The sequence below is a fragment of the Planomicrobium okeanokoites genome, from assembly GCF_003428875.1.
GTDB lineage: Bacteria > Bacillota > Bacilli > Bacillales_A > Planococcaceae > Planococcus > Planococcus okeanokoites.
The window spans coordinates 230,687-288,135 of record NZ_QQRS01000003.1 but is presented as its reverse complement, the minus strand read 5'-3'; the positions used below and the strand labels follow the sequence as shown (position 1 = coordinate 288,135).

59 protein-coding genes (2 of these 59 running past the window's edge) are annotated in these 57,449 nt (G+C 46.8%); 26 read left to right on the top strand and 33 right to left on the bottom strand.

From position 1 onward, the window contains the following. A protein-coding gene (locus tag D2910_RS09350; RefSeq protein WP_117313310.1) for an outer membrane protein assembly factor BamD crosses the window boundary here: on the top strand, window positions 1–832 show its 3' portion. It extends 713 nt beyond the left edge of the window; 832 of the gene's 1,545 nt are visible here — the last part of the coding sequence; its start codon lies off the left edge, out of view; its stop codon occupies window positions 830–832. Between the two features lie 489 nt (window positions 833–1,321). On the opposite strand, the gene D2910_RS09340 is transcribed toward D2910_RS09350, so the two are convergent. The 3 genes from D2910_RS09340 to D2910_RS09330 all read right to left on the bottom strand — a co-directional run bounded on the left by D2910_RS09340 (window position 1,322) and on the right by D2910_RS09330 (window position 3,866). Next, window positions 1,322–2,194 carry an AraC family transcriptional regulator gene (locus tag D2910_RS09340; RefSeq protein ID WP_117313308.1) on the bottom strand — a complete coding sequence of 291 codons (873 nt, stop codon included), beginning with the start codon at window positions 2,192–2,194 and terminating at the stop codon, window positions 1,322–1,324. 97 nt (window positions 2,195–2,291) lie between these two features. After that, window positions 2,292–3,245 (bottom strand): Abi family protein, encoded by a 954-nt coding sequence (locus tag D2910_RS09335; protein WP_117313307.1) that lies wholly within the window; start codon window positions 3,243–3,245, stop codon window positions 2,292–2,294. A gap of 123 nt (window positions 3,246–3,368) precedes the next feature. Continuing rightward, window positions 3,369–3,866, bottom strand: coding sequence for a pyridoxamine 5'-phosphate oxidase family protein (locus D2910_RS09330; protein WP_101801790.1), 498 nt, complete (start codon window positions 3,864–3,866; stop codon window positions 3,369–3,371). A 182-nt stretch (window positions 3,867–4,048) separates the two neighbouring features. On the opposite strand from D2910_RS09330, the gene D2910_RS09325 reads away from it, so the two are divergent. Beyond that, window positions 4,049–4,798 carry an SDR family NAD(P)-dependent oxidoreductase gene (locus D2910_RS09325; RefSeq protein ID WP_084242731.1) on the top strand — a complete coding sequence of 250 codons (750 nt, stop codon included), beginning with the start codon at window positions 4,049–4,051 and terminating at the stop codon, window positions 4,796–4,798. 168 nt (window positions 4,799–4,966) lie between these two features. After that, complete coding sequence (locus D2910_RS09320; RefSeq protein WP_205854603.1) at window positions 4,967–5,491, top strand: DUF2798 domain-containing protein; 525 nt, start codon at window positions 4,967–4,969, stop codon at window positions 5,489–5,491. A 60-nt stretch (window positions 5,492–5,551) separates the two neighbouring features. Here D2910_RS09320 and D2910_RS09315 read toward each other — a convergent pair whose 3' ends face one another. Then, the gene (locus tag D2910_RS09315) at window positions 5,552–6,685 is read right to left on the bottom strand and encodes an NADH-dependent flavin oxidoreductase (protein ID WP_117313306.1); all 1,134 of its coding nucleotides are present in this window, start codon (window positions 6,683–6,685) and stop codon (window positions 5,552–5,554) included. A gap of 153 nt (window positions 6,686–6,838) precedes the next feature. Between D2910_RS09315 and D2910_RS09310 the strand changes: the two genes are divergently transcribed. The 3 genes from D2910_RS09310 to D2910_RS09305 all read left to right on the top strand — a co-directional run bounded on the left by D2910_RS09310 (window position 6,839) and on the right by D2910_RS09305 (window position 10,141). Then, complete coding sequence (locus D2910_RS09310; RefSeq protein ID WP_117313305.1) at window positions 6,839–7,867, top strand: NADP-dependent oxidoreductase; 1,029 nt, start codon at window positions 6,839–6,841, stop codon at window positions 7,865–7,867. Between the two features lie 390 nt (window positions 7,868–8,257). Beyond that, window positions 8,258–8,473, top strand: a complete 216-nt coding sequence (locus tag D2910_RS16790; RefSeq protein ID WP_133299093.1) for a hypothetical protein — start codon at window positions 8,258–8,260, stop codon at window positions 8,471–8,473. A gap of 180 nt (window positions 8,474–8,653) precedes the next feature. Beyond that, window positions 8,654–10,141: an aldehyde dehydrogenase family protein gene (locus D2910_RS09305; protein ID WP_117313304.1), complete on the top strand. Its 1,488-nt coding sequence runs from the start codon at window positions 8,654–8,656 to the stop codon at window positions 10,139–10,141. A gap of 108 nt (window positions 10,142–10,249) precedes the next feature. On the opposite strand, the gene D2910_RS09300 is transcribed toward D2910_RS09305, so the two are convergent. From D2910_RS09300 to D2910_RS09290, 3 genes are read right to left on the bottom strand one after another with little or no spacing between them, the layout of a single operon-like run. Then, the gene (locus D2910_RS09300) at window positions 10,250–10,798 is read right to left on the bottom strand and encodes a DUF1697 domain-containing protein (RefSeq protein ID WP_117313303.1); all 549 of its coding nucleotides are present in this window, start codon (window positions 10,796–10,798) and stop codon (window positions 10,250–10,252) included. Window positions 10,799–10,828: 30 nt separating this feature from the next. Continuing rightward, a complete protein-coding gene (locus tag D2910_RS09295) occupies window positions 10,829–11,617 on the bottom strand; it encodes a class I SAM-dependent methyltransferase (protein WP_117313302.1) in 789 nt (262 codons plus the stop codon). Further along, a complete protein-coding gene (locus D2910_RS09290) occupies window positions 11,593–11,802 on the bottom strand; it encodes a hypothetical protein (RefSeq protein WP_117313301.1) in 210 nt (69 codons plus the stop codon). Before D2910_RS09290 ends, D2910_RS09295 begins: the two co-directional genes overlap by 25 nt. Before the next feature lie 156 nt (window positions 11,803–11,958). Between D2910_RS09290 and D2910_RS09285 the strand changes: the two genes are divergently transcribed. Beyond that, complete coding sequence (locus tag D2910_RS09285) at window positions 11,959–12,741, top strand: SDR family oxidoreductase (protein WP_117313300.1); 783 nt, start codon at window positions 11,959–11,961, stop codon at window positions 12,739–12,741. Between the two features lie 69 nt (window positions 12,742–12,810). Here D2910_RS09285 and D2910_RS09280 read toward each other — a convergent pair whose 3' ends face one another. The 6 genes from D2910_RS09280 to D2910_RS17090 all read right to left on the bottom strand — a co-directional run bounded on the left by D2910_RS09280 (window position 12,811) and on the right by D2910_RS17090 (window position 17,022). Further along, a complete protein-coding gene (locus D2910_RS09280; RefSeq protein WP_084242738.1) occupies window positions 12,811–13,032 on the bottom strand; it encodes a hypothetical protein in 222 nt (73 codons plus the stop codon). Between the two features lie 80 nt (window positions 13,033–13,112). Beyond that, on the bottom strand, window positions 13,113–14,093 hold the full coding sequence (locus D2910_RS09275; RefSeq protein ID WP_117313398.1) for an SPFH domain-containing protein: 981 nt from the start codon (window positions 14,091–14,093) through the stop codon (window positions 13,113–13,115). Window positions 14,094–14,126: 33 nt separating this feature from the next. Continuing rightward, window positions 14,127–14,906 (bottom strand): TPM domain-containing protein, encoded by a 780-nt coding sequence (locus tag D2910_RS09270; protein WP_240633588.1) that lies wholly within the window; start codon window positions 14,904–14,906, stop codon window positions 14,127–14,129. After that, window positions 14,903–15,931: a TFIIB-type zinc ribbon-containing protein gene (locus tag D2910_RS09265; RefSeq protein WP_084242740.1), complete on the bottom strand. Its 1,029-nt coding sequence runs from the start codon at window positions 15,929–15,931 to the stop codon at window positions 14,903–14,905. The genes D2910_RS09270 and D2910_RS09265 overlap by 4 nt, the downstream gene beginning before the upstream one ends. Window positions 15,932–15,979: 48 nt before the next feature. Continuing rightward, window positions 15,980–16,696 carry a PspA/IM30 family protein gene (locus D2910_RS09260; RefSeq protein ID WP_117313396.1) on the bottom strand — a complete coding sequence of 239 codons (717 nt, stop codon included), beginning with the start codon at window positions 16,694–16,696 and terminating at the stop codon, window positions 15,980–15,982. A 194-nt stretch (window positions 16,697–16,890) separates the two neighbouring features. Further along, window positions 16,891–17,022, bottom strand: coding sequence for a hypothetical protein (locus tag D2910_RS17090; RefSeq protein WP_276310421.1), 132 nt, complete (start codon window positions 17,020–17,022; stop codon window positions 16,891–16,893). A 200-nt stretch (window positions 17,023–17,222) separates the two neighbouring features. Here D2910_RS17090 and D2910_RS09255 point away from each other — a divergent pair, with 200 nt between their 5' ends. Next, window positions 17,223–17,783 carry a DUF4256 domain-containing protein gene (locus D2910_RS09255; RefSeq protein ID WP_117313299.1) on the top strand — a complete coding sequence of 187 codons (561 nt, stop codon included), beginning with the start codon at window positions 17,223–17,225 and terminating at the stop codon, window positions 17,781–17,783. An 86-nt stretch (window positions 17,784–17,869) separates the two neighbouring features. Here the strand turns inward: D2910_RS09255 and D2910_RS09250 are convergent, their stop codons facing one another. Together D2910_RS09250 and D2910_RS09245 are read right to left on the bottom strand one after the other, a co-directional pair. Continuing rightward, window positions 17,870–19,066, bottom strand: coding sequence for a M20 family metallopeptidase (locus D2910_RS09250; RefSeq protein ID WP_117313298.1), 1,197 nt, complete (start codon window positions 19,064–19,066; stop codon window positions 17,870–17,872). Between the two features lie 89 nt (window positions 19,067–19,155). After that, window positions 19,156–19,890 carry a glucose 1-dehydrogenase gene (locus D2910_RS09245; RefSeq protein ID WP_101801800.1) on the bottom strand — a complete coding sequence of 245 codons (735 nt, stop codon included), beginning with the start codon at window positions 19,888–19,890 and terminating at the stop codon, window positions 19,156–19,158. A gap of 198 nt (window positions 19,891–20,088) precedes the next feature. Between D2910_RS09245 and D2910_RS09240 the strand changes: the two genes are divergently transcribed. From D2910_RS09240 to D2910_RS09230, 3 genes are all read left to right on the top strand, one after another. Next, a complete protein-coding gene (locus D2910_RS09240) occupies window positions 20,089–20,622 on the top strand; it encodes a TetR/AcrR family transcriptional regulator (protein ID WP_233208554.1) in 534 nt (177 codons plus the stop codon). Between the two features lie 120 nt (window positions 20,623–20,742). Further along, window positions 20,743–21,915 (top strand): DUF2157 domain-containing protein, encoded by a 1,173-nt coding sequence (locus D2910_RS09235; protein ID WP_117313297.1) that lies wholly within the window; start codon window positions 20,743–20,745, stop codon window positions 21,913–21,915. Further along, entirely contained in the window at window positions 21,912–22,364 is a 453-nt protein-coding gene (locus tag D2910_RS09230; protein WP_338088688.1) for a GDYXXLXY domain-containing protein, read from the top strand. Before D2910_RS09235 ends, D2910_RS09230 begins: the two co-directional genes overlap by 4 nt. A 78-nt stretch (window positions 22,365–22,442) precedes the next feature. Here D2910_RS09230 and D2910_RS09225 read toward each other — a convergent pair whose 3' ends face one another. Together D2910_RS09225 and D2910_RS16890 are read right to left on the bottom strand one after the other, a co-directional pair. Further along, on the bottom strand, window positions 22,443–22,958 hold the full coding sequence (locus D2910_RS09225) for a hypothetical protein (RefSeq protein WP_117313296.1): 516 nt from the start codon (window positions 22,956–22,958) through the stop codon (window positions 22,443–22,445). A gap of 114 nt (window positions 22,959–23,072) precedes the next feature. After that, on the bottom strand, window positions 23,073–23,225 hold the full coding sequence (locus D2910_RS16890) for a hypothetical protein (RefSeq protein ID WP_158241156.1): 153 nt from the start codon (window positions 23,223–23,225) through the stop codon (window positions 23,073–23,075). 188 nt (window positions 23,226–23,413) lie between these two features. Here D2910_RS16890 and D2910_RS09220 point away from each other — a divergent pair, with 188 nt between their 5' ends. The 8 genes from D2910_RS09220 to D2910_RS09185 all read left to right on the top strand — a co-directional run bounded on the left by D2910_RS09220 (window position 23,414) and on the right by D2910_RS09185 (window position 32,297). Beyond that, entirely contained in the window at window positions 23,414–25,513 is a 2,100-nt protein-coding gene (locus D2910_RS09220) for an MMPL family transporter (RefSeq protein ID WP_117313295.1), read from the top strand. Between the two features lie 66 nt (window positions 25,514–25,579). Further along, entirely contained in the window at window positions 25,580–26,251 is a 672-nt protein-coding gene (locus D2910_RS09215) for a response regulator transcription factor (protein WP_101801805.1), read from the top strand. Next, window positions 26,248–27,642: a sensor histidine kinase gene (locus D2910_RS09210; RefSeq protein ID WP_117313294.1), complete on the top strand. Its 1,395-nt coding sequence runs from the start codon at window positions 26,248–26,250 to the stop codon at window positions 27,640–27,642. The genes D2910_RS09215 and D2910_RS09210 overlap by 4 nt, the downstream gene beginning before the upstream one ends. Window positions 27,643–27,659: 17 nt before the next feature. After that, complete coding sequence (locus tag D2910_RS09205; RefSeq protein WP_101801807.1) at window positions 27,660–28,049, top strand: hypothetical protein; 390 nt, start codon at window positions 27,660–27,662, stop codon at window positions 28,047–28,049. Window positions 28,050–28,196: 147 nt separating this feature from the next. Beyond that, window positions 28,197–28,970 (top strand): ABC transporter ATP-binding protein, encoded by a 774-nt coding sequence (locus tag D2910_RS09200; protein ID WP_117313293.1) that lies wholly within the window; start codon window positions 28,197–28,199, stop codon window positions 28,968–28,970. Beyond that, window positions 28,967–30,796, top strand: coding sequence for an FtsX-like permease family protein (locus tag D2910_RS09195; RefSeq protein WP_117313292.1), 1,830 nt, complete (start codon window positions 28,967–28,969; stop codon window positions 30,794–30,796). The genes D2910_RS09200 and D2910_RS09195 overlap by 4 nt, the downstream gene beginning before the upstream one ends. Before the next feature lie 156 nt (window positions 30,797–30,952). After that, the gene (locus D2910_RS09190; RefSeq protein WP_101801810.1) at window positions 30,953–31,276 is read left to right on the top strand and encodes a PadR family transcriptional regulator; all 324 of its coding nucleotides are present in this window, start codon (window positions 30,953–30,955) and stop codon (window positions 31,274–31,276) included. Continuing rightward, window positions 31,269–32,297, top strand: a complete 1,029-nt coding sequence (locus tag D2910_RS09185) for a DUF4097 family beta strand repeat-containing protein (protein ID WP_117313291.1) — start codon at window positions 31,269–31,271, stop codon at window positions 32,295–32,297. Before D2910_RS09190 ends, D2910_RS09185 begins: the two co-directional genes overlap by 8 nt. A gap of 71 nt (window positions 32,298–32,368) precedes the next feature. On the opposite strand, the gene D2910_RS09180 is transcribed toward D2910_RS09185, so the two are convergent. The 12 genes from D2910_RS09180 to D2910_RS09125 form a co-directional block, all read right to left on the bottom strand. Next, window positions 32,369–32,929, bottom strand: a complete 561-nt coding sequence (locus D2910_RS09180) for a hypothetical protein (protein WP_133299092.1) — start codon at window positions 32,927–32,929, stop codon at window positions 32,369–32,371. A gap of 371 nt (window positions 32,930–33,300) precedes the next feature. Continuing rightward, entirely contained in the window at window positions 33,301–34,227 is a 927-nt protein-coding gene (gene rbsB / locus D2910_RS09175; protein WP_117313289.1) for a ribose ABC transporter substrate-binding protein RbsB, read from the bottom strand. A 13-nt stretch (window positions 34,228–34,240) separates the two neighbouring features. Then, the gene (gene rbsC, locus D2910_RS09170) at window positions 34,241–35,185 is read right to left on the bottom strand and encodes a ribose ABC transporter permease (protein WP_117313288.1); all 945 of its coding nucleotides are present in this window, start codon (window positions 35,183–35,185) and stop codon (window positions 34,241–34,243) included. After that, a complete protein-coding gene (locus tag D2910_RS09165; RefSeq protein WP_117313287.1) occupies window positions 35,166–36,668 on the bottom strand; it encodes a sugar ABC transporter ATP-binding protein in 1,503 nt (500 codons plus the stop codon). The genes rbsC and D2910_RS09165 overlap by 20 nt, the downstream gene beginning before the upstream one ends. Before the next feature lie 18 nt (window positions 36,669–36,686). Next, window positions 36,687–37,073: a D-ribose pyranase gene (gene rbsD, locus D2910_RS09160; protein WP_117313286.1), complete on the bottom strand. Its 387-nt coding sequence runs from the start codon at window positions 37,071–37,073 to the stop codon at window positions 36,687–36,689. Then, on the bottom strand, window positions 37,070–37,951 hold the full coding sequence (rbsK, locus tag D2910_RS09155) for a ribokinase (RefSeq protein ID WP_117313285.1): 882 nt from the start codon (window positions 37,949–37,951) through the stop codon (window positions 37,070–37,072). Before rbsK ends, rbsD begins: the two co-directional genes overlap by 4 nt. After that, window positions 37,948–38,931, bottom strand: coding sequence for a LacI family DNA-binding transcriptional regulator (locus D2910_RS09150; protein WP_117313284.1), 984 nt, complete (start codon window positions 38,929–38,931; stop codon window positions 37,948–37,950). Before D2910_RS09150 ends, rbsK begins: the two co-directional genes overlap by 4 nt. Window positions 38,932–39,107: 176 nt before the next feature. Beyond that, window positions 39,108–39,794 (bottom strand): FusB/FusC family EF-G-binding protein, encoded by a 687-nt coding sequence (locus tag D2910_RS09145; protein ID WP_117313283.1) that lies wholly within the window; start codon window positions 39,792–39,794, stop codon window positions 39,108–39,110. A 250-nt stretch (window positions 39,795–40,044) separates the two neighbouring features. Beyond that, window positions 40,045–41,064 carry an NAD-dependent epimerase/dehydratase family protein gene (locus D2910_RS09140; RefSeq protein WP_117313282.1) on the bottom strand — a complete coding sequence of 340 codons (1,020 nt, stop codon included), beginning with the start codon at window positions 41,062–41,064 and terminating at the stop codon, window positions 40,045–40,047. 179 nt (window positions 41,065–41,243) lie between these two features. Then, window positions 41,244–41,939 (bottom strand): MgtC/SapB family protein, encoded by a 696-nt coding sequence (locus tag D2910_RS09135; protein ID WP_117313281.1) that lies wholly within the window; start codon window positions 41,937–41,939, stop codon window positions 41,244–41,246. A 65-nt stretch (window positions 41,940–42,004) separates the two neighbouring features. Then, window positions 42,005–44,755 carry a YfhO family protein gene (locus D2910_RS09130; protein WP_117313280.1) on the bottom strand — a complete coding sequence of 917 codons (2,751 nt, stop codon included), beginning with the start codon at window positions 44,753–44,755 and terminating at the stop codon, window positions 42,005–42,007. Between the two features lie 209 nt (window positions 44,756–44,964). Then, complete coding sequence (locus tag D2910_RS09125) at window positions 44,965–45,687, bottom strand: class I SAM-dependent methyltransferase (protein ID WP_117313279.1); 723 nt, start codon at window positions 45,685–45,687, stop codon at window positions 44,965–44,967. A gap of 149 nt (window positions 45,688–45,836) precedes the next feature. On the opposite strand from D2910_RS09125, the gene D2910_RS09120 reads away from it, so the two are divergent. From D2910_RS09120 to D2910_RS09110, 3 genes are all read left to right on the top strand, one after another. Beyond that, entirely contained in the window at window positions 45,837–46,346 is a 510-nt protein-coding gene (locus tag D2910_RS09120; RefSeq protein ID WP_084242766.1) for a glycine/sarcosine/betaine reductase selenoprotein B family protein, read from the top strand. A 66-nt stretch (window positions 46,347–46,412) separates the two neighbouring features. Further along, entirely contained in the window at window positions 46,413–46,601 is a 189-nt protein-coding gene (locus D2910_RS09115; protein WP_084242767.1) for a hypothetical protein, read from the top strand. A 67-nt stretch (window positions 46,602–46,668) separates the two neighbouring features. Further along, window positions 46,669–47,220, top strand: a complete 552-nt coding sequence (locus D2910_RS09110) for an alpha/beta fold hydrolase (RefSeq protein WP_117313278.1) — start codon at window positions 46,669–46,671, stop codon at window positions 47,218–47,220. 56 nt (window positions 47,221–47,276) lie between these two features. On the opposite strand, the gene D2910_RS09105 is transcribed toward D2910_RS09110, so the two are convergent. After that, window positions 47,277–47,693 carry a cupin domain-containing protein gene (locus D2910_RS09105; protein ID WP_084242769.1) on the bottom strand — a complete coding sequence of 139 codons (417 nt, stop codon included), beginning with the start codon at window positions 47,691–47,693 and terminating at the stop codon, window positions 47,277–47,279. Window positions 47,694–47,884: 191 nt separating this feature from the next. Between D2910_RS09105 and D2910_RS09100 the strand changes: the two genes are divergently transcribed. The 4 genes from D2910_RS09100 (at window position 47,885) to aldA (ending at window position 52,387) form a co-directional block, all read left to right on the top strand. After that, on the top strand, window positions 47,885–48,757 hold the full coding sequence (locus tag D2910_RS09100; protein ID WP_101801819.1) for a sulfurtransferase: 873 nt from the start codon (window positions 47,885–47,887) through the stop codon (window positions 48,755–48,757). A gap of 108 nt (window positions 48,758–48,865) precedes the next feature. Next, on the top strand, window positions 48,866–49,729 hold the full coding sequence (locus D2910_RS09095; protein ID WP_117313277.1) for an SDR family oxidoreductase: 864 nt from the start codon (window positions 48,866–48,868) through the stop codon (window positions 49,727–49,729). 74 nt (window positions 49,730–49,803) lie between these two features. Beyond that, window positions 49,804–50,802, top strand: a complete 999-nt coding sequence (locus tag D2910_RS09090) for a TRM11 family SAM-dependent methyltransferase (protein ID WP_117313395.1) — start codon at window positions 49,804–49,806, stop codon at window positions 50,800–50,802. 133 nt (window positions 50,803–50,935) lie between these two features. Next, on the top strand, window positions 50,936–52,387 hold the full coding sequence (aldA, locus tag D2910_RS09085; protein WP_117313276.1) for an aldehyde dehydrogenase: 1,452 nt from the start codon (window positions 50,936–50,938) through the stop codon (window positions 52,385–52,387). 247 nt (window positions 52,388–52,634) lie between these two features. Here the strand turns inward: aldA and D2910_RS09080 are convergent, their stop codons facing one another. The 3 genes from D2910_RS09080 to D2910_RS09070 all read right to left on the bottom strand — a co-directional run. Continuing rightward, on the bottom strand, window positions 52,635–53,144 hold the full coding sequence (locus D2910_RS09080; RefSeq protein WP_240633587.1) for a hypothetical protein: 510 nt from the start codon (window positions 53,142–53,144) through the stop codon (window positions 52,635–52,637). A gap of 124 nt (window positions 53,145–53,268) precedes the next feature. Continuing rightward, a complete protein-coding gene (locus tag D2910_RS09075) occupies window positions 53,269–54,018 on the bottom strand; it encodes a hypothetical protein (protein ID WP_117313275.1) in 750 nt (249 codons plus the stop codon). 4 nt (window positions 54,019–54,022) lie between these two features. Continuing rightward, on the bottom strand, window positions 54,023–57,449 hold the 3' portion of the coding sequence (locus D2910_RS09070) for an AAA domain-containing protein (protein WP_117313274.1). Its footprint extends 341 nt past the window's final position; only the last 3,427 of its 3,768 coding nucleotides appear in the window; its start codon lies off the right edge, out of view; its stop codon occupies window positions 54,023–54,025.

Sequence of the window (57,449 nt, the reverse complement as noted above, 5' to 3'; positions counted from 1 at the left end):
TCGGCTGCCTTTATGGTTTGAAGAAGGCGTCGCCGACTATCTGGCCGGTGAGACAAGTGATTGGTATGCGCTTGAAGATGTGGAAGTCACTGATTTCAAACTGCTGGACTACGACTATTCGTTCCATAATACGTATACACGCAATTACGATCCGTACGTGCAAAGCTTTTTGGCGGTGCAGTCGCTGGTCAATGAACACGGTGAGGATTTATTGCCGACATTCCTTTCTGCAAAAATGCCGAGTGAATTTTACGCTATGCTTGAAGATGCGACCGGTATGGAGCTGGTTGAATTCCAGGAAACATTCCTCGATGACATGATTGAAGAAAGCACTGCCGAACAGGCGAATTATGACGCCGCTTATGAAGCAATGGAAAAAGGGAACTACGAAGAAGCGGCAAAAATCATGGATGAACTGAAAGCGACCGCATCGGAAGAAGACTTGAACCACTTGTCCTGGATGCAAATTGACCTTTATCTATTGCAGGATCAATTGGACGAAGCCTTAACTTTCATGGAAGATCGCCTCGAAAACGGAAATCCCGATTACCGTCTGGATGACCTCATCACGTTAGCGGAAATTTATCTGCTTGTCGATCCGGCAGTGTCCTTGGAATTGGTCAGGGAAGCGGATGCGATTTCACTTGAAGATGAAGACATGGAATTTGGTTATTTCGATACGGCTGCTTATCTCGAAGCATATGAGCTGATCAACTCTTCATCACCTTATGAAGGGTATATGATTCTACTGGATGAGGAACTTTTATATTACGAAACCATCATCGAGAAAGTGGAAGACAAGGTTGCGGAAGAATTTCCGGAAGCAAGCTGATCGATATGAAATAAAGCAGGCTCCCCTGATGTGGGAGCCTGCTTTATTTATTGCTTTTATATGTATGATTTTTGCCGAATGATCATAGAATCCTCTGAGTGATCATAGAATCCCCTGAGTGATCATAGAACACCAAAAACCGCTCATAGAGTCCGACCAGCTTTTCAAAAATCAAAAAAAGCAGGCTCCGCTGACTTGCGGGCCTGCTTTTCTGGTGAAAAACTTGCTTGCCGATCACAAATCTTCCTTTGCCGATCACAAACTGATGCTTGCCGATCACAAATCCTCCTTTGCCGATCACAAACTTCAAATTGCGTAGAAAGTTGACTTTTTACTTTACGGTTGACCGACTATTTTTAGGCTCCTGCAGCCACTTTCCTGAAAAACTGCCAAAAACACAATAATAATCTGGAATATCATTGAAAAGAAGGCTCTGCACAAACGCGGAACCTTCTTCTAAAACTCGTAGCCATCAAAATTTTGTGGAAGTTACTGCTGTTTATTCACCGGAATCCAGATTTCGCTGTATACCTTCTCAAAGTCGCTCATGTCCCCATTAAAGGAGATTTCCGGCCCTTCCCGCAATTCAAAATTAGAAGACGGCAGCCATTCGGAAAAGATTTTCGCCCACGTTTCCTGGAGCACGCCAGGGAAAGGCCCTTCTATCTTGAAAATCACCCAGCTGCCTGCAGCCACTTTTTCCACATCAAACTCTCTGAAATCAGCATCCAAAGTCGTGATGGATCCGATGAGATGGTCGAGTTCACCTTGTTCTTCATTGCGCCCCGCGTCAAAGTTAAAGGATGCGTTCACCACTGTTTTAACTTCGGTATTCCGCATCTGATCAAGTTTTTCACGCTGCTCCGGTGTGATGGAACCAGCCATATTCATGATTTCCTGATTTTGCCCTTCAAAAACAATCGGCACCCTCTTTTTAATGCCTACCAATTTAAAAGTGTCTTTTTCTGCGATACTGTAATCCATATCCATTCCTCCTTGAATCGTCAATTGGAAAGTCAGGCGCGGAAACAGCTTCAAGCTCCCACTGTTCTTCACTTCCGACGGATGCACGCCCGACCATTCACGAAAAGCGCGGCTGAAACCGTCCGCCGAATCGTAGCCGTATTTCACAGCCACATCCAGTATGCGTCCGCCGCCCCGATGCAAATCGAATGCCGCCTGCGACAGGCGCCGGTTACGGATATAGCTGCTCAGCGTCATACCGGACAAATATGAAAAGAGCTTCCGAAAATGGTATTCCGAAACGCCCGCTATGTCCGCGACTTCCTGGAAATTGATATCACTGTCCAAATGCTCTTCCATATACTGCAGCGCTTCGTTCATATCCTTCAGCATGTTCATAACCTGACCTCCTTTCTTTAACAATTCTATTCGGAATAAAAGAGGCTCATCCGATGACGCATGTACAGGAAATGTCGACTCCCGGAAATATTATCCTTCAATTCTCCCGAAAACTTGTATCCCGCATCACTACACCATATGCCCGGCCCGGCAGCGAAGCTTTCAGTTCCGCCATCAGCCGCTCCAGTTCAGCCGAAAATACTTCGTACTCTTCTTTCGCGAGCACCAGCCTCAAAAGGCTCACCATCGAATAAACCGTCCCTTTACCGAGGCTGCCCGCCGGCAATCGTAGCCTTGCATCGACATCACCGAGTTCTTCCGGATGCGCCAGCCGATAACGGTACAGCACTTCTTCGTGCGCCGATTTATTGCGGTAAGGGAAAGCGATGCGCAGCAAGGCGTCCAGTTCACTCGCCTTTAATTGCAACGGTTCATATTCTTCGCTGAATTCGTCGGCAAAATCCTGCGCAATGCGCTCGCGCAGTTCATCATCGATTACGGAATAGAAATTGGTGATCTGCCCAAGCGACAGGAAATTGACGAGCACCCATAACGGGACGTTCCTGTGCTTGTCGAAAAACTCGCGGATAGCCGGATACTTTACGCGGTCACGTTTCTTGTGGCTCTTGATCAAATTGTAAAGTGTCGAGATGATGCGGTCACGTTCGTGATGGCGCTCCTTGTCCGCGCTGTAATGAGCCGGTTCGAGGAAAGAATCCATCTCTTTGAACTTCTCCGAAAAGCGGTACGCCACTTTCGATTTGATATTCTTTTCGAATTTCAGCAATTCATTAAGCATCAGCATCCGCAATTCACGGTCGAAACGGTATAGCGCGTATATATGCCCGAACTCCGTCCCCGCCTGGTACTGCTCCTGCCCGTATGGATTCATTCGCTCGTCCCGCTCCAGAAACGGTTCCTTGTAACCGTCAATCAGCGCGTAGTAGTTTTCGCGCGACAACACGCGTCGGGCTGCCGCCTTATCCGGCACCAACAGTCCGCGGTTCTGCAATATCGTGATCTGTTCATCATGGGAAGCAAATACTTTCATGGGTTTCATCCTCTGCAACTGGTAGTTTCTTTTACTGTAAGCGAGTTTTTGGTTTTAATAAACCCTTACAAACAGAAAAACCCGCAGACATCTGTTTGTCTGCGGATTTTTCCCAAACGTCGATCAGTTGAATTCCACCGTATCGTTCATCTGTTTTTTATCGCCTTCATCTTCATTGCCAGTCAGCTTTTTGGCGAAATTCTTAACCGTTTTCGCCATATTGCCCGATTCCCAGTATTCCGCGGTTTCGGCAGTCACTTTGATCAGAATGACGTTCGGATCATCATATGTCGTATTCAGCATTTTATCGAAAACCGGATTCCAATATTCCTTTTTGCGCTCCAAGTCATCGATGAACTGAGCAGAACCGCTGATCGATACATACGATTTGCCGGCATAGGCCACGTTGACCGCAGGGTTATGCAGGATTTCCTGGTACTTGTCCGTATCTTTTAAAGTCAGGAACCACAGTTCACCGTCAAATTCCGCTTCCTGCGTCTGAAGCGGGCGGGACACCGGTTTACCATCGACAATCGTTGTGAACATCGCGACTTCGATATCCTTGATCAAATCATTGACGATTTTCAATTCCTCTTTGTGTGTCGGTGCATTGTCAGCCATAACTTAAATTCCTCCTTGTGTAATTTAACTTCCACTTATTTACTGAGTCTTCCCGCTTTCCCAGCCGAATAAACAGGCCGGAGTTTCTTCTGATTAGCCCCTTTTGAAATCGGGTACCCGTATTATGGGAAGCATACAAAAAATATCGTATGCAATAAATAAAACAGGAGGCAGATTTTATTATGAGTAAAACAGCAATTATTACAGGTGCAGGCAGTGGACTGGGGCAATCAACAGCGCTGCGCATGGCACAGGACGGCATCAATATCGCAGTGGTCGATGTAAATGAGGAAGGCGGCAACGAGACCGTCAGCAAAGTGAAAGAACTCGGCGCGGATGCCCTCTTCATCAAAGCCGATGTTTCGAAAGCGGACGAAGTGAAAAATTACGTGGACAAAACGGTGGAGCATTTTGGCTCAATCGACTATTTCTTCAACAATGCCGGCATTTCAGGAAGCGGCAAATACTTCCTTGAAACCGACATCAAAGAAATCGAACAGATTGTCGGCATCAATATGCTCGGCGCGCTTTATGGCCTTCGCTATGTGGCGGAAGTGATGGTGAAAAACGGTGGCGGTTCAATCGTCAATACGGCATCAAGTGCCGGCGTAATCGGCCAGGATACCGTCGTCACTTATTCAGCGACCAAGCACGGCATCGTCGGAATGACGAAATCACTTGTCGCCGAATACGCAAAAGACGGTTTGCGCGTCAATGCCGTGGCACCGGGACCAACTGAAACACCGATGGTCAAAGCTTATTTCGATGCCAATCCGGAGATGAAAAAGAACGCAGAAGCCGGTATCCCGCAAAAACGCCTGGGCACAGCTGACGAGGTCGCGGAACTCGTGAACTTCCTGCTGACGTCGAAAGCACAGTACATCAACGGTGATGTGATCCGCATCGACGGCGGCTTCACGAACACGAAATAAGAAGTCTTATTTAACTTCATGAATTATGGAAGGCAGAGAGCTCTAGGGGCTTTCTGCCTTTTCATATAGCATTGACACACAATGGACACTTACGAATCCCCTTTTCTGTTTGCTATAGTTAGCAGCAGTCTTGTAAAGACGGCAACAGGAAAAGGGGATAATAGATACATGCACTTAGAGAAACGACTGCCGCGAAACGGCAAAGAAGGACTTTTATACGGAACGATCATTTCCACACTGACAGTATTTTTCATGACCACTTACAGTGCCATATATTTTGCGGGCGATTTTAACGGTGAAGTAGCATGGACGATCCTGAAGATGCTGCCGATCATCTGGATCATCGTCATGATCATTGAACCTGTCATTTTCGGCAGGATTGCCGAGGCGTTGACGGCAAAATTCACGAAACCGGCAGACAGCTTCAATTCGAAGATCCTGTTCCGTATCCTGTTTACCGTACTCGGCATGTCTGCAGCTATGACTTTGATCGGTGACGTTGTCGGTAACGGCTTCCACTCAGAACTGTTCAGCAACTGGCTGCATAACTGGCCGCGCAATTTTGTCATCGTACTGGCAGCTGAAAGCCTGGTCATCCAGCCGATTGCCCGCTTTGCCATGGTGAAACTGCATGACTCACAGGATGAAAAAGCCCAGATTTCGACGGGAATGAATAATAATATTATTCAATAAAGACCAAAAAGCTCCCTGGCCGAATAACGGCCAGGGAGCTTTTCAATTTAGCTATTGGGATTAAACTTCAACTTCTTCGTCGATTTCCACCATTTTGAATTTGACCATCCGTTCCCATAAAGGTCCAGGAATATCAAGCTTGCCGATCATTTCTTTTGGCACGTTTTCATTAATTTCATTTTCTTTGCCTTGCTTCACTTTTTCCGTCCATTCCGGGTCAGCCAGCACTTGGCGTCCCATCACGACGATATCCGCTCCTTCTTCAAGAGCCGCGACCGCTTCCACGGGTTTCTTCACGCTACCGACGACGACAAATGCCACACGGCCAGCAATCTTTTCGGAAAGGATTTCGACGATGCTGCCTTCCGCCTTATCGTTATGCGGCAGTTTTTGGAAGTCCATCAACGATACATGCAGATAATGAATCCCCCCGTCAATCAATCGATCAGTCAGGATTTTTGTCTCTTCGATCGTATAGCCGATGCCTTCCTCGCTGTATTCTTCCGGCGATAGACGGTAGCCGATGATGAATTGATCATCGGCAAATTCCTCTGCCACTCGTTTCACTTCCGCCAATACAGCCAGCGGGAATTTCAGGCGGTTCTCAAGGCTTCCGCCCCACTCGTCTTCACGGCGATTCGTGATTTCCGACACGAATTGCTGAATCAGATAGGTGTTTGCACCATGGATTTCAACGCCGTCAAAACCGGCTTCGATTGCACGGCGTGTCGCTTCACCGAAGTCACGGATGATGTCCATGATTTCATCTGATGTCAATGCGCGGGGTGTCGGTCTGCCAGCAGGACCTTCTACAGCGCTAGGCGCAACCGTTTCATTGGTTTTAATCAGCGATGGCTGTCCTTGGCGTCCGCCGTGCTGTATTTGGAGAATGGCTTTATTGCCATTCGCTTTCATCGCGCTCGCCATCTGTGTCAAACGCGGCAGAACCTCATCCTTAAAAGCGACGAACTGGTTCGGAAATGCAATGCCGTTTTCAGATACTGCAATGCACGCTGAGATAAACAGGCTGCCGATATTCGAGCGGCGGCGGTAATATGCCAGTTCCTCGTCCGATACCGTCCCGTCCGGGTTGCCTGAGTACGTGGTCATCGGCGCAACACCCAGACGGTCGCTCAACACTGCACCGTTCGGCAATTTTATTTCTTCGAATAAAGAGTTGAATTCAGGTTTCATATTTATATTCCTCTTTCCTATTTAAGTTCGTTATTTCAAAATAGCATAGCCTCCATTGCACTACAAGAATTCACGCTTGCAGGCTTTTATTTTTGATTCCATTCTTTTACAATGGTACGATTTTGCCGAATAGAACTTTGAGGAGGAATTTGAATGACACCGAAAACATATAAAGAAATTCAATTGGCCAACCGGCCTGAAGGAACGCCTTCCAACGAGGATTTTGCATTTGTCGAGAAAGAGATTGCATCACCCGGGGAAGGCGAAGTGTTGCTTAAGACCCTTTACCTATCCGTCGACCCTTATATGCGGGGACGCATGCGGGACGTGAAGTCATACGTTGCCCCCTATAAATTGAACGAAGCGATTTCCGGTGGCACCCTTGCTGAAGTCGTTGAATCGAATTCGGAGCTTCTGCAAAAAGGCGATATCGTCAACGGCACACTGAAATGGGCTGAGTACAATGTTGCCAAAGCGGAAAAAGTCCAAAAAGTGGATCCGACGATTGCACCGATTACGACGCGATTGGGTATTCTAGGATTAACGGGATTAACTGCTTATTTCGGTCTTCTTGATATCGGCAAGCCGCAAGCGGGCGAAACAGTCGTTGTTTCCGGCGCAGCGGGTGCAGTCGGTTCGGTTGTCGGCCAAATTGCGAAATTGAAAGGCGCCCGCGCAGTCGGCATAGCCGGTTCGCAGGAAAAAATCGATTATCTCATTAACGAGCTCGGTTTTGATGCAGCGGTCAATTATAAATCGGAAACCTTTAACGAAGATTTGAAGCAGGCTTTGCCTGATGGCGTTGATGTCTATTTCGACAATGTCGGCGGTGAAGTTTCCGATGCAGTGATCTGGGAACTGAACAATAAAGCACGCGTCGTGCTGTGCGGAACCATCTCTTCCTACAACACACCAGGTGCAGATATCGGGCCGCGCATCCAGTGGAAGTTCATCACGACCAGCTCTATGATGAAGGGCTTCACTCTTGGTGATTACGCTTCTGAATTCCGCACCGGTGCCGCTGATTTAGGGAAATGGCTGCAGGAAGGCAAATTAAAATACGAAGAAACAATCATCGAAGGATTCGAAAACACACCACAGGCATTTTTCGGTCTGTTTGAAGGATCAAATCTGGGTAAACAGCTGGTGAAAGTGGCAGATCCGGAGTTTGCGGAACTGTAGAGTTTAATTTTGAGGTGAAAAACTGGAGTTTTCTTGAAGTGGAAGTGGTTAAAACGTGTTTGTGATCGGCTACGGGTCATTTATGATCGGCTAGTAACCGTTTGTGATCGGCTACGTGTCTTTTATGATCGGCTAGCAGCCGTTTGTGATCGGCTAAGAGAGATTTATGATCGGCTAGCTGATTTTGACGGTTTCACCTTCTAAAGAGCCATCGATCCCCCACCGCTTCAATTTCGCTTCTCGAAAACCTTCAGTCATTTTAGAGCCCTCCGCCATCGCGGGGGGTTTTATTGTTAAAATGAGGGGAAGCTAAGAACAGCGGTAAATTTGTTAAGCCAAAGGAACGAATTTAATTTCTGTGTGAATGCATTAAGGGTGGGCGGGTAAATAATGGATGTACGTAATAACCGAAACGAAAGGATGGAGTATGTAATGGCTTTTAACGACAAATTCAACGACGCCAAAGACAAAGCGATGGATAAAAGCAAAACTCATCTGGATGAAAACGGTAATGAGTATAAAGAAAAAGGCCACGATTATGTCAATGAAAACAAAGACGACTGGCAAGACCGTGTGGCCGATGGAGACGATAAAGCTAAGGATTAATTATTGCGACTGTATGTTTTTGAAACAGCAGCATCTTACGATTAAATTCAGTATAAGCCCGTTCCTTGGAAATCAAGGAGCGGGTTTTCTATTTAATTTTACAGAAATACCGAAAGTTTATCGTCGATATTACCGGGAAAACTATATAGGCAGTCTACTCTGATCCATTTTAAGAAAGGAATGATTGAATTGGTACACGAACCAGTTACAGTACATGCTCTTATCAACGGAGAAAAAGTGGATACGAAAGATAAGATCACCCGGGAGAATCCGTCGAATCCTTCAGAGATTGTCGGCTACGCGCCCTTGAATACAAAAGAAGATACGGTCCGCGCAATCGACGCAGCCGACGAAGCGTTCAAAACTTGGCGAAATAGTTCACTTGAAGAGCGCATTGAACGTATGGAGCGCGCCATTAAAAAACTGCGCGATTCAGAAAAGGAAATTACAGAGCTGTTATCCCGTGAACACGGTAAGCCTGTATATGATTCCGGCGGCGAATTATATGTTTCATTGGCATGGATGGAGCACGCCTGCAAAACGGCGAAAGACGTGATAGGCGATGATGTGCGTGAAGATGAAAACGGCACGACGATCATCAAGCATGACCCGATTGGTGTGGTATCCGCCATCGCGCCGTGGAATTACCCGATTTCCCTGTCGACGATCAAAGTAGCGCCTGCCCTGCTGGCCGGCAATACGATTGTCGTAAAACCGAGCCCGCTCGCTCCTCTTGCCGTGACCGTCGTGCTCGATATCATTGCGGAGGAATTCCCTCCTGGCGTCGTCAACGTGCTGAACGGTGAAGCGGAAGTCGGCATTGAACTGACCTCGAATCCGAAAGTTATGAAGATCGCCTTTACTGGCGGCACTGAGACAGGCCGCAAGATTATGGAAGCGGCTGCTCCGACCGTCAAGGAATTGACGCTGGAACTCGGCGGCAACGACCCCGCAATCATGTTGCCAAGCTTTGATCCGAACGATGAAAAAGCGATGCGCCGCTTAGTCGTTTCAAATTTCCTGACGGCCGGCGAAATTTGTATGATCGCTAAACGTATTTATGTGCCTCGCTCGATGCATGATCTTTTCGTTGAAAAATATATCGAAGCGGCAAACAAATGGGTGCGTGTCGGTGATCCATTCAACAGCGACGTGACGTTAGGACCAGTCAACAATAAAAAACAGAAGGATTATGTTCAGGAATTGGTGGATGATGCCAAGGCCAACGGGGCAGAAATTCACAAACTTGGTGAAATTCTTGATCCCGAACTTTTTGAAAAAGGCTATTTCATGCAGCCGACTTTAGTCGTCGGCGCGAAGCAGGAAGACCGCATCGTTAAAGAAGAGCAATTCGGTCCGACTGTACCGATTATTGCTTACGATGATGTTGATGAGGCCGTGCAACTCGCCAATGACAGCATTTTCGGATTGACCAGCTCCGTCTGGGGCGATGATCAGGAAGCAATCGAAGTGGCTGCACGTATTGAAGCCGGCACCACGATGATCAATACCGCGGCCATCCAGGGGCTGGACGTCCGCTACGAATTCGGCGGCGTCAAACAATCCGGTGTGGGCCGTGAATATGGTGAACAGGGATTGAAATCCTATGTGAACATTCATATCATCAATAACCCAAACACGAAAGACTTGCCTCATATACCGGAATGACGCGGTTGGAACCTGTTCTTATTAAAGAGCTTCTGCATTTGCAGAGGCTCTTTTTTCGGGTTTTATTTAAATTTTAAATGCAGGAATAACTCCAAACCACCGCTTGCATTAATCTGCGCTGGTTTCTTCCATCAGCACAAGCAGTTTTCTGACCGTATTGACATTGCGGATGGTCACCAATTTATATAGTTTGGTCCCGATCACTTTTTGCATGCCGCTCTTGGCAGCATGCGCCTTATCGACGGACCATAAAACAGCGCCAGGGACATAGTTCACCCGGTCAATTTCCGGCTTGATAGTCAGTTCATCAAGTACTGCCGCGTTATCCGCTTCCGGCCATAGGAACCAGACATCACTTTTCATGTCCTGATCGTTGGTCCAAGTTTCAGGGAGGCTTCCGGCTATCCGCCGAAATTCTTCAATGCTGTAAACCAGCACCTTTATGCTCAAATCGAATTGGGACAGAATTGCCGCTTCTAAAATCGATGGCAATTCATCCTGCGCGTGTTGATCGTCCGCAAAAATGATATTGCCTGAATTGATATAGGTCTTGACCGCAGACATCCCCGCTTCTTCAAACGTCTTTTTCAGCTCTTTCATATCCACTTTATTGTTGCCGCCTACGTTAATTCCTCTTAACAGCGCCACATAGATCACCTTTCCGCCTCCTTCATCCAAGTCTCCTGTTTACTCCGCGACTATAACAATACTGTCCAGGCTTTCGATTCCCTCAACTTCAAGTATCCCATACAGGCTGTGCGCCAGTGATTGAATCCGCGGCGGAACATCGTTAAACACCGGTTGGACACTCTTTGCATAATCAGCTTCCCAGACGCCGTCCTGTAAATAGCTGGCATCGACGCCAACTGTCTGATGGACTGTCCACCCTGCCGCCTCAAGCATTTCCCGCAATTGTATTGAATCGAATACATGCTGGATGTTGCCGTCATTGTCAATGAATTCGCTGTACAGCGCAAGGATGGCTGTTGCTGCAAAATGCGGCCGCTGCGCCATACGGGTAAAATTGATATCCCATTCCGCAATGCAGATCCGCTTGGCCATGCGCCGCAACTTTTTAAAATATGAGAGTAGCTGTTCCGGATTCCGAAAATACCATGAGGAGTGGGAAAGAATCGCCACATCAAAGCTCTCTTCAGGCACATCGAGCAAATCGGTCTGCAGTTGGAAATCGATGCGGCTGCCGAATTCAGAAGCGGCAATTGCTGAAGTCGCTTCCCCCACCGTTACAGGTGCACCATAATCCGGGGAAGCAATATCTACTGCCAGCACAAATCCTTCTTCTCCGACTGCATCCGCCAGAACAATTGTTGTATCCCCTTGGCCGCAGCCGATTTCAACAACGCGCATGCCTTTCTGCAAACCGAAGGCATCCACCACTGACTGCCGGTGTTTCAGCTGAATGCGTTGAATCTGATCGTCTCCAACAATTTTCATGCTTGCCAGTAAATGCTCCATTGCTTCTCCTCGATTCGTTCGATTGTTATAAATATATCGTTACTTAATTTTGCAGCGCGCTGTACAATATCCTTCACCGTGACATGGCTGTATCCTTTTTCATTGATCAATTCAGTAAACGCCTTCTTGAAATCCTGCTTGGTGCGCAATGCCTGCGGACTCAAGTTTTCATTATTCATTGCCATCCTTTTTCTCCTCCAGAATCGGCATTTTCCCGGAGCTTGTCGATTTAAGCGACAAAGTGGAATTTTCTACTGATTGAGTCGCTATTCCCATGGGTATACAGTTGAATAGCAGCTTTATTTTCAGTGTAGCATAATCAAAAAAAGGAGAGATGGACAATGATTGATTACAAAGACAAAGTCGTCATTATTACAGGCGGAGGTTCCGGCCTCGGACGCGCCGCAGCCATGTCGATCGCCAAACAAGGCGGTAAGCTTGTTCTTGTCGATATGAGCAAAGACGGTCTGGAAGAAAGTAAAAAAGAGATTCTTGCTGCAGCTTCGGATGCGCAGATTGAAACCGTCGAAGTAAATGTCACCAATGAAGAAGATGTAAAGAATTATGTTGACTTTACAATCAGGAAATTCGGCAAGATTGATGGATTCTTCAATAATGCCGGCATCGAAGGCAAACAGAACCTGACTGAAGAATATGGTTCGGATGAGTTTGAAAAAGTCATCAATGTCAATTTGAACGGTGTTTTCTACGGCATGAAATATGTACTCAAAGTTATGAAGGAACAAGGCTACGGTTCAATTGTCAACACAGCTTCCGTCGGCGGGATCCGCGGGGTCGGCAATCAATCAGGCTATGCAGCGAGCAAGCACGGCGTTGTCGGTTTGACACGCAACTCAGGCATCGAATACGGGGAATTTGGCATCAGCATCAATGCCATCGCGCCGGGTGCCATCATGACTCCGATGGTCGAAGGCTCATTGAAGCAGATGGCTGGCGATAATTGGGAAGCTGCCGGCAAGGAATTTGTCAGCGTCAACCCGATGAAGCGTTTCGGTAAGCCAGAAGAAGTCGGAAACCTTGTCGCGTTCCTTCTTTCCGATGCAGCGAAGTTCATCAACGCTTCTGTGATTCCAATCGACGGCGGCCAGTCTTATAAATACTGATTCACAAACATGTAAAAAAGCACTGCTTCTAACCAATGAGGTTAGAAGCAGTGCTTTTTTCATCTGACACTATTCATTTCTGCGAGGGTTATTCGGACGCTCGTCCGACACCTTCTCGGAATATTCCTTGGCATCCTGCTGTTCATCTCTGCCTTTCACTTCTTCGTAATCCGTCGCATCGTTATCACCATCAAACGTTTCTTTCGCTTTATTGATCGCTTTATCAATTCCTGATTCCGGCGCACCTACCTGCTTTTCAGGCGTGCGGCCTGCTGTACCTTTTCTGGCCAATGAAATCCCTCCTGGTAAAAAGTATTTGCTTATAGTTTACCCGGTAACGTGGATTCTACTCCTGTTTTCAGAGGTTTGACTCAGGTGAGCTTCTGGCCGCAGTTCGGACAGAATTTGGCGCCATTTACTTTCTCGCCGCAATTCGGGCAGAAGTTCGGCGCTTTACCGCTGCCGGATTCAGTTCCGCTCTCTTGTTGACCGGAATTCCCTTCGCCGTCATTCGAACTTTTCTTATCATCCATCATTTCCTTCGCGATATTCATGCCCATCATCATTCCTGCCATATCTGATGCGGTATTCGATCCGGATGATTTGCCCATCGCATCGGCCACTGAAATCTGCTGGTACCGGGAAACGTCGCCAACCATGCCATGTGAAGCATTTTTATTAATCATATCCTGTATTTCTTTTGGATAATTGAAGCTCATGATCTGGAAGCCGGTGATTTTCAAGCCGTCATCCATAACTTGCATATCAAGGTCGTCTTGAATTCCTTTTGAAATATCGTGTGCATTCGCCTGCAAATTGAACATATCCTTGCCTTCTTTTGGAATCCACTTCATCAATAATTGATCCAATACAGCAGTGATGCGGATTTTCACATCATCGACCGTATAACTCGTACGCACACCGGCAATTTTGTCGATAAGGTTGATGTAATCATTGACTTTGAACTGGAATGTTCCGTTCGCCCGGATCGGCATGCCGCCGGGAAGACCCGGTGCTGGGATGTTGATCGGATTCTGTGTGCCCCATCTGACCACAAACTCTTTCGTGTTGACGAACAGCACTTCGACCCGCATACCGCTGTTGAATCCGAAGCGGAATCCTTTTAATGTCGACAGGAACGGAACGATTTCCGATTCGATATCGTACTCTCCGTCTTCTTCAAAGATCCCTTCGATTTTACCGTTGTTCAGGAAAATCGCATCCTGTCCTGGACGGATAATCAAGCGGCTCCCCTTCTTCACTTCCTTGTTTGCCCATTTGTAAAAAATCATATCATCGCGGAACTCATCCCATTCCACGACGTCTGCGAATTGATTGCCGAAAAAAACCATATTGTTCATTCCTTCCTCTAATTCGTTTGGCGCTTAAAAGCTTCTGCCTCCGCCGCTGAAGGAACGGCCTCCGCCAGTCATGCCGCCACCGCCGAACCCGCCGCCGCTGTTATTATTCTTCGGAATTCTGCGCCTTGTCACGGTCTTATTGCGGAAACGGTCTGAATCTCTTGTGACTCGTGTGTGGTCACGGTCGATATAAGTTGCCGCCGTCGTCGTATTGCGGCCGCCGGAGTTGTAGAGCATAGTGCCGACAACGACACCGCCGAGCAATAGGGCCACCGCCGCCTGGAACCAGGTCTGGAAAAAGATGCTTTCGGGATTGACGCCCGGTTTATATTCCATATAGCGGTCGGCCGTTTCGATCGTTTCGCGGAATGCGCCGGCATATTGACCTTCTACCATATAAGGAGTGATCCGGTCGAGCACCAATTCAACGCGCTCATTATCAAGCCGCTGTTCGGCTGTACCGAAACCGGCCAGATAGAATTCCCTGCCGCCGATATCGATCGTTAGCAGCACTGCATTTTCTGTCCCGGTTTCGTCAGCCAGACCATCAAAAAAATCACCCATATATGTCTCGATTGGCAGACCTTCCGTGCTGTCAGTGGTCAGCAACAGAAATTCGGTTCCCTGCTCACGGCTCTTTTCGGCTGCGTATGCTTCCAGGTCGCTGATTTCGGAATCACTGAGCAATCCCGCCTGATCAAAGATGTGCTGATCCGTTTGTGCAAAAGCCGCCGTGCCCGTCAACAGCATCAATACTGTAAGCAATAAAATCATCGCATTAATTTTAAACAGCGAATTCGTCACCAAAGAACACCTCCCACCAGATAGGAGATGGTTTTTAATACTGCAAAAGTCGAGACGGCAATGCCCATGAACCAGGCTGCCACTTTGCCGCCGCTGATCGGAGGCTTGCCGACCACTTTGCCGGTCTGGCCGTTCATCGCAAAAGTATGTTCTTTATTTTCGAAATCGTAATACACCATCCAGACCGGAAAAAGTGTGTAGTAAACTTTTTTCTTATTGGCATTGATCTGTTTGTTAGTGTAGCTGACTGTTGAATAACCGGAAATGGTGCTGCCGATGTAAGTATCGATATAAGGTACTATTTTCGATTCTATCCGCGAAAAAAGCGCATCTTCATCAAAATCATATTTTTCAGCCAGAAAACCAGCCAAATAAGGCATACGAAAATCTTTTAAATCACTGTAATCGTAGGGTTCCAGCTTATCCATCAGCTCATCGTCCATCTTTTCGGAAGCATCGGCGGGCACTTTCAGATAACTGAGATCGATTTCCCGGTAAACATCATAAAAGTCGGTTTCTGTGATGACAGTATCGCCTTGTTGATAGGTTCGCATCCGGGTTCCGATTGCGGCTACTTCGGCTTTGCCATCGATATCATATAGCCAGAATGGCACATACATGCCCGTCATTTTTTTGATGCGGTCGCCGTTCATGAATCCTCTTGGCGTCAATCTTCCGTTTTTCGTCCACTTTTTAAAAGCCGCCACTGCTTCATCTTTGCTGATAGTGAATGGAATCACCTTAGCGGGGGCAAGGTCGCCCGTCAGCCGGTCCGCAAGTATGACAGGAGCCCCGCAAAAACTGCAGTGCGTCGCTGTCGTTTCCGCTTCCGTCAGCAGGACGGCTCCGCAGTTTTCACAATGATATTCCTTCGCTTCTTCAGGAGCGAATTTCTGCTGGATATTTTCTTCCGGGAAAGTTTCGATATCGTCCTGCCGGCCGCAGTTTGGACAGGATAATTTGCCGGAAGCGGCGTCAAACGCCATATCCGATCCGCAGTTCGGGCATTTATAATGAGTAACCAACCCGCTTTCCTCCCTTCTGCGCAATATCTTTATGCTGGGTGCCAGTCATTATTCGCCTTTACTCACCTGGGACTTCAACGCTTCCAGTTCATCATCGACATTAATGCCTGATTTCAATGAATCAAGTTCCTTGTCCACATTTGAATCATTGTCATATTTTTTAGCCAGATCTTTGACAGAATCTCCGGACCCTTTATTGAGTTCGGACATCGCCTGCGCTTCATCAAGCTGCTGATTGATTTTCTTTTCCATCGCGTCAAAAGCAGAAATCCGTTCTCCGGCTCCGCCCATCGACGAATTGAATTCGTTCATGCGTTCCTGCGTTTTCGCAACAGAAGCTTTCCCTTTCAACTCTGTGCGGCGGGATTCCAATTCACTGATGTCTTCTTCAAGCTTATCGTGCATCTGGCGCATCTGCTGGGTATTGGCAGCCGCCATTTCGACCGCTGTATGAAGGCCTTGCTCGCGTTCCGTCAACTCCGCTTTTCGCTGCAGGAATTTACGCGCATCATCTTCATTGCCCGCTTCAAGCGCTTTTACCGCATAACGCTGCATATCATCGATTTCTTTTTGCACATCCGATAGTTCACGCCGCTCGCGTTTTTCCGCTGCCATGATCGCTGCCGTTTCCGATTTCACTTTGCCAAGATCACTGTTCAAATCACGTAAATATTGATCGATCATTTTCTCAGGGTCTTCCGCCTGGTCCAGCATTGCGTGAATATTGCTTGTCATGATATCCCGAAAACGTTTTAAAATTTCCATCATCATTCTCCTCTTCATTTTTTCCGCTGTGCGGTCTTGCTTTATTCCATAAAACTACCCGTTCCGCCGGCGTATTAACCATGTCGCCCAACACAGCAGAAGATCGGCAGTTCCCTTCTATATAAGAGCTTCTCCTTTTCAAGGAAAGTTCCTGCCTGACCGCTGCTGGGGCTAATGATAAGGGCATCGTGCTCTCAGATGATATCTTTGATGATCCGGAAAATACCGCGGGGAATAAAGAAGAGCAGCTCTCCCGCCTCAATTAGCAGATCCACAATCCACCATCGCTCTTTTTTCTTTTTCACGTCAGCCGCCATCTTTATCATCCGCCTTTCTGTTTCTATTATGTACGGACCCATTTACAGAAAAGTTTCATAACTTCCAGGAAATTCTGCGGGATGTTCAAATAAACATCATGGTTCATCCAGTTTCTTCTGCATAATCATTTCATCATGTAATCTCCAAAAGTTTCCTTGTTTTGTTTATACTTAAGCCAAGATGGATTTCAAAGAAGGAGGAATTTTACGTGGCAAAAAAAGAATTGACCGCTGATCAGCGAAAAGACTTGCTGGACACATTGAAAGGACGCTTCGAAAAGAACATGAATCGTCATGAAAGCGTGGACTGGAATCTTATTCAGGAGAAGCTCGAGGCTGCTCCCGACAAACTGTGGTCACTGTTCCAAATGGAAGAGACTGGAGGCGAACCAGATGTCGTGACGCTGGAACCGCAGGACGGCTTCCACGTCTTCTATGATTGTTCGCCTGAAACACCGAAAGGCCGCCGGAGCCTTTGCTATGACCGGGAAGCTTGGGAAGCACGGAAAAAATTCAAGCCTGAAAATACCGCTATGGACATGGCCGTTGAGATGGGCATCGAAATGATTTCAGAAGATGAGTATCGATCGCTCCATCAATTTGGCGAATTCGACCGCAAGACATCGACTTGGGTGCTCACACCCGAAAATATCAGATCCCATGGCGGCGCCATTTTCTGCGATTATCGCTATGGCCAAGTCTTCACTTACCACAACGGCGCTGATTCCTATTATGCGAGCAGGGGTTTCCGCGGCAAGCTGAAGGTCTGAACAGAAAACTCATTCTTAAAAAAGCCATCGGAATTATTCGCCGATGGCTTCTTTACATTTCAAAATATATTTCTTCCCTGAAATTTTCAAATGGGCTCTTCTCCGCAAAATCTTACAACAACAGCAGCCATTGCTTTGGCACTGATCAACAGACTCTTTTCATTGATTTCGAATTTCGGATGGTGATGGGGAAAGGCTTCACCTTCAGCCGGCATCGCGCCCACGTAGAAAAAGCAGCCCGGTTTTTCTTTAAGGTAATATGCAAAATCCTCGGAAGGCGGCTGGGGTTCGGTTTCCACCACAGCATCCACTTCAGGAATATTCGCCTCTTCGAGAGCGGCACGCACCTGTCCGGTTATTTCCGGATCGTTGTACAGGACCGGATAGTCATTCGCATACTCCAATCGTGCCTCTACACCGAATGATTCTTCCAGCCCTTTGACGAATCTGCGGATTTCATCTTCCACGAGCGTGCGCGCTGCTTCTGACATCGTTCGGACATCGCCTTCAAGTTCAACTGAATCTTTTATGACATTAAACTGTCCTTTGCCATCAAACGAACCGATGGTAACGACAGCGGCGTCGAACGGATTAACCCTTCGGCTGACGATGGTCTGGCAATTCATGACGAATGAACTCGCGGCTACGATGGCATCATTCGCAGTATGGGGAGAGGAACCATGACCACCCTTTCCTTGAACACGAAGTTTGAAGCGGGCCCGGCCAGTTTGTGTATTCCCGCTTCTATAGAATATTTTCCCCGATTCCATCATGGACATGACATGGATGCCGAAGACAGCTTCGACTCCTTCTAGGACCCCAGCGCTGATCATTCCCAGAGCTCCGCCCGGCGGCATTTCTTCAGCGGGCTGGTGGATGATTTTTATGACACCCGATAACTCGCTCTTCATTTCCGCAAGGGTTTCAGCCAAAATCAGCATGTATGCGGTATGTCCATCATGTCCGCAGGCATGCATGACACCCTCATTTTTGGATGCGTAAGGCAATCCGGTTTCCTCTTTGATCGGCAAAGCATCAAAATCAGCACGTATCGCAATAGTCTTTCCAGGTTTCGCCCCTTTAATCGTCACTACAATGCCCCGTTGTCCTCCAAAATCTTTTTCAATTTCATCGATTGGCACTTCCTTATAGAAATCGGCGATAAACGCCGCAGTTTCTTCTTCCTGAAATGAAAGCTCGGGATGTTCATGGAGATGACGCCGGATCTCAACAATTCGCGATTCTTTCTGTTCAAGACGGTTGAATAAGTTTTCAATTAACATTTGAACAACCTCCTTTCCATGACTCTACCCTTTCTACAAAAAATAAAGCCGATCCAGAAAGTTCCGGACCGGCTTTATCGTTGCAGTATTTATTGGGCAGTCAAACCGCCGTCAATGACAAACTCTGACCCCGTCGAGTAGCTGGCTTCATCCGAAGCAAGGAAAAGCACCATATTGGAAACTTCCTCTGATTGTGCTACGCGCTTCAAAGGGATATGCTTCGAGAACTCTTCAACAGCAGCTTTGGTATCTTCCTGCACGACCATCGGGGTAGCAATGACGCCGGGATGAACCGAGTTCACGCGGATTCCATAATTGGCGCATTCAATCGCCGCCGCTTTCGTCATGCCCCGAACCGCAAATTTCGTATCCGTATAGCCGATTGCTCCCGCCACCAGCCCGTTCATGGAAGAAATATTGACAATCGAACCGCCACCCGCTTTCTGCATGGACGGAATAACAGCCTTCATACCCATAAAGACGGAAACCTGATTGATCTCCACAATGCGGCGGTATTCTTCTGCCGTCGTCTGTAAAATCGATTTGGCCATGGTGATGCCCGCATTGTTCACCAGCACATTTACTGGGCCAAACGCTTTTTCAGCTTCGTCAATCACTTTTGACCAGTCTTCTTCAAGTGCGACATTCTGTTTTACGAACAGTGCATTTTCGCCCAGTTCTTTTGCCAGCGCCTGTCCTTTTTCCTCATTCAAATCCGTAAGCACCACTTTCGCGCCTTCTTCGATAAATTTTTTCACGTGTGATGCGCCCATTCCTTGAGCGGCACCTGTCACAATCGCCACTTTTCCTGCTAACCGGTTCATTTTCCATTCCTCCAGCAAATTATTTACTTTATTTTAAAATAAACTACATTTGTAAGTTAACAGAAAAATATTCTGTTTGTCTATTGAAAATGATCCATGTCATAATAAATTCAAGAACATCGTCCACAGTTTGGACATAGGGAGGTTTTCATCATCACTGGAACTGAAGATCGACGCATCTTACGGACGCAAAAAAAATTGAAAACAGCGTTATTGGATTTATTGGAACAAAAATATCTGCACGAACTCTCTATCACTGAAGTGACAAAAGAGGCCGATTGCAACAGGGTCACTTTTTACTCCCATTACAGGGATTTGAATGCATTGCTGGAAGCAATAGTAGCAGACCATCTGGACGGTTTAACGGCTCATTTCCGTAAAAGCTTTGAAGGGCGTGAACGATTTTCCTCTACGGATGTGGAACGCCATCTGCCGATTTTCGAATACATTTATCAAAACCAATTCATATTCTCGCTGATTATTAAAGGCGAAGTACTGCCTGGGTCTCAAAATCTCTTCTGCGAAAGTTTAATGCGCGTCTCCACCATCGAATTAAAACTGGAAGAAGAAACGGATATCGAGATTCCAACACTCAACTATTTTGTCACTTACGGAAGCCTCGGCTTTTTCCTGTACTGGATCAACCAGAACTTCAGCACACCGCCTGAAGCCATGGCTGAAAAGCTTGCCGTTCTCCACGGCAAGATGTATGGAGGCGCCATTGTTTTATAGAATGAAAAGTTTTAAGCAAGATTCGCTGTGTGAATTTTTAAGCCTTTCTGCTCACCTATTATCTATCTATTCTGTCAATACAGGATTATAATAAAGGCAAAGATTAGGGGGGAGAGTGCGATGGAATTCGAACGGAAATTGGCGCAATGGCGCGATGAAGGATTTATCGATCAGACTGCTGTCGACCGCATAAAGGCATTTGAAAAAGGCCAGCCCCAAAAGAAAAAGATTCCCTTATTACTTCTTATCGGATTGATTTTCTTCGCATTGGCAGTATTCAGTTTTATCGCAGCCAACTGGCAGGCGATTCCGGAACTGCTGAAAGTGGCATTGGTTCTTGGACTGATGTGGCTGTTCTATGTAATCGCTTATTTTTCCGAGAAAAAACATTTCGGCCAGCCGATTCTTTTCAGGCTGCTGGGGCTCGCCATGTTCGGCGCAAGCATCCTGGTGACTGCCCAGACATTCCATTTCAGTCTCTCAAATTCCGTTTTGCCATGGGCGATTTTCATCGCTGCGCTGGCCCATTATTTTCAGTGGCGGCATTTAGCCTATGTTTTGGTGATTTTCGTATTCGGCATATTCACGCTCACATCGTTTTTGCCAAACACGAATTGGGTTGAATGGGGTATCTTTGTAGCCATCTCATTTGCCTGGTTCCACTTCAGCAAAGACGATGCACCCAAGATACTCAGCTGGATGCTGCTGTTTTTCTCTGGTCTGTTAATGTGGGATCTGGTTTCCTACAGCAGTCCTTTCTGGCCGATTTGGACCTTATTCGCGCTCGTTTTGCTGCTGTTCCTGGTACCAACTGGCAAGCAGAAGTTACTATCTCCCCTTTATCTTATTTTCGGAGCTGTCATGCTTATTGTCTACCTGGCGCTTAGAGGGGAAACCGAAATGTCGCTCGTCGACCTCAATTGGCCGGAATCAATCGCGCTGGCCGCGGCCGGTCTTGGCGTATTATTTCTGGCCTACTCGAGATTCCGGGATATCATCTGGATCTCGATTCTTGGTGCAATGGGTTTCCTGTTGTTTGACGACACCGCCATTGCACTGGCACTGGTTGCTGAAGTTAGTGCACTTGCCTACCTTATTATTGCCCAGCGGCAGAATCGTCCGCTCGCTCCAGGCTTCATCTACTTCATCCTGGTGCAGTTCGTGATTTACGTCATTTATGCTTGGGAACGCCTTGATATGTCGCTGTTCTTCCTGATCGGCGCATTGCTGCTGTTTGCTCTTTCCGCTGCCGCCTGGTGGTTGAACCGCAAGAGAGAAGGTGCTGCGTCATGAAACTGAAACAATGGTTATTGCCTATTCTTATGACAATTTTCGTTGTCGTACTGGTGGCTGCTTTCTATTCCGCATCGTGGTTTGGTGAACAATACACACTGCGTGCAGAACCTTTTGATCCATTCGATCCCTTCTACGGAGAGTATGTCATGCTTCAGTATCCTGATCTGAATGCAGCTGGCAGCACTTACGAAGGCGATGTCTATTTCACTTTGACAGAAGGCCCCGACGGTTTTGCTGTTATCGATGAAATCAGCTATGACCCATTTTTCGGTGCAATCAGCGGTTATTCCTATGGCAACCGCTTGACCGCTCCGCAGCTGGAGCAATTCTATGTCGAGCAGGGCCTTGGCCCGCAGTTGGAAAGCGCGGTCGATCTGCAAGTGACGATAGACGTAGCGCCGTGGGGAATCATCCGCCCTGTCAGTATCGCGGAACGGGAAGAATAGAATAGAGCCGATTTAAAGACCTGCAACAGTTCGATTCAACTGTTGCAGGTCTTTCTTAATGGTGCTGTCCTATGAAATTCATGTTCTGTTTCTTCTTATCGCTGACGAAATCCAGAGACCTGCTATGACAATTCCTGCCACTAAAAGCGCCATCAGTCCTATAGGAATTATGCCTTTCGAATCAAATTCGCTCGACTCCACCTCCTGTAAAACTATTTCTTCTTTATCGGCATATTCCCTATCCGCAAGTTCGGTATTATGGGTGGTCGGCGAACAAAGTGGATGGATCCACTTTCCGCCTTCCAGGTTGAGGAAGAACAAATACTCTGCATTCTTCCTGCTCTCTCCCCAAGTAACGTCTTCATAAACTGTAATGGCTTCCGTCTCCACGCCTTTGAAACTCTTCCCCACTTCAACTGTCAGCATTTTTTTATTATCGGTATAGTCAATGTCTTTCACTTCCCCAATTAACACCGCGTCATATTCTTCATACGCAATCTTCACAGGAGATGGTTCAGCGCACGACAAGGCAAAACTTTGAGCAGGATTCAGAAATATTGATGCTATGAATACCAAAAGTATTATTTTTTTCATAAAAGCCCCTCCTTTGCCTATTTGTCGTATCACCACTCCCGAAGTTACATATCCATCCCATTCAAAAACCCGTATGCCTGAAAATCAGGCACACGGGTCAGTTTCCATTCGAATTTATTTCTTTTTATCGTCCTCGTTGTTGCTATCCATGCCACGATATTCCTGTTCGGGAAGGTTGATTTCTTCTTTATAGTCCTGTGCCTCTTGTCTCAATTCCAGGTCGCGCTGATTCGTCTGCAATTCGTCTTTGTTCTTGTCTCGTGCCAATCCAATCCCTCCTATTTCGTGTTAGTCCTGCTATTCCCGATAAACAGGTGCTGAAACGGGGAATAAAGTTCCATTTAATGCGGCCTGAACAAACGTTCAAATCTCTGCCACTTAAAATTGATATTCAATTTATATTCGTCCGCTATGATGTGGTGGATACAATTGAAGATAATAGAGGAGTGGAGTGAATGAATAAATTTTTAAACCCGATCACTGATTGGGTATCAACAAAACGGGGCATGTGGATCACCATCGTCTTCTGGCTGGTGGCAATGACAGCTCTCAGCATGGGCCCGACTTTGAATGATTATAAAGTGGCGAACTTCCAATCCCTTCCCGATGATGCCCAGTCGATCATCGCGGATCAGAAGCTGAAGGAATACTTCCCCAATGACCAGGGGACTCCTGGCATTCTCGTTTTCCATAATGCCGAAGGAGACGTTGAATTCGAAACGGTCCAGGAAATCCTGGCTGCGATTACAGCCGAAAGTATAGAAGGCATCGATTCGATTGTAGATGTCAGCCAGCTGCCGCCACAAGCGCTGGAAGGTTTCTATTCGGAAGATAATTCAACAATGATTGTGCCGATGACGCTTGAAGCAGGTCTTGGCAGCGCTGATTTTTCAGAGATCAATGACCGTGCAAGCGACATCGGCAATGATATTGCTGCTGAGTCGGGCAATATGGAATTCTATGTGACAGGTCCTGCCGGCATTGCCGGTGACACGGTAAAACTTTTTGAAGAGGCGGATTTTGTTTTATTGATTGCGACTGTGTTGATTATTTTAATCTTACTGATCGTCATCTACCGCTCCCCGCTGCTGGCAATCATACCGCTCCTGGCGACCGGGATTGTATACCAGGTCGTCAACCAGACACTTGCATTCATGGGTTCTGCGGGACTTGAATTGACGAGCCAGACAACGTCAATCATGAGTATCCTGCTGTTTGCGGCAGTCATCGATTATTCGCTGTTCGTGTTCTCCCGCTACCGCGAAGAACTGAACCATTATGAGAGCAAATACGAAGCGATGAAATTTGCGATGCGCGCCACTGGTGAGCCCGTATTCTTTGCCGGCGGAACCGTACTTGCAGCGATGCTGATCCTGTTTTTCGCAGATTTCCGCGATTATGCCAATTTCGCGCCGATATTCGGAACGGCTGTCTTCATCATCATGATTGCTTCTATTACGCTGATCCCGGCTTTATTTACGTTATTCGGCCGCAAAGCATTCTGGCCGAAAGTGCCGAAATACGGAAAAGCCACAGAAGTGAAACATGGCATCTGGGGACCTGTTGCAAAATTCGTCGTCAATAAACCGCTTGTTTCCGGTGGCTTGGTTGCCATACTACTAGTGGTTTCCGCGCTCAATGTCTTGAATATCGAGTATGAATTCGATACCGTCAAATCGTTTCCGGAAGATATGCCGTCACGTGTAGGGTATGAAATCGTCGAAGAGAAATTCGACAAAGGCGAAATTGCCCCTTCTTCCCTGCTTGTGGTCAGCGATGAACCGATGACGGAAGAAGCAATTGCCGATTTGACTGATTCACTGAACGCTTACGAAGAAATCGCTTCTGCCCGTTTGTCCGGTCAGACCGATGACGGCGAAGCATTGAAATACAGCATTGCATTGTCGCTGAATCCGTATTCAGCAGAAGCACTCGATTTCATCGAACAGCTCCGCGGGGACAGTATGGAGTTGCTGGAAACTGCAGCCATTGACGGCGATGCTCATTTTGGCGGAATCACACCGAAGCTGGTGGATGAACGCGCTGTAAACAATGATGATATATACAAAATTGTCATTCTTGAAACACTGTTGATCCTGGTGCTGCTGTTTGCGCTGACACGTTCGTGGAAGATGCCGCTTTATATGATGGCGACGATTCTTTTATCTTATTTATCAGCTCTTGGACTCGGAATTTTCCTGGTCGATGCACTGTTCGGATTTGACGCCATCAGCACGCGCGTGCCGGTCTATTCCTTCATCTTCCTGGTCGCGCTCGGCATCGATTACAACATCATCCTGGTATCCCGATTCATCGAGGAACGGAAAACACGCAAAGTCAAAGATGCATTGGAAATTGCCCTCAGCCACACAGGCGGCGTCATATCGTCAGCCGGCATCATCCTTGCCGCAACATTTGCCGCATTGACGACAATGCCGATCGCCGATCTATTCGTCTTCGGTTTCATGGTCTCCATCGGTATCCTGATCGATACCTTCCTGGTCCGCGGTATGCTGCTGCCGGCATTGATACTGTTTTTTGAAAAAGAGGCGTAAACCCTGCATACTGATAGCAGGCAGAAACCGTTCGAAGCGGTTTCCAAATTACAGGGAGGAATAGGCATGAAAATTCTCGTCGTTGATGACGATCTCTATATTCAGCAATTAGTGGCGATCCATTTAGGCAATGAAGGCTATACTGTCTTTCGGGCTACCGACGCTGAACAAGCATTATTGCTGCTGGAGGAACAGCTTGTCGACCTCGCTATCGTCGATGTCATGATGCCGGGAATGGACGGTTTCGACCTGACCCGGATCCTGACGCAGGACCTTAATATCCCAGTGATCCTCCTGACGGCGAAAGGCCAGCTCGAAGACAAGGAACAAGGGTTTTTGTCAGGTTCTGAAGATTATGTAGTAAAGCCGTTCGAGCCGAAAGAGTTATTGTTTCGCGTGGCCGTGGTCCTGCGCCGTTCAGAGCGGTCGGTCCAGGAGAATCTGCAATCCGGCAATGTCACGATCAACCGCCGGAACTTCGAAGTGGCGATTGGCGATGAAACCGTTATTTTACCATTGAAGGAATTTGAAATCCTGTCCCTTCTGGTGTCACGCGCCAACCTGGCGACCCCGCGCGGCCTGCTGTTTGAATATGTCTGGGGCGAAGGCCACGACGTCAGTGAAATGACATTGAATACACATATCAACCGTATCCGCGACCGGCTTAAACGCTATGGTGCCACCGTTGAAATCCATACGATGCGCGGGATCGGCTATAAACTCGAGGCATTGAAATGAAAACGTTATACCGCCAATTCACCATTGCCACATTGTTCATACTGGCCATCAGCATTTTGATCGGTTTCACCATCGCCAATATCTTCTATATCACTGTGACGAAAGAAGAGACAATCGAACAGAATGTAGGCGTCGCCCAGGAAATCGTAGCAACTGTCCAAAACGTCCCTTATTCGGAAGAGAGCTTTGACCGTTACATGCAGGCTGTAGCGAAGCTCGGCTATCAGATTGCCCTCGTCGACAATGCGGGGGATATGAAGTTCTATGGAGAGCCGTTTGATGACACGGCGTTTCCTGAGGAAGCCCAGCGCGTTCTCACTGAGAACGGCACATATACCGGACTTGATAGTTTCAAGGATCAGATTTTCATGATCGGCCACTTTACGAATGAACTGCATAACACGGTCGGAGTCCCTTTTGAACGAGACGGTGAAAATTATGGTTTGTTCATTCGCCCGGATACCAAACTTTTGGGGACTGATATCCATTCGGTGCTGATCGGCTTTGTGGTTGCCATCGGACTAGTCAGCATCATCGGCATGATTTGGCTGGCGCGGCAATTGACGCGTCCGATTGTGCAATTGACCGAAGCGACTAAACATATCGCGCGTGAAAACTATAATTACCCACTTGATATAAAGCGCAATGATGAAATCGGCCAGTTGTCGGAGAGCTTCAATTTGATGCAGACACAGCTGCAGCAAAACGACTTGGCGCGCAAATCATTCATCAGCAACGTCTCGCATGATTTCCAGTCGCCGCTCATGAACATCCAAGGCTACGCGGATCTCTTGAAATCACCTGACTTGCCGGATGCCGACCGCCTGGCTTATACCTCGATCATCGATCAGGAAGCGAAACGGCTGTCGAGCCTGACCCGTCAGCTCCTATTGCTGACGTCGCTGGACCAGGGGGCCTATCCGATGAAGTCAAAGGAATTCAAACTGGACGAACAATTGAAAGCCGTTGTCCGCAAATACCGCTGGCGGCTTGAGGAAGAAGATATCAATCTTTCTTATTCCTTGGCTCCCACCCTGTTCCGTGGCGACGCCGAACTGCTTGATAACGTTTGGGACAATTTGCTGACGAACGCCATTAAATACAATAAACCCGGCGGCAGTATTGAAATTGCACTTAAGACCATCGGCCCTGACGTCATCGTCACATTCAAAGACACCGGCACAGGAATTGCGGCAGAAGCACTTCCCCAATTATTCGACCGCTTCTACCGCGGGGATGCCGCGCGCAAAAAAGATGGAACAGGACTCGGTCTTTCAATAGTTGAACAGATTGTCCAGCTGCATCATGGTACTATTAAAGTTAACAGCAAAATCGGAGAAGGCAGTGAATTCATCCTCACCTTGCCGCATTCCGATGTGAAACAAACATAATTTGGAGGGTTTTACACATGGAAAAAGTTTGGAGTTTAAGATTGATCCGCTTTTCAGCGATTTTCGGTTTTCTCGGCACATATCTTGGTTCACATATGGCTGGCCAGATGGACTATTCACTGCGCCCGATTCATGCGCATATTCTGCTCGTCGGCTGGCTGTCAGTTTTTGCATGGGGTATTTTCTATCATGCCTACACGATCAAATACAAGAAACTTGTCACCATCCATGGCATTCTGGCAATGGTTGGCGCCGTTGGCTTGACTGGCGGCATGTGGCTGTACAATTTGAATCCGTTCAATTGGGGCGACACCCTTGTAATGGTACTTTTCATCGTCGGCGGAACTTTATTGCTGCTGGCTTTCCTGCTGTTCGCGGTTATTACATTCCTGACAGAAAAAGAATAGAGATTTCAAAAAGCTCCCAAGTCATCAACCATGACTTGGGAGCTTTTTTTTGAACCTTAAGAATTCTTCATTTTTATCGAAAGTAATTCTTCATGTTTCTCCATTATACTCATTTTCAGCTAGCAAAACGCGATAGGAGGAATCACGATGAAAACGATACTGCAGGCAAACAAAATCTCAAAAACTTACGGCAAGAAAGGGACAGCCAAATATACCGCCATCAACAATTTGTCTTTTGAAATGAAGGAAGGTGAATTCATCGGCATTATGGGTCCATCAGGTTCCGGCAAGACCACATTATTGAATATGGTGGCGACACTCGATCCATTGACGGATGGTGAAATCACCATCGACGGCATTTCCGTTTCGTCCATGAACGAAGATCAATTATCGGACTTCCGCTCACAAAACCTTGGATTCATCTTTCAGGATTTTAATCTCTTGGAAAATATGACGGTCTTTGAAAATATTGCATTGCCCTTGTCGCTCCAAAATAAGAAATTAGATAAAATCCAGTCAAGCGTCCATCAGGTAGCCAGTCTGCTTGGAATTGGCGACATAACAGAAAAATATCCGGCTGAACTTTCAGGAGGCCAGAAACAGCGGACCGCCATCGCCCGCGCTTTGATTCATGAACCGACACTGCTGCTCGCTGACGAACCAACCGGTGCACTCGATTCCCAAAATGCAGCCACCTTGCTCGACACATTAGTCGATTTGAATGAAGAACGGAAAGTCTCTATCCTGATGGTGACCCATGATCCGCGCAGCGCCAGCTATTGCAGCCGGCTCCTTTTCATCAAAGACGGGAAACTGGATCGTGAACTTTTCCCATCCGGCACGCGCGATGAATTTCATCAGGAAATTTTAGCTGTTCTCGGTGACCTGGATCGCATACCTTTGGCAGGTGTCCGCTCATGATCCTGAAACTGGCGTTAAACGGCTTGAAAAAGAAACAGCGGGATTATGCCATTCTCTTTACCGGCCTGATCATTTCCATCGCTGTATTTTACATGTTCCTGACTCTTTCACTGAATAAAGAATTTATCCTGCAGAATTCCGTCATCAATAATATTCAATTGGTCTTTCTCGTCGGGACAGTAATGCTTTCTGTCATCACATTCTTCTATTTGTTCTATACCAATTCGTTTCTGCTGTCCTTACGGAAGAAGGAGTATGGCCTTTATGAACTGATCGGTGCGAAAAAACTCCAGATTCGGCGTGTATTTCAGATTGAAACCATGGCCATAACCGGCATTTCACTCATCATCGGTCTCATACTCGGAATCATTTTATCCCGTGTCGTTTCCTGGGTGCTCATGAACCAGCTGAATATCGGATTCATTCAATTCAAGGTCGTCTATTTGCCGGCGGTTTTCTGGACCGTGATTTACTACCTTGTCACTTCTTTCATTACGTCGTCCATCCATAATTTATGGCTCGCCAAAATTTCCATCATTGAATTATTGCGTTCAGAAATACAAAACGACCTCTTACCGGAAAAGCCAAAAAACGCTGCACTAATGATTTTCTTAGGCCTCTTCTTATTGGCAATCGGTTATGTTGCACTCTATTTCATGGAAACACTCCGTTTTATCGGGTTATTCACTGCACCAATTGCAACGACGCTCGGCACTTATGTGCTATTCGTGGCATTGCTGCCTATCATCGTCCGAAAATGGAAACGCAATAAAAAAGTGAATTTTAAAGGAATCAATTCTTTCACTTCCGGACAGCTTAATTTTCGTTTATCATCACTGAAATGGGTTCTTGCCACGATAGCATTGCTGATCGCCTTGTCTGCCGGTGCCATTGCAGGCGGATTCGCTTTTAAAAACGACGCTTTCACATCGATTGATGAACATTGGCAGTATGATGCCACGCTTTACAACCCCGGCGCTGCAGAAATGGCTGTTTTAGATTCAATTCCAGTTGAAGAACAACTCACCTACCGCATGAAATTGGATGATGAGTTCATCTACTTGGTTCTGGATGAGCTGAATGCTGCGCCTCCGCTGATCAGGGATATGGTCACCTATGAAGTAGTCCGTCCCGATCCGCTGCCGGAGGAGCTGGAAATTGAGGGCGGCAGCCAAATTGTCTCTGACCAGTGGTTTACTGCACTTTATGCCATCAATCCTGCGCTTGGAGGCACAAAATCTACCCGCATCGTTCCGCTTGAGGAATATGAACTTGCGGAAGGAGAGGAAATTTCCATTGTGCTGGCAAGAACCGCTGATTTTTCTGCCCATATTGAAGAGTGGCAGAAGCTGGACGAGCTGCAAATGGACATATACCCTGATCTCGTTACCGGATTTGACCCGGAAACCGATTCTGTCGCGACCAAGTATGCCCAGTTCAAAACACAATACGCCATTGCCAGCGGAACTTTTTTCATGGGCTTTTTCCTCGGCCTCGCTTTTCTGACAATGATGGCAAGTATACTCATGTTCAAAATCCTGTCTGGCGCCAATAATGATATCCGGCGCTATGACAGCCTTCGGAAACTGGGTGTCCGGCGCAGGGTTCTTGAAAATTCACTGTCCAGGGAATTATTCATCGTTTTCCTGTTCCCCGGCATACTGGGGCTGCTGCATGTCTTTGTCGGCATGCGGATGTTCACATTCATCATGGACGAACCTTATTACCGATTGTGGGTGTCCATCCTGATTTTCCTGGCAATTTACGGCGGCTATTATTTCTTTACAATCCACCTTTACCGGAAAATCGTTTTACCGAAACAATAAATACTTTTCAGCCTTTCCGGATTCTTTCACCGGAAAGGCTTTTTAATTTTTTTAATTAGATTCATCCAATACCTTGCATTGAACAGTACTGGATGATATATTATTCATTAACCACTACTGTTTATAAACTACTAGCGGAGGAAGGAGGTTTTTCAAGTGAACATTCAATTTAAAAAAGGCGCGCTGAACCTTTGCGTATTGGTGCTTCTGGATAAACAGGACCGTTACGGCTATGAATTGGTGCAAAAAATTTCCGATCGCATCGCCATTTCGGAAGGAGCTGTCTATCCTCTGCTCCGCCGTTTGACCAAAGAAGGCTACTTCTCCACTTATTTGCAGGAGTCGACAGAAGGCCCACCGCGCAAATATTATTCGCTCACCGAAGCCGGCAGGACGTACCTTCATGAACAGCTCGAAGAATGGAAAAGTTTTACGGATGGAGTCAACAAACTAATCGAAGAGGGTGTGCAAAATGACTGAACAACAATTTCTGCAACAACTTGAACAGGCCATGGAGAGCCTGCCAGCTGAAGAACGAAACGACATTCTGCAGGATATCCGCGAATACTTCGCAAACGGACGCGCTGATGGCAAGTCCGAGAATGAAATTGCTGCAGAACTGGGCTCCCCGGAAGCCATCGCAAAAGAACTTATCGACAGCTTTGATTTTAGCCAATCAACAATTCCTGTGGAAAAAATCGATATTTCAAAAGACAAATTCGATAAAGTGGATATCCAGACAGACAACTCGCTTGTGCAGATCTCACCTTCAAATGACGGCCAAATGCATGTCGATGTCGAAAACAAAACCTACCGCCAGCATCTTGCTGTAGACATCCTTGACCGGACCCTTGTGATTACATTAAAAGAGGAACCGAAAAAATGGGGATTCTTTACGATTACTGGAAGTTTCAAGTCACCGACTCTGATTGTTCAATTGCCCCCTAAATTATACGAGAAGATTCAAATTCTTTCTGACCATGGCACCATCACTGGTGAACGCCTGGAAAGTACAGAGCTGCTGGTTGAAACGGATAATGGCAGCATCGACCTGAATCGGATAAACGCAGAAATATTCGCCGTGAAATCGGATAATGGAGCGATTAAATTGTCCGAAGTCCAGACAAAAAGCCTTCGGGCTGAAACTGACAATGGCCAGCTTTCGCTGAAAGATGTCCGCGCCGAGAAACTGCATGCTGCATCTGACAATGGCGCCATTACACTGAAAGATATCGAAGGAGATGTTCAGGCACAGACCGACAATGGGCGCATCCATCTTTTGGCGGCTGACCTCGAACGCACCATCAGCCTGGAAACGGACAACGGCTCCATCCTTTTGGAAACGAAAAGACAGCCGGAGAATGCCACTATCAACGCCGACGTCGATTGGGGCTCGGTTTCTGTATTCGGCTCCAGAAAAAGAAGAACTGTTTACGGAACAGGACAGCATCCGATTGACCTGCAATCCGATAATGGCAGCATTACTGTTAAATTGGTTTAGACAAAAAAAGGCTGTTCCAAAGTCGCTTCCCCGACCTTTGGAACAGCCTTTTCATCTGATTTGCATTGTTCTCATCTTCCACCATCAAGCTCAGAATATTCGATTTCCATCAGCTCATCAGACGCGATATTTTTAAATGTATTTTTTCCACGTAATTTATAGATGTGGCGGGAAGAGTTTGATACATAATAGGTGTTCCCGTCTGTCGGGTGAGTCACTTTCTTCAGGAAAAGCAGGTAGTCTCCTGTTTTCAACGGCCTCATACCTTTTTCCGCTGAATATCCTTCAGCCTCCGAATTTTTCATTCCGATGACCTGATTGACTACGATTTCAGAATCTTCATCAAAGCCATGACCGGTACGGTCCAGAAAAACCTCATCAATTGCCACTTCATAAAAAGCCTGTTTGGTGGTCATCTCCTCTTCACCGATTTCCCGGATATCATAATATAGAGGAATGTGGACACGCACAATCAAGTCTGAATCAGCCTTGATTTCTTCCAGGGATTCAAACGACTTGCCCAATCCCCATACGCTGCCGCCAGCTTCCGCTTTATCAAAGTATTCATAGCCCAGCACTCCAAGAACAATCAGCAATATGATAATCAACAATGATGTTATCCTTCTCTTCATGGCTTCATCTCCAGTAGTTGTATTTCTTCTATAGTGTCAGCTGCTCATGCGGCAGATAAGGCATATCTTGTACCTTGCTTCTTTTGATAGTAAACTGACAATTTTTTCAAATCAATAGACAGAAATATTTCCCAACCCGTTATAAGGAGATAAGATGATAAAGCCCTATTAAAAGTTCTTACTTTATACAAATAAATCAATTTAGCGATATTTATTATATATAAACATCATTTTTTTGAATCCTTATTATTTTTTCTTTCCAAAAACACGAAAAATTTTCCCAACCTTGAAAATGAAATTATAGCTGGACAGAAAAAAGCAGCACCCTTTCACAAGGATGCTGCTCAATACTCTCTTTAATTCGTATATGTTTAAGGCTGGATCAATTCAAGTTCTACTGGAATTGATGCTTCTACATCTTCTCCATCAAGGAATTGAACCGCTGTTTCTACACCTGTTTCACCGATCAAATCCGGTTTTTGGGCAACTGTGCCTGCAAGACGTCCTTCTTCAACCGCTTGTACTGCATCTTCCGTTGCATCAAAACCGACAACTTGAATATCTTTGCCTGCAGCTTCGATAGCTTCAAGAGCCCCTAATGCCATTTCATCATTATGAGCAAAAACGCCTGTGATATCCGGATTGGACTGGAGAATATTTTCCATAACGCTCAATCCTTCTGCACGGTCAAAGTTTGCTGTTTGCTGGGCCACTACATCCAGGCTTTCCTGGGCGATATTATTGAACCCTTCTCCCCGTTCACGTGTTGCTGAAGCTCCTGGTACTCCTTGGAGCTCAGCCACTTTTGCACCTTCTCCAACTAGTGACAACAAGTATTCGCCTGCCATTTCTCCACCAGCTGTATTATCAGAGGCAATGTGTGAAACCACTTCTGCGCCTTCTACACTGCGGTCAACCGAAATTACGGGAATATCAGCGTTGTTCGCTGATTCGACTGCAGTTGCCACCGCTTCTGAATCGACGGGATTGATCATGATAAGATCTACACCTTGCTGGATCAAATCTTCTACATCACTCGCTTGTTTTGCTGCGTCATTCTGAGCATCGACAACTGAAATTTCTGCGCCCAGCTCTTCAGCTTTCGCTTCAGCTCCTTCGCTCAATGTTACAAAGAAAGGATTGTTCAATGTCGAAATTGAAAAGCCGATTGTGTATTCCCCATCACTTTCCGTACTGCCGCCTGACTCCTCTTCTGAACCTGAGCCCGGACCTTCCATTGAACATGCCGCTAAAACCATCATGGCCACCAACATTGCTAGAAACTTGAACTTGTTCATTCTCCCACACTCCTTATGCTGTTTTTTTACGATCCAACAGAACCGCCAATAATATGACTGCACCCTTCACCACTTGCTGGAAGAAGGACGAAACCCCAATTAAGTTCAAACCATTATTCAATACACCAATGATCAAAGCACCGATCAAAGTACCGACAATCCAGCCGCGTCCGCCAGTTAAGCTCGTGCCGCCCAGCACCACTGCCGCGATGGCATCAAGCTCGAACATCTGCCCGGCAGTCGGTTGCGCTGAATTCAGGCGCGATGTCAGAATCAATGCCGCAAAAGCTGACAGGAAGCCGATCAACGAGTAGACATAGATTTTGATGCGATCTGCATTGATTCCCGAAAGAATCGACGCTTCTTCATTTCCGCCTACTGCGTAAACACGGCGTCCGAAAGTCGTTTTCTTTAAGATGAAATATAGAATAAGAAAACTGATGATCATGGTTACAACCGGTATAGGTATGCCGAGGAAATATCCTCTGCCCAACATTTGGAATGCACCGCCGTCACCGATTCCGGAAACCGGGCGGCCTTCCGTATAAACGAGCGTTATCCCCCGATAAATCGTCATTGTCGCTAAAGTTGCAATAAATGGTGCAACCTTCCCTTTAGCAATAATTACTCCGTTAAAGGCTCCAAGTAACGCGCCTAGCAAAAGACCGACGAACATGGCCAAGATCGGATCAACTCCGCTTGCCATCATTCCGGCAGTCACAGCTCCGGTCAGTGCCAGAATTGAGCCGACCGATAAATCGATGCCTCCTGTCAGAATGACAAAGGTCATTCCAAAGGCAATCAAAGCATTGATCGATACTTGCCTCAGGACGTTGAGGATATTATTCAGCGAAAGAAATCCAGGATTCAGTAAAGTAATGATTACAATAATGAGGATTAAGCCGATAAACGGTGCAATTTTTTGAAATAGTGATTGATTAGCTGTTTTGAGCTGCATTACTTTCACCTCCAGTAGCGTAGTGCATAATTTTTTCCTGTGTCATTTCTTCTTTTGACAACTCACCTGCAAGTTTACCTTCATGCATGATGAGAACACGGTCAGCCATGCCGAGCACTTCCGGTAATTCAGATGAAATCATCAGAATAGCGACGCCCCGCTCCGCAAGTTGGTTGATGATTGAGTAAATCTCTTTTTTTGCGCCAACGTCCACACCTCGGGTCGGTTCATCTAAGATCAGTAATTCGGGTTCAATGCCAATCCATTTTGCAATGACGACTTTTTGCTGATTTCCCCCGCTCAGCGATTTCGCTGTCTGGTGAGGACCGGAAGTCCTGATGCCCAGCCGTTCTTTCATTGATTGATAAAGCGCACTTTCTTTCTTCTGCGAAATCAAGCCGTACTTCGAAATTTCATGGAAGTTGGTCAGACTGATATTCTCTTCGACTGTGAAGTCCACCAGCAAGCCTTCTGATTTCCGGTCTTCAGTTACATAACCGATGCCTAAATTCTTAGCAGCGCGTGGACTGTTGATTTTTACTTTCTTGCCGTCCAGCTCTACATCGCCCGCATCAGCTTTCCGGTAACCGAATAGTGTTTCAGCCACTTCCGTCCGTCCGGCTCCCATCAGACCCGCGATTGAAAGCACCTCACCTTTATGCAACACAAACGATATATTTTCAAAACACCCTTTTCTCGACAATCCATTGACTGCAAGCTTTACTTCGCCAATCTCGGCGTGCCTTTCCGGGAAACGCTCGCCGAGTTCACGGCCTACCATCAACTGGACAATTTCTTCAAAGGATGTGTCCTTAATATATTTCACTCCCGCAAATTCGCCGTCCCGCAGTACAGTAATCCGGTCACAGAGAGAGAAAATCTCTTCCATCCTGTGGGAAATATAGATGAACGAAACGCCCTTTTTCTGCAGGTTCCGAATCGTCTTGAAGAGCGTGTCGATTTCCCGGTCAGTCAAAGCCGCAGTCGGTTCGTCCATTACAATGACTTCAGCTTCTGCGGACAATGCTTTCGCGATTTCCACGATTTGCTGCTTGCCGACCGATAATTCACTCGCTGGAGATGAAGGGTTCACATCGAGCCCTAATTCCCCAAGAATTTTCTTTGTTTTGGTGTTCATGCTTTTGGTTCTCAGAATACTTGTTTTACCGACGGTTTCTTCTTTCCCGAGAAACAGATTTTCAGCAATCGACAGATGCGGCAGGATATTCAGTTCCTGGTGAATTACTGCAATTCCGGCTTTTTCCGCCTCTTTGGGTGAAGTGAAATTCACTTCTTCCCCTTTGACTATAATGGTGCCGGCATCACGCTTATAGATTCCCGTCAACACTTTCATCATGGTAGATTTTCCGGCTCCGTTTTCTCCCATCAAGGCATGTATTTCACCTTTCTCCAATGAAAAAGAAACGTCTTTCAGTACTTGGTTACCGCTGAACGCTTTCGAAATACCTGTCATTTCAATCATGGTTTTACACCTGCCTTTCTAGAAAATAACACCTGACTGCAGCACAATATTAGCGTATGGAGTCGCTTCACCGGTACGGATTATCAGTTTGGCGTCTCTGCTCATTTCCTTTAACTCTTCATGCGTAATACAAGATACAGCTGTTCGCTCTTTAATTTTTGATTCGATTTCCGGATTTGCCAGTTCTATTTCACCGGCAATAAAAGCGGCTTCATGTTGAAAGTCCGCAATCACAGCATCCAGAATATCGACAAATGACGGCTTGCCCAATTCATAAGATAAATCGATGCAGGGAACGCCTTTCGGTATCGGCAGGCCGCAGTCTGCAATCACCAATCGATCTGTGTGGCCGAATCCCGCCAGCGAGGCTGCGATGTCACGGTTGATCATTCCTTGTTTTTTCACTTCGAAGCACCACGCATTCTTGCGAGAACTGCTTCTTTTTTCGGCATTCCACCTTGTGCACCCATTTTTTCTACTGATAAGGATGCCGCGGCATTGGCAAAACGAACAGCTTCTTCAAAAGGCATTTGTTCTGAAATCGCCACGCCAAGTGCGCCATTGAATGTATCACCGGCCCCTGTCGTATCCACAACTTGCGTTTCGTATCCTTCGACAAGCACATGTTTCACGCCGTCGAAATAGCGGGCTCCTTTTTTACCCAATGTCACAATAAGGCGGTTCGGAAATTGCTCCAAAGCATTTTCCCATTCGGCACCGAAAATTTCTTCCGCTTCTGATTCATTTGGAGTCAGGTAGGTCCAATAAGGTTCCATCTCTTTGCGATAACCCGCTGATGGCGCCGGATTCAGAATAGTCGGCGTACCAATGCGGCGGCAAATTTCCAAAGTCCGCTGCACAACAGGCAGTGGAATCTCCAATTGCATGATTACAAGATCACTCGCTTCAAACAGGTATTCCAAACCATCTATTTCTTCTTGCTTAAGCAGATGGTTCGCACCCGGCACCACGATGATCCTGTTATCTCCTTCAGAAAGCAGGATGTTGGCGATTCCGCTCATTCCATCCAATTGCTTGACGTGTTCAATGTGTACACCTTCTGCGTCCAGACCTTCAACCAGCACTCGTCCGAACGCATCAGTTCCTACTGCACCAACCATCTGTACATCACTTCCGATCCTGGAAGCCGCAACAGCCTGATTAGCTCCTTTACCGCCTGGTATCGTCGTGTACAAATCTCCAAGTGCTGTTTCTCCCTGCTTCGGGAATCGGTCCGTCCGCACAACGAGATCCATATTGATACTGCCTACTACTGTAATCATGTCACCGCTCCTTTCGTCGTTCCCCGAACTACCAGACTTACAGGAATTTCGTTCATAAAATTATCAATCGGCTGGCCTTCAATCTGTTTGATCAGCACCCTGGCTGCAATAGCGCCCATTTTATAAATATCCTGAGCGATAGTCGTCAAAGCGGGCGTCATCATTTCTCCCATTGAAATTCCGTCAAAACCGATAATCTGTAAATCTTTCGGTACAGCCAGCCCCAGATTGTGGGCTGCTTTTAACGCTCCAGCTGCCTGCACATCACTGCTGGCGAATATGCCATCGATGTCTTTATTGTCCTGCAAAATCTTTTCCACAATGCTTTCTGACTCCGCGAAATGAAAAGGACAGAATACTGTTTCGTAAGCAACGCTGTTCCTCTCCATTGCATCTTTGAATCCGATGTAACGGTCATTTGCCGAACCGAAATCTTCCGGACCTCTAAGGAACAGCAGATTTTTGCTCCCTCTGTCCACTAAAGCCTGCGCTCCCATAAAACCGCCCTGCCTATTGTTCGATACGACAGTCGGTATCTGCTCGTTGATGACGCGGTCAAGTGCAACAACCGGCAGTTTTAAATTAGCGTAATGGGGTGCATCGAGCTGGTTGGATGTGACAATAAAACCGGCGATATATTTTTTCTTCAAGGTTTCAATGTAATTCTTCTCTTTTTTCGGATCTTCATCGGAATTACACAACACCACAGTGTAGCCGTACGTCAATGCCACGTCTTCCACAGCTCGGGCAAGTTCCGGAAAAAAGGGGTTTGTAATATCCGGCAGGATTAAACCAATCAGATTCGACTTTTTGGTAGAAAGCGAGCGGGCAACCGTATTCAGCTCATAGTTCAGCTCTTCTACAGCCGCTTTCACGGCAATTGCCGCCTCTTGGCTGACATAACCATTGCCGTTCAAAAATCTTGAAACTGTTGCAACGGAAACGCCCGCTTTTTTAGCTACATCCCTAATCGTCGTCATAAGTCTAACCTCTCAGTCTGTAATGTGTAACCGGTTACACATAATATATATTCTGTTCCACACATTGTCAACCTGAAATTCTGACAATTGGGATATCCTTTGTCCCACACCCTGGTGTCAAGCTGTTTTCTCCAATAAAAAAAGCTTTCCGGTTTCCCGGAAAGCACTTATTTTCATTATTTTTGCAGGCGTTCCACAAAATCATGGAGACGCTCCAAGGTATCGATATTTCGATTGCAGGAATCGTTATCCTGACAGATATAGTTGCCGCGTTTGACGAAATTATCCGGGCTGGAACCTTTAGTCTTGGCGGTGAAAAGGCCTACTTCGTTATGCTTGTTGCAAATCGAACAGATGCCGTGTTTTGCACTGCGATTGAAGCTGCCGTGGATGCCTTCCAGTCGGCCATCCTTTTCGATGACCAGATACATGAGTGTCGCACTTTCAATCCAGCCGAGATACGACAGCTTTTTGAAGTCAACCGTTTCGAGCTTCGGCCCTTTCAGCTTTTTCGCTTTCGGGAATAATTTTTTCAGGTTCTGATCCGTTACACTTTTGAACGGCAGCAGGTATGCCGATAATTGTTCAAGAAAGGCTTCCGCTTCAGCTGTTTCCTTTACAGCGGTCAACGGTTTCAACACAGCTTTTTGTTCATCGTTCAATGAAGGGAAAAGGCTGAAAACTTTTTCCTGGGCGAGATGGCGCAGCACGCTCAGCACTTCCGCATCGCTGCTGCTCGCTTTGCCATTGACCAGGATTTTTGTCTGGCCTTTGATAAAGTTGAACTGATCGTTGCGTATAAAAGCTTCCGGCCGCTCGCCGGCAGTTCCTTGTTTATCGCTTGTTTCTTTTACATGTATCATTTTGAAACACTCCTTATGGTTTGATTGGTCATTTATAAGGAAGCCATGTTCGAATGACACATTTACGGGCGAATTAGTTCTTGCTTCCCCCACGCAAAGTATCGCCATTCTGAATTACAGGCTTTGCATGAGTTTTTCCTGACGCTGACATTCGAGATTTGCTTGTCACCTGATATCACCCCTTTCAAAGGTGCCGTTGACTCTTATCTTATAACAAACGCCGATTTTTTTGGAGAGTATCGCCTTTTATTTATAGTCCTTTTTCATTCCAATCATTCAGAACCGCCTTTTCCTTGTCAGGATCCAGTCCTGCTTTCCTCTCAGTTACAGTGCGTGAAGCTTCCCAATCCAACGTATCACGGATGGTTTCCGCCAAAGGGCGGAAATTCAGCCCTGCATCCATCGCTTTTTGTATGTTGACGGTAAGGAAGCCCGGCATATTCATACTGTCAGGAATCCACAGCGGCATGTCGGTCCAGCCGTCCACTTCATGGCCAAGCAGAAATTTTTCCTCGACCCAGACCAGGTCGACTTTATTGCCGATCGTTTCTTTGCATTTATGCAGAAATTCCTCCATCGTCAACCCAGTTTCCGGTCCTGTGGCATTGTAAATGCCATTCGCTTTCGACTCCACCATACGGATGATCCATTCTGCCAAGTCCCGGACATCGATAAACTGAATCCGCTTATCGCGTCGTCCAGGTGCGAGCACTTCTCCGCCTATCGCAATGCGGTTGATCCAATAGCTGAAACGGTCTGTGAAATCATAGGGACCGACGATCAGCCCCGGACGGATAATTAAACTGCGTCCCTGAAAAACCCGTTCCACTTCCTGTTCGCAATGATATTTCAGTTCACCGTAGTTTTCAGCGATTGCCTGTTGGGGTTCCAGCTTTTTCAGCTCTTCGATCCTCTCCGTGGACAATTTGCCGACTGAATGGTTTTCATCTATATTCGGCTGTTCCAGATGATCATAAACCGATGCGCTCGAGATGAATGTGTAATGCTCCGCTGCTTCAGCAAGCAATTCTGCCGACTCGGCGACGGACCATGGCAAATAACCGCTCGGATCAATGACCGCATCCCAACTGCGACCTCTCAGCGCTTCGAGGTCTCCGTTCCGGTCGCCAATCAGTTTTTCCGCTTCCGGAAACAGTTCTGGGCCTGACTGGCCTCTATTGAATAAAGTCACTTCGTGTCCGTTTTGCAGAGCCCTTTCCGCAATAAAACGTCCCAGAAAGCGGGTGCCGCCAAGAATTAGAATTTTCATCTTCCTTCCCCTTTCGTCTCCGCCATGCCATCAGCACGGATCAGTGAAAATTTTCCCTCGCTAGTCTATTCTCTCCAAAGATCACACTTTCCTTTATTATCCGCCAAAGCAGTTGGCCGATTCGGCAATTTAACATCCATATTCTACACCGCATCGGCTTTGCTGATTTGCCATATGGATCATACAATCACTTTCGCCACCCCATCGAGCTTTTGGACCTCTTTGACAAGCTCTATTTCATTGCTGACGTAGCCTTCTTCGATGGAAAAAATGTATTTTGAGACTCGCTTTTCACTGTAAGTATCAACATTTTCAATTTGAAAATCCATCACCTTCAATTCATTGTCTTCGAAGTAGCCGCTGAGTTTGGAAAACATCTCTTCCTGATCTTCCGCGATGATGATGATTTGTTTTTGTTTGTGTTTGGAAATATACTTCTTCTCAACTTCCCCCAGCACATATAATGTACCGATCACGATAATGGTCGACAGGACCGCGACATAATACATGCCGATTCCGACAACCAATCCAAGACCGGCTGCAACCCAAATGGAGGCGGCAGTCGCCAGACCTTTTACAGAACCCCGATTGACGATGATGGTTCCTGCCCCGAGAAACCCGATGCCGCTGATGACATAGGATGGAATACGGGAAGGGTCAAACTGCAGCGGTCCACTGGCATTATTAATGTAATTATCAAAGCCGTTGAGAGAAAGGATCATCATGAGGCATGCGCCGGTTCCGACCAATAAATGCGTACGGAGTCCCGCAGGCTGCTTTTTTGTCTCCCTTTCGATTCCGATCATGCCGCTCAGAAACGCCGCCATTAAAAGCCGGATTGTAATGACCATATAATCTGCGGGCAAAAAGTCCATTTTCAGTCCCCCTGTCCTAACTTCCTTTATAATTCCCTACCCTAAATTCAGCCGCTTCATTCGCTTCATATTTTTCTCCGCATGAAAAGGTATATGGCGGCACCGACCAGTGAAAGTAAACTGAGCAGCAGCGACTTCCAGAAATGCGGCGGCCGGTAAGTCAATTCAATTTCATTCATCCCGGGAGATGCCGGTACAGCCATGAATGCGTAATTCGCTTCCAGCACTTCCGCCTTTTCATCGTTGATTTTTGCTGTCCAGCCAACTTCATAAGGAACGGGCAGCACAATGAATTGGTCGTCAGTGGCATTCAGGTATTCCGCTTTGATGCGGCTGCCGCTCCATTCAAAACGATTGCTCCCCTTTGCTTCAGCCGTTTCAGTGCGCAGCACTTCATACGATTCTTCGTACACGGCGAGTTCGGATAATTTGTAAGTTCCTTCTGGAACCCGAATTCGAATTATGTCATCAGCCGGAACGCGGATGGTTAAATCATCGACGAATGTTTTATAGATGGAATCATTCGGTTTCCTTAATGTGCGGTAGGAATTGACGGTTAAAGCGAATCCTTCACTCTCAGCAAGATTGACCAAATTGAATGAGATATACAAATCGCTTTCCGCAGGCACAGTTTCTATCAGTTGCACATCGATGCCTCCGTTTTCCCCTGTTACTTCAAGCAATCCGTTTTCATAGGTGGCTTCAACTCCTGCCGCTTCAAATTCCAGCTCTTCCGGTACAGGCGGAAGCACCCCCTGCTCATCCGGATTTTTCAATACAACACCGGACAACATGGCATGTTCACGGCGGAGCACCGGTTCCCCTGCAAGACTTTCTTCACTATAGGCAGCTGTAGCCGGCCGAATGAATGGCAAAGACCATTGATTTTCGTACACAATGAAATTCTCTGATTCGAGAACCCTTTCAAAACCGGCAGGAACATTTTCATCTCCATGTGGAAGTATCACGTAATTTCCCAGCAATAAGCTGTGTAAGTTGGCGCGCTTGCCGAGCGTCGCGTATCGGCTGACACTTTCACGCGCCATATCAATCTCCAATTCATGCAGATAAAAAAACAGCAGTTGTTCATTTAAAATACTGGAATAGGCACTTAAGCCAAAAAAGCCTTCTGCAATCGGTGTATTATTTCTTCTCCCTTCCATCCAGTCGATCCGGTAGAAAGGAAAAGCCTCCCTTTCTTCAATTTGTTCAAGCAAACGGTTAATCTCTGGATCGTCATAATTCCTTCCGGTCATATATTCCTCCGTCACTCTTTCGGTCTTGCCGCCTTTTATCAGATTGACATACTGAAAACCGTTCGCCAGCACTAATAACGTAATGACAATAAAAACCACAGCTTCCCATGATTTGGAATCCTTTTCAACAGCACGGACGAGCAGGATGAACATAAGCAGCGCTGAGCCAAGAACGCCGAGGAACAGCGGAAATTGGATGGTCACACCGTCCCTGGCAACAGCGACGATAAATTGATATGCCGCCGCCGCAAAGAGCAGCGCCATGAACAGCGCTACTGCCGCTCCCCCTGTTTTTGATTTTCTTTTTACAGCGACTGTATAAAGCATCAGAATAAACACGCTGATCAATGCAATAGAACCAATCAATAATGGATGGATTTCGAGCCGCTCGTCCCCCAAGGCAAAGAGCCCATACACTATTAGCGCTAAGACGCCAGCCTTACTGATATCTTTTATTTTCAATAAAGCCAGGTTACTGAACCCTGCAGCGACAGCGCCACCCGAAACAAAGGAAAGAAAAAATTCCCATCGGTATTGGGGTGCGGAAAAACCGTTGAAAACACTGGCAACTTGCGGACTGTAATGGAGCAGGACACAAGCCAGAGAAACTGACACAAAAAAACGGAATCTGCGGTCACGGTAAAGCGGGAGCGCAAAAGCCAGACCGATAAATGCCGCCGGCAAAATGACGTAGCTGCTCGTAAAAAGAATATTATCGTGAAACCTGATCCATTCAATGTCATGGACATAATCCGGCCGATGGTTATGCAGAAAAGCGTGGACCGCCGGGATGAACGAAACGGCGCTGATACCGGCACCGAACAGTCCGCTTATCAGAAAAAGGATCACGGCTTTGCCTCTTTTGATTTCAATGGCGGCTAGCGTCAAAAAGAGCCGGAAAAGGATGTAGATGCCGGCAAGCAGAAGATTGATATAGGCAAAGTAAAAGCTGTCGATCATCGCTATTGCAACAGCTGTGATGAACCAGCCAGGACGCTGTTCACGAAAGATTTTTTCAATGCCGAATATGAGTAACGGCAGCCATAAATAAGCGTCCGCAAAAAATTCCCAATATACAGCGTGCCGAAAATACATACTGGAAAGCCCATAGATGGAAGCACCCAGGAAAGCAGGCACCGGCTGGAATTTCATGTAACGAAAGACCAGATAGCTGACAATGAGCACTAAGGCCAGCTTTACGATATTGATGAAGACGGCGGCATGCGCCCAAAAAAGGATATCGGGTTCTGTAATCACACCGAGAAGTTCGAATATAAAGAAGAAGTTGACGGTCAGTGCGAAGAAAATCGAAGTGGAAAAGTAATAGGACAAGCCACTATAAGTGCCGCTGCCCAGACCGAAAAAAGGCGAATAGAAAAATTCACCTGAAGTATATTGTTCATAAAGCATCGCTTTGAACGGCATCATTTGCGAGAGCCCGTCGTTCGGCCCCAGCATAAAGCGATTTCCTGCCCATTCAACCAGGTAAGCGGCGTGGGCTGCTGTGCTCAAAAAGAGACAAAGAAAAGTCAGTATAAATAATGGACGCAGCTTTCTCATAAGTCACCTACTTTATTCTGAATGTCGGATGCACCGGCAATAGGAAAGGGTTGACCTTAGTTTAAATAAAAAAGCTTAATTAATATTGCTATACCCGATTTTGTATATTGAAAAATCTTTCTTGGAGATGCTTAGCGACAATAACTTTTAAATGTGCAAAAAAAAACACACCCGATAGTTGAACCCAGGTGTGCTGCCATCGGTACAATCTAAAGCTGCGTCGCCACAATCGCAAAATAATTCCCTTCCACTTCCGTGTATTCAACCCGTTCGAAATGCGCCTGGAATCCAGCCTGCGCCAATAGCTCTTCCCACTCCGGCATGGAGAACAATCCGGATTCACTCCGGTCAAATTCCCTGGCAATTCCGCCGTCTTCATTCCGCAAGACATAGACGTATTCGGTTTCTGTTTTGTGATCATCAGGGTCAGTGTCATATGTCCATTCCAAATACCGCATGCCCCGCTTTGCCTGGTCTATCCCTCCGTGGTCAGTCACAGGTTTGAAAGTTTCTTCAAATTGATCGGTCATGATCATCAGGATACCTTTTTCGTTCAAATGCTTTTTCGCGTTTTGCATGACTTCCAGCAAATCCGCCTTGTCCGTAAAATGGGTGATTGCATCATGGATAAAAACTAAGTCGAATTCATCGCCAAGATCCAAATATCGCATATCTCCTTGGATATGTTCGCAATCCGGATTCAGTTCACGGCTGACTTCCAGCATTTCAGGCGATAGATCAGTCAGGGTCATGGAAAAATTCCGTTTCAGATAGAATGCATTACTGCCGCCTCCGGAACCGAATTCGACCGCTTTCTGAATATCGGGATGATAGCGCCGGATGATTTCCAGATACAGCTCCGCTTCTTCTTCATATTCCGTGTGGGGAGACATCAACGGCCACCAACTTGCCAATTCGTTATACAATTTCATCGCTCGCTTCTCCGCCTTCCATTTTAAATTGATTGAACTATAAGTCGGTTTACAGCGCCTGTCAACTAACTGCTGCCGCATTAAAGGAATTCTTTCCTGAACAGCGAATACTTATCAGTAATCAGACCGAAACGGAGGAATGCTGTTCCATGAAAATGAAAACAAAAATCAAGTCAAAAATGTCGCGGACTTTTTCCGGCAACTTCACTGGAGCCTACAAGAAATTCACCATGAGCCATATGCGGGAACATCCAACATCCCCTGAAGCATTTTTGCCTAAGCCGCTAAATGAATGTAAAGTGGCTCTTGTGTCAACCGCAGGTGTGCACTTGAAGACGGATAGACCCTTTGATGTCGATAACCCGGCAGGCGACCATACGTTCAGGATCGTCCCTTCTGATGTTTCCGAACAGGATCTGACTGTGACACATATTTATATCGATACCAAGTATGCGAAATCTGATCCGACAATCGTGTTTCCTCTCCCGCAATTAAAGCAATCTGCAAAGGACGGAAAAATCGGTTCTGTATCATCCATTAATATTGGATTGAACGGCGGTATCCTCGATACGGCATTAGCCGAACAGGATTCGATTCCGAAAGTTGCAGAACTGCTCCTTAATGAGGGAATCGATGCGGCATTGCTTGTGCCTGGCTGAGGTTCCTGCCATAACGTTCTCGGGCTGTATGCCCGAGCTTTAGAAGCTTCGGATATTCCAACCGCGATGGTCACGCTGTTCCCGGAAGTCTCTGATAAAGTCGCCGCTCCCCGGACATTGCATGTCCCGTTCAAAATGGGGCGGCCATGCGGTGAACCGTTCGATTTTGAAACCCGCAAAAAAGTGGTCGATCAATTGCTGGAGCTTTTGACACTTCCATCCGGAACACGTGAAGCTTATCGTGAAAATCCTTAAACATTGCTTGCACGGCTTGAACCGGATGCCAGAGTTCATTTGAAGAAAATGAAAGGAGGCGGCTGCAATGGCACAGCAGGTTTTATTCATCCATAGTGCCGGCCCTCAAGGAGAACAGCAAGGAAGCAGCGGGTTGCTGCAATATCTTAAGAAGGAACTCGGCACAGACTATCAGGTAATCGCCCCTGATATGCCGGAACCTGAAGATCCGAAATACAGAGAGTGGCGTGAAGTTTTGAAAGAGGAACTGGCGGCTGTGGAGGACGGCAGCGTATTGGTGGGCCATTCCATCGGCGGATCCGCTCTGTTGAAGTTTTTGTCTGAAGAGGAACTGGGAAAATCTTTTTCGAAAGTCATTACAATTGCCGCACCGTTTTGGGGGCTGGACGAAGATTGGCAATTGGAAGATTTCCAGCTGGCAGATGATTTCTCCACCCGAAACGCCCTATTGCCTGATGTTGTTCTGTTGCACAGCATCGAAGATGAAATCGTCCCTTTCTCCCATTTGCAAAAATATATGGAAAATCTGCCGAGCGCGGCAGTTAAACAACTTCCAGGAAATGATCATATTTTTCAGGACGGACTTTCTGAAGCGGCGGATGAAATTCGAAAAATGTAAATCTCAACACATCAAAAAGGCATCCAATTGAATGGATGCCTTCTGTGTTTCCACTATTATTCTTCTTCCTCTTCAGCAGCATCAGCTTCGGCTTTTGTTTTGTGGACAGTGCCGGCCGGATGTTCCGGTGGTGCATAGATCGAATAGATTTTTAACAGCTCATCGCCGTTATTGGTCACGTTATGGTATTTTCCGGCAGGAATCATGATTGCATAATCTTCTTCTGCATTTTCTTCGAACGTCAGGTTGTCTTCGCTGTCGCCCATCTGTACAAAGCCTTTGCCGTCTTCAATGCGCAGGAATTGATCGCCTTCGTGTTTCTCCAGTCCCAGGTCGTCTCCCGGCTCAACGCTCATCAGCGTGACTTGGAGATTTTCACCCGTCCAGATTGTGGTCCGGAAATTACTGTTCTCTTCTGTTGCGTCTTCAATATTCAATACATATGGTTCTTTTCCATGATCTTTGAAATCCATTAAAAGTTCCTCCTTTGAATTTTCTAGACAGTCGTACTATACCTTCAAACTTTCCACTTCAAACAACTGCCTTTCACCTATCCGGCTCAACGATTGCACAATTTTCTTTTCATTAATTGGCATACTTAACTTTTGACGTCCCAATTCTTTGACTTTAGAGTGGAATAAAAGAGGAAAAGGAGGAGTTCCTGATGAATGATATTCCATTAATCGTCACAACCGAATGGCTGGAAGAACATTTATATGATCCGAAACTGCGGATCGTAGATGCGACAGTCTTTATGAAATTCCCCGAAGGCGGCGGCCCGCCGAACCTTGAAACCGGCCGGGCATCCTATGAGAAGGGACATATCCTGGGAGCGGTCTATGCTGACTTGTTGGGTGATTTTTCGGATAAAGACTCTGATTTGCCGTTCACTGTGCCCACGCGTGATGAATTTGTAAAAAAAATGACCGAACTTGGCATCGGTGATGATACTTATACCGTCATCTATGATCAGAATGCGCTGGTCGGTGAATCGGTGGCAGCATCTTATTGGGCTTCACGCCTTGCCTGGCAGATGCGTTACGAAGGATTTAATAATGTTGCCATTCTCGAGGGAGGGCTGCAAAAGTGGCAGGCTGAAAACCGCGGTTTGTCAACTGAGCAGCAGACGTACCCGGCAGCAGATTTTTCCGGCAAACGCCGAACAGAAATGCTGGCCACAAAAGAAGATGTCAGACAAGCGATGGACGACGAAAAAACTGTCCTGCTCAACAGCCTGTCACCCGAAGAATTCCAGGCGGCCCACATCCCGAGCAGCACGAATGTCTTTTTCGGCGCACATGCAGACGAAGAAACAAAATCGCTTTATCATGAAGACCAATTGCGTGCCTCCTTCGAGGAAACAGGCGCACTCGATCCCGATAAAAAAGTTATCACATATTGCGGCGGCGGAATTGCCGCTACCTGGAACGCGCTGCTCCTGAACAATCTTGGACAGCCAAACGTCGCAGTTTATGACGGCTCGATGAATGAGTGGGCCAGCGATCCGAGCTGCCCGATTATCAAAAGTGAAGCATAGACACATCCACAGAAAAATCTCTCGGACTCGTTTTCCGGGAGATTTTTTTCAAACACATGATAATAATACAACAGACCTCAACCAGCTATGCGGAAGGAGCCGATAATGATGAACCTCACCATCACAGGAGCTACAGGACAATTGGGCACAAAAATTACAGAAGCTGCCATAAAGTGTTTTTCCCCTGCTGAAATTGTTTTATCCGTCAGAAACCCCCAGAAAGCAGCGCATTTTGCGAAGCGGGGCGTTACGGTAAGAAAAGCCGATTACAATAATATGCAAGAAATGACAGAAGCGTTCCGGAACACCGATGTGCTGGTCTATATTCCGAGCACCTCATTTCCGAATACGGTTCGGATTGCTGAATTCGAAAATGCTGTGGAAGCTGCTGAAATAGCGAAAGTCAGCCAATTCATCTTTGCCGGTTTTATTGCAGACCATGAAAACAACCCGTTTAAAATGAGTCCCTTTTTCGGTTATGCACCCAGAAGACTGGCTTCAAGCAAGTTAAATTACTCTTTGATCCGGGATGCTATGTATGCAGATCCGCTTGCAGCTTATCTTCCAGAGTTACTGGACCGGGGAAGATTATTATATCCGGCTGGCGAAGGAAAGATTTCTTTCATTTCGCGGGATGATATTGCCCATGCGATTGTGCAGCTCGTTTCAAAACCGGAACTTTATGGCGGCAGGTATACGCTGACTGGGGAAAAAGCCTATTCGATGGATGAACTTGCCCAAATATTGAGCCGGGTCGGCGGCTCGCCTATCCGCTATGTACCCATGACGCCCGAAGAATTCGCTTCAACTTATGATGAACCCCAAGGATTCGGAGAAGTTTTGGCTTCTTTATACGCTGCAGCCGGAAAGAACCTGATGGCCGAAGTCACCCAGGATTATGAACGTTTGACCGGTGACAAGCCTGAAGAACTGGAAAGTTTTTTAGTAAGGGAATTTTCTAAAGGGACATAAGTAAATCACTGGTCGCCTTCTTTACTGCAGTTATTGGTATAATGGCTAAATACGGCTTAGAAGGACGGGATGAATTGAAGCGATTAACACCAACCGGTGAATTTATTTATACTTACGCTTACCACGGCGACGAGAAAGAATTATGTAATATGGAGATGCGCGCATTTTTCGGCAGAGATACAGAGGAACGAATGATTAAAAGTACAGTAGACATCATGCCGGGCAGAAGCCCCTTCATCAAAGAGCGGCTCGAAGTTCTGTTTGAAGCGGGCACTCTATCCGGTATTTTGGAGCAAGCAGCCGATGTGGATATGGACGCTGCTACATTCAAAGTGATTTTCCCCAAAATCAATGACCTGGCTCTGGCTGATAAAGTTGAATACCAGGAGAAACGTGATATTGAACGAAAAATTGGCGCTGTCATCAAGGGACGCGCAGACGTTCACGAACCGGATGTCACCTTCGGTTTGATGCCGTTTGGCGGCCGCTGGTATTTTGGTATATATCAATTGAGTGAGTCCGTCTGGTTCCGCCATCAGCAGAAACCCCGTGAATATTCAACAGCGCTCAGCACAAAAGTCGCGCGCGCCGTCGCCAATATTGCCGTACCTGCCCCTGAAGGAATCCGAGCGATTGATCCGTGCTGCGGCATCGGCACCGTTCTCGTTGAAGCACTGTCAATGGGCATCGATATGGAAGGGCGGGACATCAACCCACTCGTTGTTGAAGGGTCGCGTGAAAACATTGCCCATTTCGGATTGGAAGGAACGGTCCAACTGGGACCGATCGCCGACATCACAGAACAGTACGATGTCGCAATCATCGATATGCCTTATAACCTTTACACTCACGCAACTGCAAAAGAACAGCAGGAAATCCTGAAAGCCGCGCATCCTTTCACACAAAAACTGCTGGTCGTGACCATCGAACCCATCGACCATATGATAGAAAACGCAGGCTTTAAAATAACCGACAGGTGCATCGCGAAAAAAAGTCTGTTCCTGCGGGAAATACTGGTGTGTGAGCGCACAGAACAACCATCTTCCATAAATGAAAAATTAAAGCAGCCTTAACAGACCCACCCGAATCCTTTGATTCGGGTGGGTTGTTTAACGCATACAGTAGAAAAGTCGCACTCTATCTCCAGTTTAATAATCAGGGCACAGGGAAAAGATACAATAGTCTTAAAATTAGGAGGAAATTACTTTGCAGAAACATCAACTTTATGTGAACGGCGAATATATAGATTCCACCGGAACTGAGTGGATTGACATCATCAACCCAGCCACTGAAGAAGTAATCTCCCAAATTCCAAAAGGCAACGAGCAAGACGTTGATAAAGCTGTCGAAGCCGCATTCCAGGCGCAACAGGCCTGGGAACTGACCCCGAACATCGAACGCGGAAAAATTATCCGCAGACTTGGTGATGAAATCGCTAAAAAACGTGATATTTTCATTGATTTATTGCAGGAAGAGCAAGGAAAAGACTACGAACTTGCAAGCGGTGAAGTGGATCTGGCCATCGATTACTTCCATTACATGTCCGAATGGGCCAGAAGAATCGAAGGCGAAATCCTTCCAAGTGACCGCCCGAACGAGAATATCTTCATCTATAAGAAACCGATCGGCGTCGTAGCCGGCATCATCCCCTGGAATTTCCCTGTTTTTATTCTCGCGCGAAAAGTCGCAACTGCATTAGTAACCGGCTGTACCATCGTCATCAAGCCGAGTCAGCAAACACCCAACACAGCGATGGAGTTCACCAAAATCATTGATGCGATGAATGAAATTCCTGCAGGCGTCTACAACTTAGTTACCGGTACCGGCTCTGAAATCGGCAATGCGCTGGCATCACATAAAAAGGTTCAGTTGATCACGATGACCGGCAGTGTGCAAGCTGGAACCAAAGTGATGGAAGCGGCGGCGCAGAATATCACCAAAGTCAATTTGGAATTGGGCGGTAAAGCACCGGCCATCGTCACTCAAAATGCCGATTTGGACTTGGCAGCCGAAGCGATCACGACTTCAAGGCTGGCTAACGGCGGACAGGCTTGTACGAACGCCGAGCGCCTCTATGTGCATGAAAGCGTCGCCGACGCATTGACCGAGAAACTGGTGAAAGCATTCGAATCCAAGGTCTTGGGCAATCCTCGTGAAAATAAAGACGTGGAAGTCGGACCATTGATCAGCCAGGACCGTCTTGAAACTGTGGAAAGCATGGTCAAGCAGGCTGTCGAACAAGGCGCTGTGGTTGCTGCGGGCGGAGAGCGTCCGGACTTCGGAAGCGGCTTCTTCTACAAACCGACGATACTGACCAATGTATCGCACGACTCGGATATCATCCGCGAAGAAGTATTCGGTCCAGTCCTCCCCATCACGACATTCAAAACTTTGGACGAAGCAATTGAAAAAGCCAATGACACAATTTATGGCCTGTCTTCTTCCATCTACACCGACGACCTTAACGAAGCGATGCGCGTCGTCAATGAAATGAAATTCGGCGAGACATACGTTAACCGCGAGAACTTCGAGGCTGTGCAAGGCTACCACGCCGGCATGCGCCAATCAGGCCTCGGCGGAGCTGACGGCAAACACGGTATGGAAGATTTCCTTGCTACGCAAGTGGTTTACATGCAATACAAAAATGATAAGCAGTAATTTGTGAAAAGGAGTGGAAACGGTCATCGTTTCCACTCCTTTTGCTGTTCTCATTTTGAGGGCGGAAAATTGGCGAACGTCGATATATTTTCCTGAACGCCGATATAATTCGCTGAGCGCCGATATAATTTTCTGAACGCCGATATAATCCGCTGAGCGCCGATATAATTTTTTGAACGCCGATATCTGGTTATACGACTAAAATTTTAAGAGAAAGCGATATTAATAGCCTCAGTTCGAGTTTTTCTTATTCATAAGAGCCCTTCGCTTCGGGAAGCTCCTTATATTCATTCTTTGCAAGGACAATTTCGTGTATAAATTCTTCAAGTTCAATAAGTTCACGTATCTCAGTCGAGTTTTCGCAAAAAGTTGAAAAATCAAAGGTTTTTGTTTCCCCGTTCATTTGAATAGTCCACCCAGTGTATGAAGCTGGTTCTGTTGCGCACTCTTCAAATTCTTCCAACTTTAAACCGTCCATAATATCCATATCCATCATTTCTTTAAAAATTTGTCTCATTTCGTTTTCAGTTAAAGCAATATCAGCTTTGATCTCTCCATCTTCAACAAGGTCTTTGACTACCACTCCATTAAAAGTGTCTATTTTCTGCTTCCCATAAGTACCATAGCTAACTTTAAAATTAAAATCAGCTGGCATATCTTGCTTGATTTCACCCGAAGTTTCAGTTGAACAACCCGCGCATGTCAATGCTACCAATATAAGAATAAATCCGTAAGTTAATACTTTCAAAAGCTTCAATTTGCCACCCCCTAGAAAGTAGACGGGAAAAAGTGACTATTAGTTACAATATTAAATATCCACTTTCCGTATACGAAAAGGTGCAGAAACGATGGTCGTTTCTGCACCTTTTTCATATCTATTCCTATTCGACAACTTCCGCTTTCATCGCCTCTCGCCACTCCACAAGTTCACGCTCTTCAATCTGTTGCTCCAGCTTCTCATCCCATGCACCCGTTCCGATATTCCAAACCCGCGCAAAAAGAACATCCTGCTTCCGGTCGTACATTTGAAATTCGATGCAGGGAATAAACACGGTTTCGAGTTCTTCAAAATCCTCGATCCCAGAGACGAGGATTTGAAAGCCTTCTTCTGTTGAGCTCCTCTCATTTGTGAGCAGCTCCAACATCGGCGCTTCTTCCCCGTCATTCTCCACAGCAAATCGATATAGTGGAAACTCTCCATCGTTCGCAGGGCTTTCTGTTTCATTTAACGAGTAAGTGTCATGCGCCGCGCTATAGGAAATCACTGTCTGTTCCCCGTCCAGCGCTTCTTCGAAAATGCCTTTATCCAGATAATTATGGCCTTTCGGCGTCAGCACGTAGCCTTTCTTCCCGAGTAATACCAGCCCGGTCCGCTGCATCTTGTCGATCAGGTCGCTGACGAACAGCTCCTCCACCGACAGCATATCAGCCAGGACAGCGGCGCGGCGGATTTCGGACTGCTGAAACGCGAAAAGAAGCATTTTCATCAGGATGTCCATTTTCAGCCGTTTGACCCGGTCGAATGACACCTCGTACAAAATGATCGGCAATTGCCAGACAAGAGTTTGCCGAATCGATACATCCTGGTTCTGCGTTAAATCCGAGCTGAGCTTCCCTATCAATTTTTCCATCCGATCATCCCTTCTGCAAGACTTTCAAGCCGTTTTTCTTTTCAACTGTTGCAAGCACATGCTGATACATCCGTTTCGTTTCTTCTTTTTTCGCCCGCTTCGTAAACATTTCCGAGCTGCCGATCATGACGAGCAATTGCTTCGCCCGCGATAAAGCCACATTCAAACGGCGGTAATCTTTTGCAAAGCCGATATCGCCGTGGTTGTTTTGATTGTTCCGGACCATGCTCAGCAGGATGATTTCCATTTCGCTGCCCTGGAAACGGTCGACGGTGCCTGTGCGAATCGTCAAATGCGGCAAGCGCAATTCCTGGTCGATCATGCGCTGCAGCCGTTTGACTTGTTCTCCGTAAAATGAAATGACGCCGACCGTTTTCAGTTCATCAGCATCTATCCTGCCAGCCGTCTTCGCCTCACCGACTGCGTCATTCAACTCAACCAGCAATCGGCTGATTTCCTGCAGTTCGGCGGGGTTAAATAAACTTTTTCCGCCGCTCATCCGTTCTTCGAAATACGCCGGTTCATTCGGCAAATCGATCCACATTAGGTGGTTGCCGCGTTTCACTCCCGGTGATTCCAGGAAGTGGTCGCGGTCCCGGTCGGAATCTTCCAGCCCGCATTGCAATTGGTCGTTGTCGAATTTATAGAACGGCGCAATCGTCTCCATGATGTCTTCATGCATCCGGTACTGGATCGCAAGCATCGTTTTATTTGTCTCCGGCAGATTTTTATACAAACGTTCAAACAGCGACTCTTCCAGCAGCTTCTCAAGTTCGCGTTTTTCCTCGAAGCCGCTGTTTTCCTTGATCATTTCCTCGAGCGTTTCTTCGAGTGTGTCGTTGCCAAGCAGCGGCGGCAATTGGTGATGGTCACCGACAAGGATGACTTTTTTGCCTTTCAGCATCGGCAGCAGCAGTTCCGGCGGTGTGGCTTTCGACACTTCATCGATGATGACGACATCAAATACCGGATAATTATCGATGAAATCTTTGCGCGCCGAAGCGACACAGGTCGTCCCGATGACGTTGGCGTGCTTGATATACAATTTCCGGATTTCATCCAAATCGTGGTCATTGGCGCCTTCCAGCAATTCCAGCCATTTCTTTTGGATCGTCTGCATCAGCGGCAGGCTTTTCTGCTCCTGCGTCAGCGACTCCCTGTCGAATGAAAGGCTGGCTAGCTGTTTCGCCGTTTTTTCGTATTCCGCTTCGGGATCAGCGGCGATGATGCTATCCAATTTTGCCATTTCCTTTTTCTTACTGCTTAACCGTTCCTGTACTTGTTCAAGAACCGCTTCGATTTCGCCCAGTCTTTTTTGGATACTGCTGTGTGCATCCTTTTCGGCAAGCTGTTCTTTTAGCTGCGTTTCGAGCCGCTCTCCGACTTGCTCGAATGCGGCTTTGTCTTTTTTAAGCTTGGAAAGTTCAGCTTTATGCAGTCGGATGGCTTCGTTAATATCAGCCGGAATATCGAAATCAGCCGGCAATGGTGTTGCTTGCCTTTCCAGATTTGAAAGCTCCTGCTGCATTTTTTCCAATTCGATCAGCCATTTTTCATTCAGTGCACCATAATGCTGTTGCTGTTTCACCAGCTCAGCAGTGATCGCCCGCTTCAATTCCTGGAACGCCCGCTTGGAATCTTCAATATAAACTTCCGGCGATTTCAGTTCCGCGCCTCTTCGCCACAATTCGTTTTGCCGTTTATACAAACCAGCCAACGCTTTTCCAAGAGCAGCCGGATCGATGCTTGGCGAACTCTTCATAAAGACGCGCAGCTTTTCCATGAAGTCTTCGATTTCTGCCAAACTGAACGAACCGCCCTGTGCCAATGCGGTTTCTTTTACCTTATCCAGCGCCACACCTGCGGACGCCAGCAATTTTTCCACATAGGCGATTGCCGCTGTCAGGCTGGCATTAGCTTTCTCGAGGTTTTTCTGCTCCGCCATCTTGTCGCGGATCATGTCGAGTTTTCCGGTCGAATAAGTGATTGCCGTTGTTTCTTCAATTTTCTGTTCTGCCATCAACTGCATCAGGCCATCGACTTTTTTGATGCCTTCAATTTCTTCCAGTGCATCTTTTTTTGCGTCAATCAAACCCGCCAGCTGATTTCGTTTATCTGCTATCACTGAAATTTCCTGTTGTTTGTCTGCAATCTGCTTTTCCAATTGCTTAAGCTCTAAAGCATGCTCCAATTGATGAATGTCCTTTTCAATCTTCTGCTGCTCTTCACGGAAGCAGTCCAAATCCTTGCCGCTGTCGACAATAGCCTCATCTTTGGTGATTGCCGCTTCCAACGCTTCAAGTTTTTGTTTGCTGTCACGCTGTTCCCGCAAGGATTGTTCTTTTTGCAGATTGAAAGCCTCGAGCTTATGTCGTTCTTTATTCAATAAAAGCTCGATTGCCTTCTTTTGTTCCAGCGCGTCTTTTCTCTCGGCCACCGCTTTCTTCAAACTTTCGTAAACCGGCTGCAGTTCCGCATACGCTCTTTCAGTCGCCTCCAGCTCCTTGGCGATTTTCGCCTGCCGCCTTGAACGCGTCTCGTATTGCGCTGTTATTTCTTTCAGCGTACTATCTTTCCAATATTGGCCTACGTTTTCTTCGATAAATTTTTTGCCGTCTTCTTCGATGCTTTCCGTCCGACCGACACGCAGAATGCGGATATCTTTATTGGACAATAAACGGCCAAGCGCATTATCGACCGCCAGATTCGAGTGGGAAGCGACAAGAGTCCGCAAGCCTTTTTTCGCATTTTGCAGACAGATTTCCGAGATGACGGTGGTCTTCCCGGTTCCAGGCGGCCCTTGGATCGCGTACAAATCTTCCGCCGCCATTGCACCTGACACCGCCTGCTGCTGAAACTCGTTCAGCCGGTTATGAAAAGTCAGCTTCTCCATTTGTTTCAATGGTGCCACTTTCGGCTTTTCTTCGAATAAAAGACGGTCGAGCTGGGGATTCACCGCCAGCCCTTTTTCCAGATTCGTGAAGCCCTGACGTAAACGGCGGATTTGGCTGAGCGCCGCGAAATTGCTGAACACTGCTTCTTTCTTTGTAAGGCTATGCCCTTTTTCACGCAGCTGTTTGATGATGTAAGTATTTAATTCGACTTCAATAATCTTCTTCGAAACTTTCATCACCGTGCCGACGTCGCCGTCAATCCCGGTAAGCCGCACGCTCAAATTGCGCAAGTTTTTCCATTCCGAATCGTTCATCCGGCAGCCGGTCAACGTGATGCGGCTGAAATCATGGCTGAACGCGAGTGTCGAATAGGCAGACTTGATATCCGGAATATCCATGCCTTGTTCCTGGATTTTCAAATAGCCTTCCCAGCTGGAGATCCGTTTCTTCACATAATCGGAACGCTCTTTTGCCGGTGTCATGCGGTTGATCAGATTGATGAACGCCACCGGCACCGGATCGCGCGAATCGATGAAC

Excerpts from the sequence above, each read along its gene's own strand:
- D2910_RS17090 (WP_276310421.1), bottom strand. The coding sequence starts at position 17,022 with ATGATAAAGATGGCGGCTGACGTGAAAAAGAAAAAAGAGCGATGGTGG.
- D2910_RS16790 (WP_133299093.1), top strand. The coding sequence starts at position 8,258 with ATGGATGTACGTAATAACCGAAACGAAAGGATGGAGTATGTAATGGCT.
- D2910_RS09195 (WP_117313292.1), top strand. The coding sequence starts at position 28,967 with ATGATCCTGAAACTGGCGTTAAACGGCTTGAAAAAGAAACAGCGGGAT.
- rbsK (WP_117313285.1), bottom strand. The coding sequence starts at position 37,951 with ATGATTACAGTAGTAGGCAGTATCAATATGGATCTCGTTGTGCGGACG.
- D2910_RS09235 (WP_117313297.1), top strand. The coding sequence starts at position 20,743 with ATGGAATTCGAACGGAAATTGGCGCAATGGCGCGATGAAGGATTTATC.
- D2910_RS09180 (WP_133299092.1), bottom strand. The coding sequence starts at position 32,929 with ATGAAGAGAAGGATAACATCATTGTTGATTATCATATTGCTGATTGTT.
- D2910_RS09120 (WP_084242766.1), top strand. The coding sequence starts at position 45,837 with ATGAAAATGAAAACAAAAATCAAGTCAAAAATGTCGCGGACTTTTTCC.
- D2910_RS09125 (WP_117313279.1), bottom strand. The coding sequence starts at position 45,687 with ATGAAATTGTATAACGAATTGGCAAGTTGGTGGCCGTTGATGTCTCCC.
- D2910_RS09135 (WP_117313281.1), bottom strand. The coding sequence starts at position 41,939 with ATGGACTTTTTGCCCGCAGATTATATGGTCATTACAATCCGGCTTTTA.
- D2910_RS09200 (WP_117313293.1), top strand. The coding sequence starts at position 28,197 with ATGAAAACGATACTGCAGGCAAACAAAATCTCAAAAACTTACGGCAAG.
- D2910_RS09250 (WP_117313298.1), bottom strand. The coding sequence starts at position 19,066 with ATGTTAATTGAAAACTTATTCAACCGTCTTGAACAGAAAGAATCGCGA.
- D2910_RS09215 (WP_101801805.1), top strand. The coding sequence starts at position 25,580 with ATGAAAATTCTCGTCGTTGATGACGATCTCTATATTCAGCAATTAGTG.
- D2910_RS09145 (WP_117313283.1), bottom strand. The coding sequence starts at position 39,794 with ATGATACATGTAAAAGAAACAAGCGATAAACAAGGAACTGCCGGCGAG.
- D2910_RS09115 (WP_084242767.1), top strand. The coding sequence starts at position 46,413 with ATGGTCACGCTGTTCCCGGAAGTCTCTGATAAAGTCGCCGCTCCCCGG.
- D2910_RS09305 (WP_117313304.1), top strand. The coding sequence starts at position 8,654 with ATGATTGAATTGGTACACGAACCAGTTACAGTACATGCTCTTATCAAC.
- rbsB (WP_117313289.1), bottom strand. The coding sequence starts at position 34,227 with ATGAACAAGTTCAAGTTTCTAGCAATGTTGGTGGCCATGATGGTTTTA.
- D2910_RS09130 (WP_117313280.1), bottom strand. The coding sequence starts at position 44,755 with ATGAGAAAGCTGCGTCCATTATTTATACTGACTTTTCTTTGTCTCTTT.
- D2910_RS09340 (WP_117313308.1), bottom strand. The coding sequence starts at position 2,194 with ATGAACATGCTGAAGGATATGAACGAAGCGCTGCAGTATATGGAAGAG.
- D2910_RS09110 (WP_117313278.1), top strand. The coding sequence starts at position 46,669 with ATGGCACAGCAGGTTTTATTCATCCATAGTGCCGGCCCTCAAGGAGAA.
- D2910_RS09150 (WP_117313284.1), bottom strand. The coding sequence starts at position 38,931 with ATGACGACGATTAGGGATGTAGCTAAAAAAGCGGGCGTTTCCGTTGCA.
- D2910_RS09165 (WP_117313287.1), bottom strand. The coding sequence starts at position 36,668 with ATGATTGAAATGACAGGTATTTCGAAAGCGTTCAGCGGTAACCAAGTA.
- D2910_RS09140 (WP_117313282.1), bottom strand. The coding sequence starts at position 41,064 with ATGAAAATTCTAATTCTTGGCGGCACCCGCTTTCTGGGACGTTTTATT.
- D2910_RS09205 (WP_101801807.1), top strand. The coding sequence starts at position 27,660 with ATGGAAAAAGTTTGGAGTTTAAGATTGATCCGCTTTTCAGCGATTTTC.
- D2910_RS09310 (WP_117313305.1), top strand. The coding sequence starts at position 6,839 with ATGACACCGAAAACATATAAAGAAATTCAATTGGCCAACCGGCCTGAA.
- D2910_RS09275 (WP_117313398.1), bottom strand. The coding sequence starts at position 14,093 with ATGGTTTTTTTCGGCAATCAATTCGCAGACGTCGTGGAATGGGATGAG.
- D2910_RS09325 (WP_084242731.1), top strand. The coding sequence starts at position 4,049 with ATGAGTAAAACAGCAATTATTACAGGTGCAGGCAGTGGACTGGGGCAA.
- D2910_RS09210 (WP_117313294.1), top strand. The coding sequence starts at position 26,248 with ATGAAAACGTTATACCGCCAATTCACCATTGCCACATTGTTCATACTG.
- D2910_RS09290 (WP_117313301.1), bottom strand. The coding sequence starts at position 11,802 with ATGGCAATGAATAATGAAAACTTGAGTCCGCAGGCATTGCGCACCAAG.
- D2910_RS09095 (WP_117313277.1), top strand. The coding sequence starts at position 48,866 with ATGAACCTCACCATCACAGGAGCTACAGGACAATTGGGCACAAAAATT.
- rbsC (WP_117313288.1), bottom strand. The coding sequence starts at position 35,185 with ATGCAGCTCAAAACAGCTAATCAATCACTATTTCAAAAAATTGCACCG.
- D2910_RS09285 (WP_117313300.1), top strand. The coding sequence starts at position 11,959 with ATGATTGATTACAAAGACAAAGTCGTCATTATTACAGGCGGAGGTTCC.
- D2910_RS09245 (WP_101801800.1), bottom strand. The coding sequence starts at position 19,890 with ATGAACCGGTTAGCAGGAAAAGTGGCGATTGTGACAGGTGCCGCTCAA.
- D2910_RS09335 (WP_117313307.1), bottom strand. The coding sequence starts at position 3,245 with ATGAAAGTATTTGCTTCCCATGATGAACAGATCACGATATTGCAGAAC.
- D2910_RS09220 (WP_117313295.1), top strand. The coding sequence starts at position 23,414 with ATGAATAAATTTTTAAACCCGATCACTGATTGGGTATCAACAAAACGG.
- D2910_RS09295 (WP_117313302.1), bottom strand. The coding sequence starts at position 11,617 with ATGGAGCATTTACTGGCAAGCATGAAAATTGTTGGAGACGATCAGATT.
- D2910_RS09100 (WP_101801819.1), top strand. The coding sequence starts at position 47,885 with ATGAATGATATTCCATTAATCGTCACAACCGAATGGCTGGAAGAACAT.
- D2910_RS09320 (WP_205854603.1), top strand. The coding sequence starts at position 4,967 with ATGCACTTAGAGAAACGACTGCCGCGAAACGGCAAAGAAGGACTTTTA.
- D2910_RS09230 (WP_338088688.1), top strand. The coding sequence starts at position 21,912 with ATGAAACTGAAACAATGGTTATTGCCTATTCTTATGACAATTTTCGTT.
- D2910_RS09185 (WP_117313291.1), top strand. The coding sequence starts at position 31,269 with ATGACTGAACAACAATTTCTGCAACAACTTGAACAGGCCATGGAGAGC.
- D2910_RS09330 (WP_101801790.1), bottom strand. The coding sequence starts at position 3,866 with ATGGCTGACAATGCACCGACACACAAAGAGGAATTGAAAATCGTCAAT.
- D2910_RS09075 (WP_117313275.1), bottom strand. The coding sequence starts at position 54,018 with ATGGAAAAATTGATAGGGAAGCTCAGCTCGGATTTAACGCAGAACCAG.
- D2910_RS09315 (WP_117313306.1), bottom strand. The coding sequence starts at position 6,685 with ATGAAACCTGAATTCAACTCTTTATTCGAAGAAATAAAATTGCCGAAC.
- D2910_RS09260 (WP_117313396.1), bottom strand. The coding sequence starts at position 16,696 with ATGGAAATTTTAAAACGTTTTCGGGATATCATGACAAGCAATATTCAC.
- D2910_RS09105 (WP_084242769.1), bottom strand. The coding sequence starts at position 47,693 with ATGGATTTCAAAGATCATGGAAAAGAACCATATGTATTGAATATTGAA.
- D2910_RS09225 (WP_117313296.1), bottom strand. The coding sequence starts at position 22,958 with ATGAAAAAAATAATACTTTTGGTATTCATAGCATCAATATTTCTGAAT.